The following is a 56,571-nucleotide window of genomic DNA, read 5'->3' as shown; positions in this document are numbered from 1 at the left end:
CCTTGCTGCGCCAGTTCACCGGCACGATGACTATGCCGGCGAACTGACAGGCCCAATGGAGCGTCGCCATCTCCCAGCGATTCTGCAGCACGACGACGAGTCGGTCGCCGCGCTCGAGCCCCAATCGCCGCAGGCCCGCCACCGCCTTGCCGATCTCGCGATACCACCGCTGATAGGTCATTTCGACGGCACCGTCCACGATCGCCAATGCGTTCGGGCTGCGTTCCACCGCCTGCAAAAAAGTGCGGCCCAGATCAAGCATGCGTCACCTCCATTCCTTCGCCAGCCTCGCGTTGCCGGCGCCGCGCGGCGGCGACGTCGAGCACCGCTGCCACGATCGGCGTATAGCCCGTGCAACGGCACAGGTGCCCCGACAACATTTCCCTCACCTGCGACTCCGTCGGGTCGGGAACGCGCTCGAGATAATCGGCGCACGACATCAGAATGCCGGCCGTGCAAAACCCGCACTGCAATGCGTGATGTCGACGGAAGGCCTCTTGAAGATCGCCGAGCATCTCGTTGGCGGCCAATCCTTCGACCGTGTCGATTCGACGCCCGTCGGCCTGGACCGCGAGCATCAGGCACGAGCGCGACGCCACGCCGTCGATCCGAACCGTGCAGGCGCCGCAGACGCCGTGCTCGCAGCCGACGTGCGTTCCTGTTGCGCCGAGCGCGTGACGAATGAAATCGGACAGCAGTTCGCGCGGCTCGCATTCGCCTTGCCGCGTGCGGCCGTTCAGCTCCACGGTGACGGCACGCTTCTCTCCTTGCGGATGCGCGCCGCGCAGCGGAGCGCCGCCCGGCGGGTCGCCGCTCTCATGTCCATTAGGACTCCTCACTTTGCCTCCTCGATGGCTTTCCAGGCGAGCTGCCTGACGAGATGTCGCCGGTACGATGCACTCACGTGCGCATCGTCTCGGGCACCGAGCTTCCAGGCGAGATCGTTCAACGCGCCGCGCAAGTCGTCGCCGTCAAGCTTCGGCAGCGATTCGACGATAGGCCGGTCCGCCACGCCGCCTACGCCGAGGCGGATCGCGTCGTCGGTCACCATGGCCGCGCAGGCCACGAGCGCGAAATCGCCGTGCCTCGCCGAAAACTCGGTGAACCCGAATCGTTGGCCGGATCTTTTCAACGGAAACCGAACCGCTTCGACGAGCTCGTCGGGCTCGCGCGCCGTCATCAACATGCCTTGAAGAAAGTCGGCGGCCGGCACGACGCGCGTTCTCTTCGCCGATCGCAGCACGACGTCGCCGCCGAGCGTGACGAGCGCGAGCGGCAGCTCGGCGCTCGGATCCGCATGGGCGACGGATCCGCAGACCGTGCCGCGATTCCTGATCTGGAAGTGCGAGATGTACGGAAATACCGCCTTGAGCAGCGGCACCTCGTCCGCAAGCGTTGGGCGCCACTCGACGCTTGCCTGCGTCACCGCGGATTTGACGATGAGATGCCCGCCCTTCGTATCGACTTCGACGACGTCGAGCTCCGCGGTGCGCGAGATATCGATGAGCCAGCGAGGCTCCGCGAGCCTCATGTTGAGGATCGCCATGAGCGACTGCCCGCCTGCGAGCACCCGCGCGTCGGCTCCGGTCCGCGCGAGCGCCTCGAGCGCATGCCGAGTATCGACGGCACGAATGTAGCTGAACTGCGCCGGCTTCACGATCGCCTCCTGAACATCGCAAGAAACCTCTCGAGCCATGAGCCGCCGCGTCGTGCCCGATCGTCATCGACAGGTGGCCCCTCGGCTTGCCGTCCCAACGACTCGAACAGTTGCCGCAGCACGACGCCGGCGGCACCCTCGAGCATCCGGCTGCCCACGGCCGCCACCTTTCCAGATACTTGCGCCTCGTAGTCGTAAAAGAGCGACGTGCCGAGCTCGGTCGGCGTCAGCTCGACGAGCCCTTCTCCGCGCGCCGTGCCGAGCGGCGAGATGCCTTCTCCCGTGAGACGCAACCTGCGCGGGGCCTCGATATCGGAGAGGCCGATCCGCGCCTCGAAGCGAGCCTTGATCATTCCGACGCCCACCGTCACGTCGGCCCGATAGCGATTGGGTGCGGTCGCGTCCAGTGCATGGCAGCCGGGAATCACCTTGGCGAGCGCCGACGGGTCCATCAATACGGCAAAGACAGCCTCGGGACTCGCGCGCAGCTCGACGGTGCCCTGCGCCGTCAAAGCTTTGCCCGCGCCCACCGGCTTCTTCGGCCTGGATGCCTCGCGATATTCGGGCCGCGAAGGCTCGGGATCGTCGATGCCGATCAACGCCATCACCTTGGCGGGCGTGAGCGGCAAGCGGATGTCCTTCACCCCCAGCGCGTCGGCAACGGCATTAGCGATGCACGGCGGCGTGCTCATGTTGTTGCCCTCGCCGAGCCCTTTCGCGCCGAGCGGCGTAAACGGCGAAGGCGTCTCGAGGTGGACGATGATCGGGTCAGGCACCTCGCACGTCGTCGGCATCAAGTAGTCGGCCAGCGTCCCCGATTGAAAGCTGCCGTCGGCGCCATAGCGAAACTCCTCCATCAGCGATGCGCCGAGCCCTTGCGCGAACGCGCCGCGAATCTGGCCGTCGGCAAGCGCGGGATTGAGCAGTTTTCCCGCGTCGTGCGTCGTCACATAGCGATCGATCGTCACGCGGCCCGTTGCCCGATCGACTTCGACGCCGCACATATCGAACGCGAAGCCGTAACAGGCCGACGTGTTGATTCGATCGTCCTCGTCGGGTGCCTCGAGGTGGGGAGGCGTCCAGAACACCGTCTCCCGCAGGCCCGGCTCCTCGCCTTCGGGCAAGAGCGCGGGCGCCCAATGCGGCGCATTGCTTGCGATGCGCGCGAAAGGCAGTGCGTGGGCCGGATTCGCCGAGGAGAAAACGCGTCCGTTCTCGAAGCGAATCTCGCCCTCGGCACAGCCGAACTGCGCCGCGACGATCCTCGCCAGCTTTTCCTTCACGCGCACCGCCGCGAGATGCACGGTGCCCGCAACCGCGCCCGCGAAGCGGCTCGAGTAGTTTCCGGAGGCGACCGACCAGGCGTCCTTGACCGTATCGAATTCGACGTTGACGACGATCGCGGAAGGATCGAGCCCCAGCACGTCGGCGACGACCTGTGCGCAAACGGTCATATGGCCTTGCCCCGCGGGCGTCGAGGCGATCGTCACCGTCACGCCGCCGAGCAGATCGACGTTCACCGTCGCGCTCGCGATCGCCCCGCTCTTGGGGCCCGCTTTGCGACGTGCCTCCGCGGGCAATACGGTCGAGATGTAACCCATGTTCGAGACCGACGGCTCGACGATCGCCGAAAACCCGATGCCGTATAACCGTCCCTCGCTGCGTGCGGCATCGCGGCAGCGGACGAGCTCGTCGTATCCGCCATCGGCGAGCGCGCGCTCGAGGGCCTGCTGATAGTTTCCCGAATCGATCAGCGCGCCCGCGACGGCACGATAGGGAAACGCGTCGGCCGCGATGAAATTGCGGCGATAGACGTCGAGGACATCGAGACCGAGTTCGACCGCGATTCTCTGGATCAGCCTTTCGAGCGCGAAATAGACTTGCGGGCCGCCGAATCCGCGCACAAGTCCCGTCGGCGTCTTGTTCGTCAGCGCGACTCGATTGCGCACTGACAGATTCGGAATCGCATAAGCGCCGGTGAGGCACCCATGCATGCGATAGAACGTGGCCGGCTCCGGGGCGCGAACATAGGCGCCGCAATCCTCGACCTGATCGTAGTCGAGCGCGGTGATGCGCCCGTCGCTTTCGACGGCCGCCGTGAGCCTCGTCCAGCGCGCCGTCGCCGACGTCGCCGCGGTCAAATGCTCGAGACGGTCCTCGACCCATTTGACGGGCGCGCCGGCTTTCCGCGAGGCGAGACACATCAAAACGACATAGGGAAAGACCGCCTGCTTCACGCCGAAGCTGCCGCCCGAATCGCGCGGCGACTTGTGACGCAGCCGATTGGCGGGGACCTTGAGCGCCATCGACATCACCGCATGAAGCGAAAACGGCCCCATGAAATTCGACGTGACCTCGTACCCTTCGTCGCCGGGCAGGTGCTCGGCGATTACGACGGCACATTCGATCGGCGTGCACGTGTTGCGCGGATAATGGGCTTCGATGGAAACGCGATGCGCGGCTTGCGCGAAGGCGCGCTCAGGATCGCCGTAGTGAAAATGCCGATCGCTGACTACGTTCGAGCCGACCTTCGCGTGGAGCACGGGTGCATCGTCGGCAGTCGCCGCCTCGATCGAGGTAACGGGCGGCAACGGAGCGTATTCGATTTCGATGGCGTCGAGCCCGTCTTCGGCCAATGCGCGCGATTCAGCGATCACGACCGCGACCGGCTCGCCGCAGTAGCGCACGCGATCGATCGCGAGCGCCCATTGTTCCATCGGTGCTTTCACGCCGACGACGAAAGGCCGCGACCATGCTTGGACGTCGTCGCCCGTCAGCACCGCGCGCACGCCACGGCGTGCGAGTGCCGCACTCGCATCGAGACGCTTGATTTCGGCATGGGCGTGCGGCGATCGCAGCACGGCGGCGTATAGCGTGCCCGGCTTGACGCCGAGGTCGTCGCCATAGCGGCCCCGGCCGGTCAGGATGGCCGCGTCTTCCACTCGCTCCATCGGCCGGCCCACATGCGGACGCACCTCGGCGTTCGCACCCGATTCGTCAGCAGTCCGTATCGATTCGGCGCGACGCTCGGCCGTCAATCCGATATCGGTTTCGCTCACGCATGTCTCCTGTCTTTACCGTGTTCGTGTCTCGGGAACGGCTGCGATGCATTGCGGACCACGCATCGAGTCACCGAGGCCCTTCTTGATGGTGAAGATAGAGGCAGACAAGCCGAATCGCTTTACCCGGCCGTCGCGCGAATTACCCTAGAGTCTGATGCTTTGCGATGCGGCGCCGCATGAAGCGAGGCGCGACGCATGGGGTGAGGTGCAAGCCTCGTCCGACTAGACGCTGCGCGCCAACCTAGATTTGCACTTGGTCCCGTTGCGAATCGTAGAGCTCGACGACTCTGCGGTATTCGCTCGGCGTGATGCCGAGATGCTGTCGGAAGAATCGCGTGAAATGCGCTGGCGCGGAAAAGCCGATGTCATACGAAATGTCCGTCAGCGAGCTCGTGCCCTCGGACAAATCGCGAATGGCCGACTCCATGCGCAAGACGTTGAGGTAGACGTTCGGCGTCACGCCGGTGCAGCGATGAAATAGCGAGAAGAAATGAGCGCGCGACAACCCGCAGTGCTCGGCAAGCCGGTTCATGTCCGGCTCGGCGCCCGTGTTCTCGCGCAGCCAGGCGATCGCCTTGCGGATGCGCGGATCGCTGGGCCGGCGATTGGCGAGCTCCATTTGCCGCGACATGTCGCGCCAGTTCTTCGCCGGATCGATGACCGAGATCATCAGCTCGAACAGCAAGCCTTCCAGGCGCTCCGATGCGATGCTGTCGGACCACCACATTTCGAGCGAGAGCTCTTCGGCGAGCTTGCGCGCCTGCGCGGACATGTGCACGCATGGCTGCGGGAAGAATTGCGGATGGCCGCTGCCGCCCAGCGGGTGCCGGATCTCCGTCAGCCAGTCCGTCTCGATGTACATCGCGAGGATGACCGTATGCGGCTGCTCGGGGTTTTCATAGTGGCGATAGGCGTGCGGCTCCCAAGGGTTGACGAGCACCGCCGTATCGTCCGTCAACGGCTGAAGCGCATCGTGAACCGAGAAGAACGTGTCGGGGCCGGCGGCCTTGATCAGCAGGTGGCAATGATGGTGCGCATGCTGAACGAGCGGCGCGTCCATATCGAGCAACGCCACGCGTCCGAACCTGCCTTGATAGATTTTGATGGCACTCGACACTCGCTTGCCTCATCGCTGACCGGTGCCGCTATGCGCAAGCGGCCGCGGGTGCGCGCGATCGCATCGCTCGTCGTCGTCGAAAGCTGGCGTCGTACGCGCATCCGCTCATAGTTTACCGGGTCTCCTCCGGCATGGCGTCCCTCGACGCCGGTCACTCGCCCTTGAAGAGGGGCTTGCGCTTCTGATGGAATGCCTCGACGCCCTCGCGGAAGTCGTGTGAGCTGCGCAGACGGCTGTAGCAGTGTCCTTCCAGTTCGATCGCAATCGAGAGCGGCGCATCCTCTGTATCGTTCAGGAGCTTTTTCGCAGTGCGCTGCGCGAGGGGCGAGAAGGCGAGCAGCTCGCGCACCATGGCGTCAGTCGCGCTCCCGAGCTCCGCATCGGCGACGAATTCTGTCGCGATGCCCCAATCGTAAGCCTGCGCGCCGGGGATTCGGCGCGAGCGCATGACGATGTCCTTGGTGCGGCCGATGCCGACCATCTTCTGCAAGCGCGCCGAGCCGCCGGAGCCGGGGATTTGTCCGAGCTTTTGCTCCGGCAGTGCATAGAGGGTGGTATCGGTGGCGATGCGGAAGTCGCACGCGAGCGAGAGCTCGAAGCCGACGCCGAAGCAATAGCCGCGATTCGCCGCGATGACCGGCTTGCTGCAGCGCGCAGGCGCCGCGACGTTCCAGGCGAGCTTCGATACGCGCTCGGGCGACGCCTCGAGGAAGCCCTTGATGTCGCCGCCGCTCGAGAAATGCTCGCCGGCCCCGCGCAGGACGATCACACGAACGCGTGCATCGTCGTCGAGCGCTTCGAAGACGATACGCAGTTGATCGCGTTGCTTCATCGAGACCACGTTGAACGGCGGACGATCGAGGACGATATCGGCGCGCGAATCGGCTTCGTTGAACTCGACGTAAAAGCCGTCGAACTCCGATAGCAGCGATTGGGCGGGGTGGACGAGTTGGGTCATGGATCCTCCTGGACCGAATTACTGGGGTATTCCCGTATTCGGAGCTTGTGCAGCGCTCCGTGTCGGGGCCAGTATCGGCCAACAGGAAACCCGCCGCTTACCCGTTGTTCCGGACAGTTACCTTAGAGTCCGATTTTTGTCGGCGGATCGCTTTGTCAACGTTGAATGGCAGGCGCAAAAAAAGCCCGCGAGTCGCCTCAACGCGGGCGATTCGCGAGCTTGGGGATATTGGCGCCTGCGCTACGCCGCCTTGAGCGGATGCTCCTCCAGGTACGTACGAAGAGCGTTGTTCATTCGTGTCTGCCAACCTTCACCGGTTGCGCGGAACGCCGCGATGATGTCCGCATCGTATCTGACCGATACCTGCTCCTTCGGGCTCTCCTTCGGGGGCCGCCCCATGCGCTTTTGCTGCGCGACAAGTTCCGAGAAGGGGCGAGCTCGCGCCATCTCCTCCGCGGTCCATTCCGGGTTGTCCGGGTCCGCCGCAATGCCGCGATTGATCGCGGCTTCTTCTTCAGGCGTATTTCGCTTGAGCTTACGCTTGTTCATATTCATCCATCTCCCGGTTGTTGGCTTTTCGCAGGCTGATCACCCGTATGGACTCGTCTCGAAACGTGAACGCAATGGCGTAGAGTCGGTCCTCGATGAACGCGTATCCGCGACATCGAATCTCCCCATAGTCACGTCGCGCATCGACCTCGAATCTAAGCGTATCCCACTCGAACATCGCCGCATCCGCCAACGACATACCGTGCTTCGCTCTGTTCTTCCTATCCTTCTCTATATCGAACGTGACTTCCATTCACACTTATTGTAGATGCAGAAAGTTATCAAGGCAACGAGTTTTTGCAGATGCACAAACTCACCCAGCGGCGGTCCGCAGCGTGGCGAAATCGCCTACTGCGGAGCCGATGCGCGGCGATTGTGCTTCGACTCATGCCCTGATGATGGCTGCTTTGCGTTCGAATCTCGGACGACGATCCGTGACGGACTCACGGTTGAAGAAGACGGATCGGGAGAGGGAGAACATCAAAGCCGTTCCCAAAGAACGGACTGCTCGTATCGTGCGAACGATCGCACCCTCGCGCTACGCGAGTCTCACGCCACTCGCGTACCAAGGACATAAGTCGCACGCGGCACGGGCAAAGCACCGCTCAGACCCACGCGCACCATGTCGGCGCGCAACCCCTTTTCGATCGCGCCTCTGTCTTCGAGCCCGACCGCCTTCGCCGGCGCCGAAGAAACAGTCGCAATCGAGCGCGGCAACGACCAGCCCGCATCGCGCACGAGCTGGAATGCGGCCATCATCAGACTCGAGGGCACGTAATCGGAAGACAGGATATCGAGCAAGCCTTCTTTCGCCAGTTCGAGCGCCGACACGTTCCCCGAGTGCGACCCGCCTCGCACGACATTGGGCGCCCCCATCACCGAGGCGAGCCCGTGGTGGCGAGCGGCCTGCGCCGCGGCCATCGTCGTCGGAAACTCCGAAATCGCAATGCCGTCGCGCACCGCTTCTTCGACGTGCTCGACGAGCGTATCGTCATGGCTCGCCACCGATATTCCGAGCGACTTGCAGCGATCGACGATGCAGCGTCGATGCGCTTGCGCATAGCGCGCCTGAAGCTCGTTAAGCTCGATCAGCGCAGCCTCCATCTTCTCGTCGCTCCACTTGCCGTTGCGCTCCTGATACTGTCGCCACTTCGCGGCGTCTTGCCACTGACGCTGGCCGGGCGTGTGATCCATCACCGATGCGAACTGCAGCAGCCGATGATCGGCGAACTCGTCGAAGAGATCGACGACATCCTCGGTGCCCACTTCACAGCGCAGATGCAGATAGTGATCGGCCCGCAGCAGATGGCGATCGGCCAGGCCGTCCATGGCGGATACCGCGTTGCGATGAATCTCGCTGCCGCGCAAGCCCGCGTCGGCACGAGAGCCGATCGCGAGTGAGTCGAAGACTGTCGTGATCCCGGCCGCGGCCACCTGCGCATCGTGAATCACGAATGCCGCCTCGACGTTCCACATCACGCCGGGGCGCGGCGCCAAATGCTTCTCGAGATTGTCGGTATGCAGCTCGACGAAACCGGGCAGAAGATAGTCGCCATGCCAGTCCTCGGCCTCAGGCGCGCTCGTGGTGCCGGGCGCGACCTCGGCGATGAGCCCGTTTTCCACGCGCACGACACCGATGAATTCCTCGTTGCGCGTGACGATGCGCGCATTCTTGATCAACATCGCGTTGCTCCGTATCCGCTCTGACTCTGACTCTGACTTTGACAGGAATCCATCGTACTCGCGATCGAGCGACGAACGCTCATGCTCGACGCGCTGCTCACGCGGCGGAGGCCATCGCCACGGGCTCGAGCTCGAGCCGTCGTGTGGCCACGACTTCGCGCGTCGGCTCATCGTGAAAGATGCCGACGATCGCGGCGCCCCGCTCGCGCGCTTCGACGATGACGTCGGCGACGACGGCACGATTCGACGCGTCGAGCGACGCCGTCGGCTCGTCGAGCAACAACACCGGGTGCTCCGCGATGAGCCCGCGCGCGATGTTCACGCGCTGCTGCTCGCCGCCTGAAAACGTCGCCGGCGCCAACTGCCAGAGCCGCTCCGGTATGTTGAGACGGGCGAGCCAATCGCTCGCGCGGCGCCGCGCTTCGTCGACTTCGACCCCGCGCGCGACGAGCGGCTCCGCGACGAGATCGAGCGTCGTCACGCGTGGAATCACGCGCAGAAACTGGCTTACGTAGCCGATCACGTCGCGGCGCATGCGCATGACGTCGTGCGGGTCGGCCCCAGTCAGCGGGGTGTACCGGCGATCGCTCGCCTCGTCGCGCAGCTCGATCGATCCTGCGCTCGCCAGATAGTTCCCATAGAGACAGCGCAACAGCGTGCTCTTGCCCGCACCGGAGCGGCCAACGAGCGCCACGCATTCGCCGCGCGAGACGGCGAGATCGACACCATGCAGGGCGGGTATGACCTGCCCGCCCTGCGTGTGAAGCACGAACGTCTTCAACACGCCGCGTGCACGCAGCATCAATCGTTCATCGTCGATAAAACTCGTGTCGAACGGTTCGTCGTTCATTGAGGACTCCTTCGCTTTCAGTGCAGTGGGCGTCGCACTCAGACCGGCAACACGGACGACACGAGCAATTGCGTGTAGGGATGCTGCGGATCGTCGAGCACCTGATCGGTCAGACCCGCCTCGACGACGCGTCCGCCTTGCATCACCATCAGGCGGTGCGCGAGCAGCCGTGCGACGCCGATGTCATGCGTGACGATCACGCAGGCGAGATGCAGTTGTGCGGTAAGCGTGCGCAGCAAGTCGAGCAGGCGCGCCTGCACCGACACGTCGAGCCCCGCCGTCGGTTCGTCCATCAGCACGAGCCGCGGACCCGTGACGAGGTTGCGCGCGATCTGCAGCCGCTGCTGCATGCCTCCCGAGAACGATGCGGGCAGATCGTCGATGCGCCCGGCATCGAGCTCGACGCGTCGCATCCAGCTCGTCGACGTCTCGCGGATCGTGCCGAAATGGCGCGCGCCCACCGCCATCAGCGGCTCGCCGATATTCGCGCCGGCCGATACGGCCATCCGCAATCCGTCGCGCGGGTTCTGCTCGACAAAGCCCCATTCCGTGCGCATCAAGAGGCGCCGGCGCGGCTCCGACAACGTCAGCAGGTCGAGCGATTCGCCGTTCGATGTCGTGTATTGGAGGCTACCTGAAGCGGCGCACACACGCAGCGCGACAGTGTTGAGCAACGTCGACTTGCCCGAGCCCGATTCGCCGACGACGCAAAGCACCTCGCCCGGATACAGGTCGAAGCTTACGCCCTCGCAGCCGATCCGCTCGCCATAGCGCGTCGTCAAGCCGCTCGCTCTCAGCAACGGCGTCATGCTCGCCCCTCCTCGATCGCAGCGGCGAGCGTGGTTGCCGCGTCCGGTCCCGGTGCATGCTTCGCGCGCGCCGTGCCGGCCTCGCGCGCTTCGAGCCGCTGCCGGCAATAGTCGCTGTCCGAGCAGACGAACATCCGCTTGCCCTTGTCGTCGACGATCATCTCGTCGAGGAAACTTTCACGCGAGCCGCATATCGCACAAGCGTGCTCCCACCGCTGAACTTCGAACGGGTAGTCTTCGAAATCGAGACTGCGCACGCTCGTGTACGGGGGAATCGCGTAAATGCGCCGCTCGCGCCCGGCACCGAACAACTGCAGCGCCGGGTTCATATGCATCTTCGGGTTGTCGAACTTCGGAATCGGCGACGGCGCCGCCAAGTAGCGGCCGTTGACGATGACGGGATAGTCGTACGTCGTAGCGATGCTTCCGTGCCGGACGATGTCCTCGTATAACTTGACGTTCATGAGCCCATATTCCGACAACGCATGCAGCTTGCGACTTTCCGCGAGCCTCGGCTCGAGGCGATAGAGCGGCTCCGGCATCGGCACCTGATAGACAAGGATCTGCTTGTCCGTCAGCGGCGTTTCCGGAATCCTGTGGCGCGTCTGCACGATCGTCGCTTCGGCCGTGCGCGTCGTCGTCCGCACGCCCGCCGTGCGCGCGAAGAAGCGGCGGATGTTGACCGCGTTGGTCGTCTCGTCCGATCCCTGATCGATGACCTTCAGTGTATCGTCGCGGCCGATGATCGCCGCGGTCACCTGGATGCCGCCCGTGCCCCAGCCGTATGGCAGCGGCATCTCTCTCGAACCGAACGGGATTTGATGACCGGGTATCGCGACCGCCTTCAGCAACGCGCGGCGAATCATGCGCTTCGTCTGCTCGTCGAGATAGGCGAAGTTGTAGCCTTCCACGGTCGAAGCCGTGGCAGCCAACTCGTTCGATGCTTCCGATGCGGGCGATTCGTGCATCTGGCGCGCATTCATGCGGCATCCTCCTCTTGTTCGGCCGAGCACGCCGCCGGATGGTTGGCGCGCAGGCGTCGGATCAGCTCGAGCTCCGATTGAAAGTCCACGTAGTGCGGCAGCTTCAGATGTTGCACGAAGCCCGACGCCTCCACGTTGTCGCTGTGATAAAGCATGAACTCGGGATCTTGCGCCGGCGCCGTCACCGTTTCACCGAGTTCGTCGGCGCGCAGCGCGCGATCGATGAGGGACATGGCCATCGCCTTTCGCTCGGAATGGCCGAACGCCAAGCCGTAGCCCTGAGTAAAGCTCGGCGGCAGTTTCTTGCTGCCCGCGAACTGGTTGATCATCTGGCATTCGGTGACCTCGAGCTCGCCGAGTTCGACCGCGAAGCCGAGCTCGGGAATGTCCATTTCGACGGCCACCTTGCCGAATCGGATTTCACCCGCAAACGGGTGATTGCGCGCGTAGCCACGCTGTGTCGAATACGCCATCGAAAGCATGAAGCCCTCGTCCGCGCGCGCGAGATTCTGCAGCCGAACGGGGCGCTCAGCCGGCATCAAGAGCGGCTCGAGCGCCAGATCGACGGGCTCGGCGGCATGTTCCGAGGGACGCTCCTGCTCGATCAAGCCTTCCGCGTCGAGCAGTGTCACGACTCGCGGCATCGATGCAGGCGAGCCGGCCGGCTCGGGAGTGGATTGTGTGGATGCCGCATTCGCCGGTGGCGAAGGCACAGACAGGTGCTGGGCGCAAGCGCCGCCATGCTCGGGGCCCGACTCGCCCTCCGCGAGCAGCGAAAAATCGAGCAACCGCTGCGTGTAGTCGTACGTCGGCCCCAGCAGCTGTCCGCCGGGAACGTCCTTGAACGTGGCGGAAACGCGACGCTGCACTTCCATCCGCTCCGTATCGATCGGGCGCGTGTAGCCGAAACGCGGCAGCGTCGTACGGTAGGCGCGCAACAAGAAGATCGCTTCGACGAGATCGCCCGCCGCCTGCTTGATGGCCAATGCGGCAAGCTCTTCGTCATAGACCGAGCCTTCAGTCATCACTCGGGCGACGGCGAGCCGCATCTGCTGACGGATCTGCGCGATCGTCAGCGCGGCTTGCGCACGGTCGCCGCGCCTCGCTGCTTCGAGCAAGCGCCACGATGCCTCGATCGCGCGCTCGCCTCCTTTGACGGCGACGTACATTAGTTGAGCTCCACTCGAGTCGTCCGCGGGATGCCGACCACGGATCGCCCGCAGACGAGATAACAATCGAGGCCGCACGGCGCCTGCGCGGACAGGGCCGCGCGCGCATGCCAGAACATATCGGCGATGCCGACCGGCCCGACGCGCACGCTCGACCGTATGCCCGGGCCCGACAGTGTCAGCGGTCGCCCCCCTTCGAGCGCATCGACGCGAATCAGCAGCGTCGCGGAGCCTTGCGGCTCCTCAGGCGTGCCGAGCGAAAACGTGTCGGGGGCAGGCAAGCTCGCCGCATCGGCGATGTACGCGAAGGAGGCCGCTTCGGGCTCGTCGGTGAGCGGTGCGCCCGTATGAAAACGAATCGCCTGCGCGAGGGATTCATCGTGCTGCTGAAGCCAGACAGGCGTGGAGAAATCGACGAGCGTCAGCATGGCCGCGAAGGCCGCCGCGGGCCACCGGCGTTGTGCGTCGTCGTCGAGTTCGACGTCGATCGAGTACGCCGTACCGGGGCGCGCGAGGGCCTCGAGCAGCACGCGAAAACAGGCTTGTGCATCGTGCACGGGATCGGCAAAGCCGCTCACGAGCGAGTCGAGGGAAGAACGCGTGTCGTTGGCGGTCATCATTCGCCTCGCACCATCGTGTAGAAATCGACGCGCGTCGATGCGGTTTGCTCGGCGCGCTCGCGCCTCTCGTCATCGAGCGTTTGCGCGAGCGGCGCCAGCAACCGCTCGCGCACCGCATCGCGCCAACGCGGCGACTGCAGCATCGCATCGGCGAGCGCAGCAAGTTGCGCGCGCCGCTTGTCGCGCCCCAATTGATAGGCAACGCCGACGACGCCCGCGCTCTCGCTCGACTTCAGCCGGAGCACGGCGCGCGTCACCGTCGCTTCGCCGACGTTGAACGGGTCGCCCGTGCCGCCGATGCGTCCGCGCACCATCGCCAGCCCCGTCTGCGGCGCTCGCAGCCAATCGAAGGGCGGCAACAGTCCACCTTCGCAGACGGATTCGAGCGCCTGTTCGAGCGTGGCGCGCGGCGCCCGCGCGAGCTGCGCGAGCCAGCGCCGCCGTTCGGGGGCGATATCGGAAGACGGATCGTTCATGTGTTCGGCTCCTCGTTTCCTTCGTCTAGTCGTCTAGACGACTAGATCGGTAGCGCCATGCTAGCATATCGTCGTCGACTGCGTGCGCCGTCGTGTCTCAGCCATGATTCGCTTTCACGATTCACGACCCTTTCATCACCGGATCACGCGAGCGACCCTACAATGCTCGCTGAACGACAGATTTGAACCGACCGGAATGACATGATGATGAAACGCAGCAACAACGGCCGGGCCATGGACGTCGGCGCATCGCTCGTTCCCGCGAGCGTCGTCGAGCGCGGGGCGGGCGTGGCGGTATGGCGACAGATCGAGCAAGTGCTCGCCGCCGAGATCGCAGCGAGCGGATTCGGCGAAAACGGGCGCCTGCCGAGCGAAAGCGAATTGGCGAAGCGCTTCGGCGTGAACCGTCACACGGTGCGCCGTGCGATGCTCGGGCTCGCCGCGCAAGGCCTCGTGAGCGTCGAACAAGGCAGAGGCACGTTCGTTCAGCCGGGGGCGATCGACTATACGATCGGGCGCCGCACGCGGTTCACGGAAAACCTGCGCGAGCAGGGGCACTCGGCGCGCGGCATCGTATTGTCGGCGGCGTCGGTGAAGGCGGAGCCGAAGGTCGCGAAAGCGCTGGGCCTGCGCACCGGCACGCTCGTCTATCGCATCGAATCGCTTCACGCCGCGGACGGCGTTCCGCTCACCTACGCGCACGCCTGGTATCCCGCGGCGCGCTTCGCCGGTTTTCCGGAGGCGCTCGAACGGGCGGACGGCGGCTTCTCCATCGCGCTCGCCGAATATGGCGTCGCCGACTACTCGCGACGCTGGAGCCGCATCGGCAGTATGCTGCCCGATGCCGAAGTCGCACGCCGGCTCAATATCAATCGTCAGCAGCCCGTGCTCTGGGTGGAGAATGTCGACGTCGATGCGGACGGCGCCCCCATCAAATACGGCATCACGCATTTCGCCGCGGATCGGGTGCAGCTTTATGTGGAACAGGATGTCTGAGCCGGGACGACTCATGCAATGGGACGGTCAGTACAACGAACCGATCGAGTGGCTAGGAGAGAGCCGGTTCGCGATCTATTACGCGCCCGCGCGCGGATCGCTGTGGTGGAGCGCTGGGTGCCGCTGGCTCTCGCGCGATCCTGAATCGGCGGAGACGCTCGCGCCACCGTTGATCCCGGCACTCGCCGAGCGTGGATTGGACGTGCCGGGACTATCGCACTCGCCGCGGCGCTACGGATGGCACGGCACCTTGGTCGCGCCGGCGCGCGCCGCGGCCGGTGTGCGCTTCGATGACATTGTGGCGCGGGCGCTCGCATGGGCTCGGCGACAGCGCCGGTTCGAGCTCGCCGTCGAAGCGGCTGCCCTCGAACGGTTCGTTGCGATTCGGCCGGCAACGGCTGACGGTGCCGCGGCGATCGGCGCGCTCGCGGCCGATGCCGTTCGCGAGTTCGCCCCTTTGCGAGAGATGCCGAGCGAAGCGGAACGCCGACGCAGGCTCGATTCGAAGCTGACCGAGCGCCAGCGCGAGCTGCTCGATCGTTGGGGTTACCCGTACGTGTTGGACGAGTTTCGCTTTCACATGACGCTCAGCGATTCCATCGATTCGGAGCATCGCCAGATTCTGATCGACTGGTGGCGCGCGCGGTTGCCCGACCTCGGCCCACTGTCAGTCGACGGCGCGGCGCTCTTCGTCGAGCCCCGGCCCGGCGAACCGTTTACGCTCGCCGCCAGACTGCCGTTCGGAGACTCGCTATGAAACTACCGCCACAGGTGCCGATGAAAGGACGGCTCGTCTACGTCATGGGGCCGTCGGGCGCCGGTAAAGACACGCTGCTCAGCTACGCGCGCGATCGCCTGAGCGGCTCACGCGTCATGTTTGCGCACCGCTATATCACGCGCGAACCCGGTGCCGGCGGCGAAAATCATATCCACTTGAGTCATGAAGAATTCGGCATCCGCGCCGAGCTGGGGCTCTTCGTACTGCAATGGTCGAGCCACGGGTTGCGCTACGGAATCGGCATAGAAATCGAGGAATGGATGGACCGGGGCCTGACGGTCGTCGTCAATGGCTCGCGCGAATACCTGGAGCAGGCCATTGCGCGATACCCGGCGCTCACCGCGGTGCACATCGACGCGCGCCCCGAAGTCCTCGCTGCCCGCCTCGCCTCGCGCGGACGCGAGACCCTCGAGGAAGTGCGCGCGCGACTCGCCCGCCGCGTGCCGCTCGCCGTTCCTCCCCGGACCGCGCTCGCCACGATCGACAACTCCGGCGAGGTAGATGAAGCCGGTCGCGCGCTGCTGGAGGTGCTCGCCGCCGAATGAGGGCAGGCGAGCAGCGCTTCGTATTTTGCTACCTATATCCGGATATCGATACATCTAGACGTCCGGACATCTGTCAGTTCGGCGCGTGTCGCGCCTTCCGTGCGCGACGTTCATAAATTCATCATCTACGCGTCCCACAATGCCCTGAACGTGGCACGGCGCACTCGCGCACGGTCCGCGTCCCATCGTTGCGCAACCACTCGGGGAAGGGAACGTATGAAGGTATCCAAGATTTTCGTCGCCGCCGCGCTGGTCGCGGGTTTCGCCGCCGGTGCGGCCCACGCCGAAGGGACTTGCCCGAACAACGGCGTCGTGCGTTTCGGGGTCGAGCCGTATGAATCGTCGCAGCGATTGCTGCCGGTCTACAAGGATCTGGCTGAGATGATCGGCAAGAAGATCGGCTGCAAGGTCGAGTTGTATGTCGCCACGAACTACAACGCCGAAATCGAAGCAATGCGCAACGACAAGCTCGAGATCGGTGAATTCGGGCCGCTAGGCTATGTGCTCGCTCATCAAGTCGCTCATGCTGAAGCCGTCGCGACGTTCGCGGGCGAGGACGGCAAACCGGCTACCTATACCGCGTCCATCGTGACGTGGCCAGGATCGGGCGTAAAGGCGATCGCCGACGTCAAAGGCCAGTCGTTCGCCTACTCGGACCCGAGCTCCACGTCCGGTCACCTCTTTCCGGCTTACGGCCTCAGCAAGAACGGCATCGATCCGGACAAGGGCGTGAAGGCGATCTATGCGGGCAGCCACACCGCGTCGTTCGAAGCGCTGCGCAACCACAAGGTGCAAGCGGGTGAGCTGAACAGCGAAGAAATCGCGAGCGCGAAGCTCCATAACGAGTTCGATCCGAACGCCTATGTCACGCTCTGGCAATCGGAGCCGATTCCCCTCGACCCTCTGGCCGTGCGCGGAAACCTGCCGGCCGAGTTCAAAGCGCGTCTCGCGAACGTCCTGAGCTCGCTCGACCTGCATGAGCTGCCCGAGGCCGATCAGAAGTTCCTCGCAGCGAATGAAAACCCGGCGCTGAAGACGACGGCGCAAACGGATTCGGCCTACAACCAGATTCGCGATCTGGTGAAGACCTTGCACGTCGACCTGGCAAAACTGTGAACACGATCTTCGGAACATCGGGCGCCGCGGCGCTCGATTCGTCAGGTGCCCGGCAGGCTCACGCCGCGGCTCGCGAAGCGGCACGCGACGCCGCGCTCGCGTCCGGCGTGAAGCTTGCCGTGCGTAATCTGACGATGCGGTACGAGAACGGCCACACCGCCCTTCAGGACATGAACCTGTCCGTCGAGGCCGGGGAAATGGTCGTCGTGCTCGGCAGCAACGGCAGCGGCAAGTCGACCTTCATGAAATGCGTGGTCGGGTTGAATCGGCCGACCGCCGGCACTGTCGAGGTCGCAGGCCGTGACCTGGCGTCACTATCGGGCAAAGCGCTGCGCGAGGCACGGATGCCGCTCGCCCTGATTTCGCAGCACGCCAATCTGGTGCGCCGTCGCAGTGTGCTCGCCAATGTTTGCTGCGGGGCGCTCGGCCGCCATCGCACGCTCGCCACGGTGCTCGGGCGCGTGCCGCGCGACGAAGTCGAACCGGCGCTCGGCTACCTCGCCGAAGTCGGCTTGGCCGACCTGGCCGATCAGCGGGCGGGAACACTCTCTGGCGGACAAGCGCAGCGCGTGGCCGTGGCGCGCGCGCTCGCGCAAATTCCTCAGGTGCTGCTCGCCGACGAGCCCGTTGCCAGTCTCGACCCGGAGGCCGCCGACGAGGTGATGCGTCTATTGCGCCGGCTAGCGACCGAGGACGGCCTTGCCGTCGTCTGCGTGCTTCATCAGCCCGAGCTGGCGACGCGCTATGCGGATCGTCTTCTCGGCTTGCGCCGCGGGCGCACCGTATTCGATCGCCCCGCGTCGACCGTATCGGCTCGCGAGATCGCCGATCTGTACGTGGCGGATGCGTGACGATGAGCACTCCTTACAAAGGCCGGATAGTGGGCGGCCCGTCGATGGCCCGCAGCGTCGTCTCTTTCGTTGCGATGATCGTCGCCGTCGCGCTCTTTGTGCAGGCATGGATCGTCGTGCAGGCCCGCCCGCAGGATCTGGTTACCGGGGCGCGCGGGATGGCCGACATCATCTCCCGCTCCCTGCCGCCCGCGTTCGACCAGTTCGGACCGACGTTGGTGCCTGTCCTGGAAACCATCGATCTGGCGATTTTTGGAACCGTGATCGGCGTCTTGCTTGCCTTTCCGCTGTCGATCCTCGCCGCAAGAAACGTGACGCCTGGAAAACCGTTCTATTTCGGAGCACGCGCCGTGATCGGGATTACGCGGTCCGTTCCCGACCTCGTGTGGGCGCTGCTTTTCGTCACCGCGGTAGGACTCGGGCCGTTTCCTGGCGCGTTGGCGCTCGCGGTCCATTCGGTCGGTATGCTCGGCCGTCTTTTCGCGGAAGTGATCGAAGACATGGATATGGGCCCCGTCGAGGCGTTGACACTGACGGGCGCGGGCCGCCTGCAAGTGTTCACGCATGCGGTGGTGCCGGGGGTGCTGCCGTCGCTATTGGGCATCGCGCTGTACCGCTTCGACGAAAACCTGCGCTCGTCACTCGTGCTCGGCTTCGTCGGTGCCGGCGGAATCGGATTCCTGCTGCTAACGGCGATGAATCTCTTCCAATATCAGACGGTCGCGTTCCTGCTGATCGTCACGTTCGTGCTCGTCACCTGTGCCGAGCGAATCTCGGCCTATTTGCGCAGCCTCGTGGCGTAAGCAGCGGATTGCCTTGCGGCTTACGCATCGACGAAAAATCAACCCATGCACATCGATAAATTCGGCGGCGTCGATCCGTGGACGCTCGGCCGCGTGTTGTCGGAAACGCCCGACATCCATCCGACGGCCGTCGTGCGCAACAGCGATTTTGGCCGGTACACCTATTTCGGCCCCCGCAGCCAGATCGCGAACTCCGCGTTCGGCGATTACAGCTACGCGATGGGCGACAACCAGATTGCTCACGCGAGCATCGGCAAGTTCGTCAATATCGCCACTTGCGCGCGCATCAATCCGCCCAATCATCCGACCTGGCGCGCAACCCTTCACCATTTCACTTACCGTTCGCGCTCGTACGGGCTCTCGCTCGATGATGACGAAGACATCTTCGACTGGCGTGCGCAAGACCGCGTCGTGATCGGCCACGATGTCTGGCTCGGGCATGCCTCGATCGTCATGCCAGGCGTCACGATCGGCCACGGCGCGGCGGTCGGCTCGGGTGCCGTCGTGACGAAAGATGTTCCGCCCTTCGCGATCGTCGTCGGTGTGCCCGCGCGCGTGCTACGTCTGCGCGTCGACGCGCGGACGGCCGATCGCCTCGAGCGCATCGCCTGGTGGGATTGGCCGCGGGAGCGTATCGACGCCGCGTTGGACGATTTCCGCGCGCTCAGCGCTGAGGCGTTTGCCGAGAAATACGACGTTTGAGCGGCGTCCGACCTGTTCGGAGTTCGCTGCAGATTGCCGCCGCTCGTGATAGCTTTCCGTTTTTGCAACCGGTGAACGACCGTATGGAATATCGCAGACTCGGCGGTTCGGACGTGCGCGTGAGCGCGATCGGCCTCGGCACAATGACGTGGGGCGAGCAGAACAGCGAGAGCGAAGCGCACGCGCAGATCGACTATGCGCTCGATCATGGCGTGAATCTCATCGACGCCGCTGAAATGTACCCGGTCCCGCCGCGCCCCGAGACGCAAGGCTCAACCGAGCGCTGCATAGGATCGTGGCTCGCGCGCAATCAAGAGGCCCGCGGAAAGATCGTGCTCGCCACGAAGATCGCGGGGCCCGCGCGCCAGCCGCACAATCCCCGGCATATCCGCGGCGCCGCGAATCAGTTCGACCGCAAGAACCTCACGGAGGCGCTGCACGGCAGCCTCGAGCGCCTGCAGACCGACTACATCGACCTCTACCAATTGCATTGGCCGGACCGCAGCACGATGACGTTCGGGCGCCCCACCTATCCGTGGATCGACGACGCTTACACCGTGCCGATCGAGGAAACGCTTTCGGTGTTGGCCGAGTTCGTGAAGGCGGGCAAGGTTCGCCACATCGGCGTCTCCAACGAGACACCCTGGGGCGTGGCTCAATTCCTCCGGGCGGCCGAACGGCTCGGTCTGCCGCGCATCGTCAGCATCCAGAATCCTTACAGCCTCCTCAATCGCACGTTCGAGACCGGGCTGTCCGAATTCAGCCATCGCGAAAGAATCGGCCTGCTTGCATACTCGCCGCTGGCATTCGGCTGGCTGTCGGGGAAATATGAAGGCGGCGCGCGTCCGGCCGGTGCGCGGATCACCTTGTTCGAGCGTTTTCAGCGTTACAGCAAGCCGCAAGCGATCAAGGCGACGAGCGCTTACGTTGCATTGGCGAAACGATATGGCCTCTCGCCGGCGCAGTTCGCGCTCGCCTTCGTCAACACGCGGCCGTTCACGACGAGCACGCTGATCGGCGCGACGTCGCTCGACCAATTGCGCGAAAACATCGCAAGCATCGATGTCAAGCTGCCAGCCGAGGCGCTGGCCGATATCGATGCCCTATACGAAGCGCAGCCGAATCCCGCGCCGTAATCGGGCAACGCCGGGCGGCCTGACGCCGCTCGGTCCAGCGACCGGCCGATTGTGCGAGCGTCCGAGCAACAGTTCCGCTACAATCGCGGTTGGTTAGGTGCATATGCACAGGTATGATTCGCATCATGACAGGTCCGACTTCCTACGACGAATGCAACTTGCTCGCGATCAGGCGAGCCGCGCGCTACGTGACTCAACTGTACGAGCGTCATTTGAGCGAGGCGGGCGTGACGGCCGCGCAGTTCTCGATTCTGGCAAAGCTGGCGCGGCGTCCGCATCAAACGATGCTCGAGCTCGCGGAGGCAATGATGATGGAGCGAACGACGCTGCTGCGCGCACTGAAGCCGCTGCAGCGCGACGGGTTGATCCAGGCCGGGCCGTCCGAGCACGATGCGCGTGCGCATGTATTTGGTCTGACGAAGGCCGGGCAGCGCACGCTCGAACGCGCGAACCGCGGCTGGCATGCCGCCCAGGAAGAGCTCGAGACAAAGTTCGGCCGGGCGCGAGCAAAGGCGCTGCGCTGTGAACTATTCGCTCTGACCGGGACATGAATCACCCTGCGAGCGAAGGCTCCGCACGATTTTTTAACCTGTAAAGTGCATATTCACACATAAGCCCATGTCGTCGACATCTCCCTCCACTGCTCCCGCCGGCGGCACCGGCCTGGCGAGGCCTGGCACGCGCCCCATTCCATGGATGCGCATTGCCATCCTCGCGGTCCTGATCGCGCTGGCCGGCGCGGCCCTGCGCTGGTACTTCGTCGGCCGCCTGATCGAGTCGACGGACGATGCCTACGTTGGCGGCGATGTCACGGTGATGGCGCCGAGAGTCAGCGGATTTGTTGCCGAAGTGCTCGTTCAGGACAACCAATACGTGCGCCAGAACGAGGTGTTGATACGGCTCGATGCGCGCGATTACGAAGCACGTCTGGCGCAAGCCGATGCCGACGTCGATAGCGCACGAGCCGAGCTCGTGCAGTGGCAGGCGAAGAAATCGCTGCAAGTCGCGACGATCGATCAGCGCGCCGCCGACGTGCAGGCCGCGCAAGCCGAGCTCACGCGCAGCGTGCAGGATCGGATGCGCTACCGCGCACTCGTCAAGGACGAAGCCGTATCCGGCGAGGCGGCCGAGCGCGCCGATGCGGACGAGCGCAAAGCGCGCGCCGCCGTTGCGAGCGGCCAAGCGGCGCTCGTTGCAGCACAGCGCGAAATGCAAGTGCTCGACGCTCAGATCGCGGCGGCACGATCGCGCATCGAAACGTCGGAAGCGGCTCGTCGCGTCGCTGCGCTCAACGTCGAATATACGACGATCCGCTCGCCCGTCGACGGTTACATCGGCAACCGCACCGCGCGCGTCGGCATGCTGGCCGGCGCCGGCACGGCGCTCTTGACCGTCGTGCCGGCCAGCGGGCTCTGGGTCGATGCCAACTTCAAGGAGGATCAACTCAAGAAGATGCGGGCTGGCGATGCGGCCGACGTGACACTCGATGCGTCGAGCGGAACGCTGCACGGCGTCGTCGAAAGCCTCGCGCCGGCGACGGGCGCAACGTTCAGCGTGTTGCCGGCCGAGAACGCGACCGGCAATTTCACCAAGATCGTTCAGCGCGTGCCCGTCCGCATCCGCCTTACCGTACCCCCGCCGATGCAAGGGTCGTTGCGCCCGGGCCTCTCGGCGAACGTCGACGTTCATGTCGGCGCCTCGCACGCGAAGGCTGCTTCGTAGTCCTGATCGAGTCATCTTAGAGAAGAGCCTGCTCATGAGCACCGTCACGCTGGCGCCGGCCACCGCCGCCCCGCTGAACCCCGCCGAGTTGCCTACGCGCACGAAGGTCCTGGCATTCGCGCTGATGTGTGTCGGCTTTTTCATGGCGACCCTCGACATCCAGATCGTCGCCTCATCGCTGCGCGACATCGGCGGGGGATTGTCCGCGAGCCAGGACGAACTCTCGTGGGTGCAGACTTCCTACCTGATTGCCGAGATCATCGTCATTCCGATGACCGGATGGCTCACGCGCGTTTTCTCGACACGATGGGTCTTTACGTTTTCCTCGTTCGGCTTCACGGTGACGAGCATTCTCTGCGGACTCGCCTGGAACATCGAATCGATGATCGCATTCCGCGCGCTGCAAGGCGCGCTCGGCGCGGCGATGATTCCGACGGTGTTCACGACCGCGTTCGTGCTGTTTCCGCCACGCCAGCGACTGATCGCGTCGACGACGATCGGTGCGCTGGCCACGCTCGCGCCGACGATCGGTCCCGTGATCGGCGGCTGGATTACGTCGCAGTGGTCATGGCACTGGCTCTTCTACCTGAATCTCGCGCCGGGCATCGCGGTCACGCTCTTCGTTCCGCGCTTCGTCGACTTCGACCGCCCCGACCTTGCGCTCGCGAAACGAGGCGACTACTGGGGCATCGCCTTGATGTCGGGCTTTCTCGGTTGCCTCGAATATGTGCTCGAAGAGGGGCCACGAAAAAACTGGCTCGGCGACGACCTCATCGTGGCGTGCGTATGGATCGCCGTAATCTGCGGTTTCCTTTTCATCGTGCGTGCGCTGACGGCCAAGGAACCGATCGTCGATTTGCGCGCGCTTGCGTTACGCAATTTCGGCATCGGGAGTCTCCTCTCGTTCATCACGGGCACCGGCATCTTTTGCGCGGTCTTTCTGACGCCCGTCTTTCTCGGGCGCGTGCGCGGCTTCGATTCGCTGCAGATCGGATTGGCGCTGCTGTCGGTAGGCTGCTTCCAGGTACTCGGCCTCGTCGCCTATTCGCTGCTTGCGCGCCTCGTCGACATGCGCATGCTCCTCGCCTTCGGACTCGTCTGCTTCGGCGTGGGATGTTATCTCTACGTCCCGCTCACGAGCGACTGGGGCTGGCAGCAACTACTGCTGCCGCAAGCGTTGCGCGGGATCGGTCAGCAGTTTTGCATTCCGCCGATCGTGACGATGGCGCTCGGCTCACTGCCGCCTCCGCGGCTGCGTTCCGCAAGCGGACTCTTCAATCTGATGCGCAATCTCGGCGGCGCCATCGGCATCGCCATCGCGAACACGATGCTCAATGACCGGCTGAACCTGCACTATGAACGCCTTGCGGAGCATGCAAGCATAGGCAGGCCCGTCGTCGAAGGACTGATGCAACGCGCGACAGACGTGCTCGGCGCCACGGGGCAGACGATCGACGCATCGAAGGCCGGTCTTGCACTGCTGCACGAAACGCTGATGCGCCAGGCGCTGACGCTGACGTTTTCCGATACGTTTCTCGCGCTTGCCTTGTGCTTCATCGTCGCGCTCGTCGCGGCCGCTTTCTCGAAGCCGTTCGGCAATGCCGCGCCGCCTCCCGATGCGCACTGAGTTATCCCAATGTCAAGTCCGCAAACTATGAAGTCGATCCTCGCCGCCACGATTATCTGCCTCGCCGCGTTCGGCGTTGTGGGCTGCGCGGTGCCGCCCGCTCAGCATGCCGATCTCGCCGCGAAGGTCGGCAAAGTCGCACCCGACGCGTGGCGCGAGCCGGCGCCAACTGAAACCATTGATGCAGACGTCTGGTGGCAGCAGTTCGGCGATCCTGTCATGCACGACCTCGTAGCCTCGACACTGCATGGCAATCTCGATCTGCAGGCGGCCGGCGAGCGCGTCCGGCAGGCCGAGGCGCTCGAGCGGCAAGTCGATGCCGCGCGCAAGCCCGAGCTCGACGCCACTGCGCAAGCAGCCTACGTCAGGCAGAACACACCGCCGCCGCTCGGCTACGTCAAAGAAGCCGGCGCCGGTCTCGCGTTGACTTGGGAACCCGATGTCTTTGGCGGCCAGCGCCTCGCGGTGCTCGCTGCACAAGCTCGCGTGAGCGGCAGCCGGCAAGCGCTCGATGCACTGCGTCTCGCGCTCGCAGCCGATACGGCCGCTGCCTACATCGATCTGCGCTGGCAACAAAACGAGCTGCAAATCTTGTCCGATCAGGAGGGCAGCCGAGGCCGCGAGCTCGCGTTGACCGAGGAGCGCCTGCGTTATGGGCTCTCGACGCGGCTCGACGTCGAGCGTGCTCGCGGTCAACTCGAAGACATCCGGGCGCAGATTCCGCGCGCACAGGCACGCGTCGCGCAGCAACTGCATCTGATTGCGGTTCTGGCGGGACGTCCTCCCGAAAGCGTCGACGCGCTGCTCGACAGGCCGACGCCAATTCCCGTCCCCGCACAGCAACTGCCCGGGACGCTGCCCTCACAGGCGTTATTGCGCCGGCCCGATGTACTCGAGGCCTACGCGACGATCGAACAGCGCGCGGCTGAAGTCGGCGAGGCGCATGCCGCGCGTTATCCCCACTTCAACCTGAGGCTGACGGACGGGCTGCTGGCTTCGTCGTACCTGGGTCTCCCAACATTGACGGACAATCTTTTCAGCGCCGCGCTCAACGCGGCAAGCCCGATCTTCGACGCGGGCCGAATCCAGGCCGGTATCGACGCGAATGAAAGCCGCATGCGGGAATCCGAGCTGGCATTGCACCAGACGATGCTCGAAGCGTTGAGGCAAATCGAAGATGCACGCAACGATCTGGTCAGCGGCGATGCCGAGGCCGCCCGCCTGGCCGACGCCTTGCAAGCCTCCGATCACGCGCTGCAACTCTCGGATCGCCTCTACCGCGGCGGCGCGGCGAATTTCCTCGATGTGCTGACCGCCCAACAAGCCTATCTCGCCGACGCACAATCGCTGAACGCGGCGAAACGAGCCCATGCGCTCGCGGCCGTCACGCTTTACCGCGCGCTCGGCGGCGGATGGAGCACGCAAGCGCCTGAGGCCGACATCAGCCGCGCAGCACTTTTGACCAAGACGCCGCCCCTCGTCCGCTGACTATACTGAGTGCATCGAATCAACTGCGGAATCGCTTCGATGCCTCACTACCTTTGCCACGACGAGCCCGATCTGCTCGAGTTCGAGACGGCGATCGTCGACGCTCGCCCCGGCGCCGTCGTCCTGTCGATTTCGGCGCTGCACCCTGGCGGCGGGGGACAGGTTTGCGATACCGCCACGCTGACGCACACGCACGGCAAGGCACGTATCACGGACGTCTTGCACGAAGGCGGGCTCTATTGGCACGTGCTCGATCAACCGCTCGAGCTCTCGGGAAAGGTTCATGTCGCCATCGACGCCCAACGCCGCTCGACGCTGGCCCAGCTCCACACGGCCACGCATATTCTCAATGCGCTCGTCTATCAGCGTTTTGCAGGCGCCCTCGTCACCGGTGCACAAATCAACGCCGACGGCGGTGCGCGAATGGACTTCGATCTGCCCGATGCCGATAACGATCTCTTGCGTACCCTCGAAGCGCCGCTCAACGATGTGATCCATCAAGGTCTCGACGTCCGAGCGAACTATATCGACCTACGGGAAGCGAAAGCGACGCCGGGGCTCATTCGCAGCCTTTCGGTCGCGCCCACGCCGACGCCGGATGGCAAAATCCGTATCGTCGAGATCGGCAATCTCGACAGGCAGGCATGCGGCGGCACACATCTCGCCAATACGGCGCAATCGCGCCCGATTCGCATCACGAAGATAGAGAACAAGGGCCGCCGCAATCGGCGCGTGCGGATCGAGCTGGCCTGAGCGGTCCCATTCATAGCGTGCATCGAAGTCGAAACGGGTATGACACACGTTACTCAGGACTCCGAAGTGACTTATTGGCGAGACGCCGCGCTCGAAGGAGCGGCGCTCGCCACTGCGCGCTATGGCGCGCACGAGTTCGGCCGACACGTGCACGACGAGCTCGTGATCGTGATGACGGAGCGCGGTGCGGGCGAGTGCCGCACGCGCGCAGGCAGCGATGTTGCCGGCCCCGGCACCGTATGGGTGTTCGGCCCCGGCGAGTATCACTGCGGCGCGGTATGGGAAGACAAAGCCTGGCACTACCGTTCGATTTATCTCGACGAGCGCGGACTGGCGGCGCTCGGCACCGTATTCGGCCGCGATCCGGGCAATGAGCTGCCGCTCTTCGTGCCGCCGGGCCTTTACCACGACGTACAGCTGTGCGGCCTGCTGCTGAAGGCGCATGCGAGCCTGGACGAAAACGGCCCGACACCCCTGATGGAGCGGCAGGCGCACTGGTGGGCGGCAATGGGAATGCTGTTCGGCCGATATGGCCAACCGAAGCCTGCTGCGGCCGAACCAGGACGCGAGGCGCACAGGATGGCGCGCGTGCGCGATTACATCGACGCGCACTATGACCGCGACGTTCCGATCGACGAACTGGCCGCGCTCGTCGGCCTGAGCCGCTATCACCTGATGCGGGCCTTCTGCAAGGAATACGGCCTGCCGCCGCACGCTTACGCCAATCAGGTTCGCTTGATCGCCGCGAAGCGGCTGCTTGCAGCCGGGCGCACGGCTGCCGATGCCGCCGCGAGCGTCGGCTTTTACGACCAGAGCCATCTGAACCGCGTCTTCAAGCGCGCTTACGGCATCACGCCGGGCGCCTACGCCGCACTCAAACCCGCGAGATAGCGGAGTCGGCGACCTTGAACACGGCGACAGCCTCTCTCAAGCCTGCCGCCTGCTCCGAAAGCGACTGCGCCGCCGCGGCGGCCTGCTCGACCAACGCCGCGTTCTGTTGCGTGACTTCGTCCATCTGATTGACGGCACGATTCACTTGCTCGATGCCGCGGCTTTGTTCCTCGGAGGCCGCGGCGATCTCGCCGACGATATCCGCGACCTGCTGAATGGCTTGCTTCACTTGCCCGATCGCGTCCCCGACCTCGGTGGCTTGCTTCGCGCCCTCCTCGATCGTCGATACCGAGGAATTGATCAGCTCCTTGATCTCCTTGGCTGCCGCGGCCGAGCGCTGCGCGAGACTGCGGACCTCGCCCGCCACGACGGCGAAGCCCCGGCCCTGCTCGCCGGCTCGCGCGGCCTCGACGGCCGCATTCAGCGCAAGAATATTCGTCTGGAACGCTATGCCTTCGATGACGCCCGTAATATCGGAAATCTTGCTGGAGCTGCCGCTTATCCGCTCGATGGTTCCGAGCATTGCCTGCATCGACTCATTGCCGGCGCCGGCCATGTCGGTGGCGCGAACCGCGAGCCCGTTCGCCTGGCGCGCATTGTCGGCGTTCTGCCTCACCGTCTCCGTCAATTGCACCATGCTCGACGCTGTTTCTTCGAGCGAGGCCGCCTGCTCTTCCGTTCTCGCCGAAAGATCGGCGTTCCCGCTCGCGATCTGATTCGAAGCTGTCGCAATGCTGTCCGTGCCCAGACGGATCCGGCTCACGGCGGCCTGAAGCTTCTCGCGCATCAGCTGCATCGAGTGCAGCAGACTGCGTTCATCGCGTCCCTCAGAGGCGATAGACACCGACAAATCGCCCTGCGCGATTCGCGCTACGACGCCCGCCGCATAATCGGGCTCACCGCCGAGCTGTTTGCAAATGCTCCCGGCGATCGCGATTGACATGGCGATCGACAGCGCCACAGCAAGCGCCGACAGGCTTAGCACGATGTTTCGTCCGGCGCGATATGCGCGATGGGCCTCCACCGCACTGTCCGAAAGTGCTTTGACTTCATAGTCACGGAATTGCTTGAGCAAAGACGTCCAGCGGCGCATGGCAGGCGAGAGTTCGTTCGTCAGCGCCGCAACGGTTGCGGGGTCGTGCGCGAGGCCTAGTGTCGCAACCTTTTGCAGGAGAGGAAGTCCTGCCGTTTCCGCATCGGCAAGCTGCCGTATGAATCCGCGCTCATTCTCGTCGGTGGCGGGGTCCGCATTGAACTTTTCCGCAACCTTCTTTTCGGCCGCCTGATACTTGGCGAGGCTTTCGTCCAATCGTTGCTTCTCGGCGGCCGCACCCGCGGCGTCGCCCGCAAGCATCAAATCTTGCACTGCGCTCCTCGCCTCATCGAGGTATATCTGCGCATCGGCGATAAGATTCACTTCGGGTGCATTGAAATCCACTGCGTTCGTGATTTCGTCATCCATCGTGCCAAGCCTCATCAACCCGATGGCAGTAATGAAGAAAAGAGCGATCAATACGATGCCGAAGCCCAACCATAGGCGTGTGCGGACTTTGAGAGCGGAGATGCGCATGTTGGCAACGGAACCGAGTAGAGGGCTGGACACACGGCGTCCTGCTTTCGGCGAGGATAGGCACGCGGGACAAGAGGCACGGAACAGCGAACGAGGTGCACCCGCAATATCGGCATACGAGGCGCGTTTTTTGATAGTCGGCAGGGATCAGGATTTCCTGAATCCATTGTAAGCAAACCGCGCAAAAAGCAGTGCCGCCCGCTCGACGCATAGCCGGGCGCTTTTATCACCGTCTCTGCTAAGCGTTGCAGATTTGCTTCGTTGTTTGTGCCTGTCGGCCCGCCTATAGTCAACGGCTCTATCCCTCGAACGTCTGCAGCCATTCACCGGAAGGACCTGCCGTGACCACCGCCCATGCTGACGACGCGGCGCTGATGCACCGTATCGACATCCGTCCATTCAACGCGCCGCTCGGCGCCGAGGTCATCGGCCTCGACCTTAGCCGCGACCTCGATGCGGACGATTTCGCGCGCATACGCCGGGCATATCTCGAACATCACGTCCTCATCTTTCGCGATCAACGAATCACGCCGGAACAGCAAATCGGGTTCAGCCGTCGCTTCGGCCCGCTGCAAGTGCACGTGCTGCATCAGTTCCACCTCGAGGGGCATCCGGAGATCCTCGTCGTCTCGAACATCGTCGAAAACGGCAGGCCGATCGGTCTCGGCGATGCGGGCCACTATTGGCATTCGGATCTGTCGTACAAGGAGCGGCCGAGTCTCGGCTCAATGTTGCACGCCCAAGAGTTGCCCGCCGAAGGCGGCGACACGCTCTTCGCCAACATGCACCTCGCATGGGAAACGCTGCCCGAGGCGCTGCGCCAGGCGGTCGCAGGCCGCTTCGCCGAGCATACCTATCTCGCCAAATACGAGACGCTGCGCCACCTCAGCCCTTGGCGGCCCAAGCTATCGGAGGATCAATTGGCGCAGGTCAAGCCGGTCGTGCATCCGGTCGTCCGAACCCATCCCGAGACGGGACGTCGCGCGCTCTTCGTCAGCGAGCATTTCACGACTCGCATCGTCGGGCTGCCGCAAGACGAGAGCGACGCCCTCCTGCAAGAACTCTTCGCACACAGCACGCGAGCCGAGCACATTTATTGCCATCAGTGGCAGCCGCACGATCTCGTGTTCTGGGACAACCGCTCGCTGATGCATCTGGCGGCAGGCACGCCCGCTCATCTGCGGCGAAAACTCTATCGCACGACCATCGAAGGCGACGTGCCGTTCTGAGCGCGCATTGCCCGCCTTTTCGGGGAGCTTCTCTTCATGACGTTTTTCCGCGCCACGCGTGCCGCCCGCTTGCGACTCCGGCACCGCACCGCCCGCTTCACCACCTTCTTCGCGACCATCGCGTTCGGCCTTGCCACGTGCGGCGCTCCGCTCAGTGCTCACGCCGAAGGCACGCTGCGCATCGCCGACCAATATGGGGTGGTCTACCTGCTCCTCAACGTCGTGCGCGATCAGCAACTCATCGAAAAGGAAGGACGCAAAGAAGGGCTCGACATCAAAGTCGAATGGACTCAGCTCTCCGGTGGCGCAGCCATCAATGATGCGCTGCTATCAGGCGCGATTGACATCGCGGCAGCCGGCGTCGGGCCACTCCTCACGGTATGGGATCGCACGCACGGTAGACAGAACGTGAAAGGCGTCGCGTCGCTCGGCAATCTGCCCTACTACCTCGTGAGCAATCAGCCGCGCGTGCGCTCGATCGCCGACTTCACCGATAAGGACCGCATCGCGGTGCCCGCGGTGACGGTTTCCGTCCAGTCGCGAATTCTGCAGATGGCCGCGGCGAAGCGCTGGGGCGACGGCGCTTACGACCGGCTCGATAAGCTCACACAGGCGATTCCGCACCCCGACGCAACCGCCGCCATCGTCGCGGGCGGCACCGAGATCACGGGCCATTTCGGCAATCCGCCTTTTCAGGAGCAGGAGCTCGCAGGCAATCCGTCCGCGCACATCGTGCTGAGTTCCTATGACGTGCTCGGCGGCCCAAGCTCGGCCACGGTGCTTTACGCGACGGAAAAATTCCGCGAGTCGAACCCGAAGACGTATCGTGCATTCGTCGCGGCGCTCTCCGACGCGGCCAAGTTCGTCGCCGTTCATCCCGGCGACGCGGCGGACATCTATCTGCGCGTGACGCATTCGAAGACGGACCGTGCGTTGCTTCTCAATATCATCCGCGACCCTCGGGTGCAATTCACGATCGTGCCGCAGAACACGTTCGCGCTCGCACAGTTCATGCACCGCGTCGGCGCGATCCGCAACGAGCCCAAATCATGGAAGGACTACTTCTTCGACGATCCGGCCATCGTCAACGGGAGTTGAGGAGCATGGCCGCGAATCCCTCGACACTAACGGGGCGTCGCGCGTGGCACGACGGCGCGCGATCGCCACTCGAAAGCGCGCGCCTGCTGCGCGTCGCCGGCCTGACGCTCGAATATCGAGTCCGCGAGCGCGTCGTTCGCGCTACGCAGCAAGTCAGCTTCGACGTCTACGAGCGCGACCGCTTCGTGCTGCTCGGGCCGTCCGGGTGCGGTAAGTCGACACTGCTGAAGGCGATCGCGGGTTTCGTGACACCCGCGTCGGGCAGCATCGAGCTGGACGCGCAGCCCATTCACGGGCCGGGCCCCGATCGCGTCGTCGTATTCCAGGAGTTCGACCAGCTCCCACCTTGGAAGACGGTGCTCGAGAACGTCGCGTTTCCGCTGCGCGTTGCGAAAAAGCTGTCGCGCGCCGAAGCGAAAGAGCGCGCCGCGCACTTCCTCGAGAAAGTCGGCCTTGCCGACTTCGCCAAAGCGTACCCGCTCACGCTCTCGGGCGGTATGAAGCAGCGCGTCGCGATCGCACGCGCGCTGGCCATGCAGCCGCGCGTGCTGTTGATGGACGAGCCGTTCGCGGCGCTCGATGCGCTGACGCGGCGGCGGATGCAGGAAGAGCTGCTGCGGCTCTCGGACGAGGCGCCTTTCACCCTGCTCTTCGTGACGCATTCGATCGAGGAAGCGCTGATCGTCGGCAACCGCATTGCGCTGCTCTCCCCTCATCCGGGGCGCGTGCGCGCAGAGCTCAACAGCCATCAGTACGCGCAGCACAGTGTCGGCCGCCGGGATTTCCAGGAGGCAGTCGCACGCATTCATCGCCTCTTGTTCGAGGAGGAAGAACGCCGGTCATGAAACGAGGAGCCTCCTTGGATTCGACGAGTGCGCTCCGAGCGTCGGTGCACACGTTGCCTGTGCCGCCCGTGCGGGCCGAATACGAAATGGCGCTCGAGCCGGTTTCCCGTGAAGACTGTGGAACACCGCTGCCGTTGGCGGAACGCGTCTTCTCGCATACCTGGCTGCGAAAGAGCTTGATTGCATTGCTGCTCCTCGCCGCTTGGGAAATTGCGGCGCACGTGGTGGCGAACGATCTGCTGCTGCCGACGTGCAGCGCCACGCTGCTCGCATTCGTGCAAGGCATTGTCAGCGGCGAACTGCTCATGAGGACCGCTGCCTCGATGTCGGTGCTATTGCGCGGCTATTTGCTCGGCGTCGCCCTCGCCTTCGCGCTGACCTCGCTCGCGGCATCGACGCGCATTGGTCGCGACCTGTTGACGATGTTGACGGCGATGTTCAATCCGCTGCCGTCGATCGCGCTCTTGCCGCTCGCCCTGCTCTGGTTCGGGCTCGGTACCGGCAGCCTGCTGTTCGTGCTCGTGCATGCGGTGCTATGGCCCCTGGCGCTCAACACCTATGCCGGTTTCCAGTCGGTACCGGCAACGCTGCGAATGACCGGACGCAACTACGGACTCCGAGGCCTGCGTCAGGTTCTGCTGATCCTCGTGCCGGCGGCGTTGCCGGCCATCATCGCGGGGCTGCGCGTTGGCTGGGCGTTCGCATGGCGCACGCTGATCGCGGCCGAGCTCGTGTTCGGCACGAGTTCAGGCAGCGGCGGCCTTGGCTGGTACATCTTCCAGAATCGCAACGAACTCTATACCGATCGCGTCTTCGCCGGGCTTGCCGCCGTGATTCTGATTGGCCTCATCGTCGAGCATCTCGTCTTCGACGTACTCGAACACCTGACGGTGCGGCGCTGGGGTGTTCAGCACTAGCCATCGTCCCTCTGATACATCTACTAGCTCATCGATGAAAGACGATCCGTCGTTGTCCAAATCGATCGATTCGCAGTCCGAATCGATTCCCGCGTCGCCGCGCCGGCGGCGGATGATCCGCGAGCTGGCCGGTGGCGTTGCAAGCGGATTGGCCGCCACGTTGCTGCCTGCGCGTGGCGCCTGGGCTACCGGCGCATCGGAACCGATCGCGCCGCGCTCCCCCGACGCGCCGCTCGCTCCGGCTCCCTGGACGCTCGAGCCCGGTGCGCCGCTCTTGTCCCCGCCCTACGGCCTCCCGGGACCGTTCGAACAGGACGTGATTCGGCGCGCGGCGCGTCCCCCGGCGATGCCGGGTTCCGGCTCCTCGCAAACGCCGCTCGCCGATCTTCATGGCAGTATCACGCCGAACGGGCTCGTCTACGAACGCCATCATGCGGGCGTTCCGCGTATCGATCCCGACCAGCACCGGCTCATCGTCCACGGCCGCGTCCGCGAGCCGCGCATCTTCACGATCGACGATCTGCTTCGCTTTCCCTCGGAGTCGCATGTCTACTTCCTCGAATGCTCGGGAAACACGGCAAGCGAGTGGCAGGTGGCGAGCGGTCTTCCCGTGCAGTTCACGCACGGACTGCTTTCGTGCTGCGAATGGACCGGCGTGCGGCTTTCGACGCTGCTCGATGAGACGGGACTCGACGCCTCGGCGAAATGGGTGCTCGCCGAAGGCGCGGACGGCGCGGCGATGACGCGCAGCTTACCGCTCGATCGGATCGCCGAACGCGCGCTCGTCGTCTATGCGCAAAACGGCGAGCGACTCAGGCCGGAAAACGGCTATCCGTTGCGACTCATCGTGCCGGGATTCGAAGGCAACACGAACGTCAAATGGCTGCGTCGCCTCAAGCTGATCGACGCGCCCGAGATGACGCGAGAGGAAACCTCGAAATACACGAGTCTCTTGCCGAACGGCTGCGCTCGCCAGTTCGTGTTCGAAATGGACGCGAAATCGGTGATCACGCGACCGTCTGCCGGACATCGCCTGACCGCGCGCGGTTACTACGCCGTGAGCGGCCTTGCCTGGTCCGGGCGCGGGCGGATCCGTGCCGTCGAGGTGTCGGCCGACGGCGGCGCGACCTGGCTTGCGGCCAGGCTCGTCGGTCCCGTGCACGATCGCGCGCTGACGCGCTTCGAAGCGGACTGGCGCTGGGACGGTGGATCCGCGGCGCTGCAAAGTCGAGCCATCGACGAAACCGGCTACGTCCAGCCGACGCGAGAGGCACTCGTCGCCGCTCGCGGGCTCAACAGTTACTATCACTACAACGGCATCCAAACCTGGCGCATCGACGCAAACGGGGAGGTGCGGAATGCGTAAGGCGTTTGCATTGGTCATCGGCGCGCTCGCCTCTCAGGTGCCGATAGCTCGAGCGGAGTACGGGCTCGGCGCGCCCATCGCGGCATCGGCCCTGGCGCGGTGGGACATCGACATCGCCCCCGACGGTCACCGGTTACCCGCCGGATCGGGCACCGTCGCGGCGGGCAAGCAGATTTTCGCAGCGAAATGCGCGGCCTGTCACGGCCAAAGCGGGGAAGGAGGAATCGGCGATCCGCTCGCCGGCGGCGCCGGCTCGCTGACAAGCCTTAAGCCGCAGAAGACCATCGGCAGCTATTGGCCTTACGCGACGACGCTATTCGACTATATCCGTCGCGCGATGCCCTATAACGCGCCGCAATCGCTCACGACCGACGAAGTCTATGCGCTCAGCGCCTATCTGCTCCATCTGAATGGGATCGTCCCCGAGCAGGCCACGCTAGATGCAAAGTCGCTGCCCAAGGTTCGCATGCCGAACCGAGGCGGGTTCGTGCCTGATCCGCGGCCGGGCGCCATGTAACTCACTTTCCTATCGCGGCGCCATGCGCCCCGACAACCACTAGGCGTTCGCAAAGCAATGCCCTGCTACGCCTCGCCGATATCGAGAAAGGGAATTAGCACAGACGCTTTTCTTGGTTTGCCGAGAGCGACCATGCGGTTACATTTTTTCATTCAACAGAATGGAGCGGGCCGCATTTCCGTCATCGCCCGCACCGATCACGCATTTGCCACTTGTCTTAGCTGACACCTTCATGAAAATGAGAAAAACACTGACCGCCGCCTTCGCCGCCCTGTTGTTGACCCTCACCGGGACCGCGCACGCCGACCGCCTCGACGACATCCGCCACGCCGGCGTCCTGCGCGTGGCGACGTTCGACAGCAATCCGCCGTTCGGATTCGTCGACCCCGCAACGAACCAGATCGTCGGCCTCGACGTCGACTATGCGCGCGCCCTCGCCGACAAGCTCGGCGTGAAGCTCGAGATACAGCCGACGAACCCGGCCAACCGGATCGCCTTCCTGAAGTCGAGCAAGGTCGATCTCGTACTCGCAAACTTCACGATCACCGATGAGCGCAAAAAGGAAGTTGATTTCAGCACGCCCTATTTCGCTTCGGGTACACAGTTTCTCGCCAAGAAAGGCGTGCTCGCGTCACCTCAGCAGCTGAACTCGCTGCGCATCGGAGCCGACAAGGGGACGACGAACGAGCAGCAGGTGCGAACGAAATTCCCGGGCGCGACAATCGTCGCCTACGACGACACGCCGTTCGCCTTCGCCGCGCTGCGTGCCGGCAACGTCCAGGCGATCACGCAAGACGGGCCGAAGCTCGTTGCGTTGCTCGCCAACGTGCCCGACTCGGACCGTGGTCACTACGAGATCCCTTCATTCACGATCTCGAACGACTACGAAGGCGTCGGCGTGCCGAAAGGCGAGCCGCGACTGCTGTCCTTCGTCAACGACACGCTGGTCTCGCTGGAAGCGAACGGCACTGCGGCAAAAATCTACGACAAGTGGTTCGGGCCCAAGAGCAAGGCGCCGCTACCGCGCCTCTTCAAGATCGGCGATCCGCGGAAAAGCTGATGGCGCTGGCTAGCGAAAAGGCGTTCGCGCTACGGCACGCGGGCACAATCCGCGCGCTCCGATGAGCGGTTGGCTCGCGCCGACGTACGTCGGCTGGATTGCACATGGTTATGCAGTCACACTCGCGCTCGCCGCATCGGTCATCGTCGCGGCGACGTTCCTCGGGTTCGTGCTCGCACTCGTTCGCAGCACGGACTCGGCACTGGCGAGGCGAACCGCATCGACCTATGTCACGCTCGTGCGCAATTCGCCGCTCATCGTGCAACTGCTGTTCTGGTACTACGGCGCGGCAATGCTGTTGCCGAGCGGCCTGACGAGCTGGCTCAATGTCCCTCACCGCTTCGCTGTCGGACCGCTTTCCATCGCGTGGCCGTCGTTCGAGGTCGTGGCCGGCTTCATCGGGCTCACGCTTTATACGACGACGTTCGTCGGCGAAGAATTGCGCGCGGGACTCGCCGGTGTTCCGAAGGCGCAGCGCGAAGCCGCCGCAGCGCTGGGGCTCGCGCGCGTCGCAGCCTTTCGACATGTCGTACTGCCGCAAGCGATTCGCATCGCCGTGCCCGCGCTCGTCGGCCAATACATGAACGTGGTCAAGAATTCGTCTCTGACGATGGCGATCGGCGTGGCAGAGCTGTCATATGCCTCGCGGGAAGTCGATAGCGCCACCTTCAAGACGTTCCAAGCGTACGGCTCGGCCACCATTCTTTATATCGTGACCATCGCCGTGATCGAGGCCGTATTTATCGCCTATCGACGCGGCTCGCTCGTAGCGGACCGCAGAGGAATCGCTCGATGATCGATGCACTCTGGTCCAACTTGCCCTATCTGCTCTTCGGTGCGTTTCCGCACGGCCCTCTAGGGGGTGCGGCGCTGACGCTCTCGCTGGCCGTCTCGTCGGCATTGCTATCGGCGGCGATTGGCGTTGCCGCCGGCATTGGGCTTGCCATGACTCGTGGCGCCGCTCACATCGTGCTGCTCGCGATCGTCGGATTCTTCCGCGCGATTCCCGTGCTGATGCTGATCTTCTGGACCTTCTTTCTGCTGCCGATCGTGCTGCAGGTCGAGGTACCCGCGCTCGGCACGGTGCTCGTGTCGCTTGCGCTGATTGGAGGGGCTTATCTCGCGCATGCGGTCGAGGCCGGCATTGCAGCCGTGGGCAGCGGGCAATGGAACGCCGGTCTCGCGCTCGGCCTGGATCGATGGCAAACGCTGCGCGTCGTCGTCATGCCGCAGGCGGTCCGAATCATGATGCCTTCGTTCGTCAATCAGTGGGTGTCGCTCGTCAAGGACACGTCGCTCGCCTATATCGTCGGTGTGCCGGAACTGTCGTTCCTCGCCAATCAGGTAAATAGTCGGTTGATGGTCTACCCGGCTCACGTCTTTGCGTTCGTTGCTCTCATCTACATCGCGCTTTGCACGTTGCTCGACTGGATCGCGACGCGTCTGACGAGGGCCGTGCGCTCGCCCCAAAGGGGGCCTGTACTCGACAAAGAACTGGACAAGAGCGGCATGCCCAGTCTTAGATAGCCAAGGCCTCCTCCGTTTTGGCGTTTACGGGCCATTCGAGCGCGTCCAGAAAATGCCGCACGCCCGCGCTTTGCGCGCGTGCCCGCCACATCACGTGAACATCGACCGTCAGCGGCAGCCAGTCGAGCTTCTTGAAGACGACGCCGGGCGGATTCATTCGCTGCATGCTCGCTTGCATCGCCGCGAAGCCGAGCCCGGCGCTGACGAGACCGAGCGTATTGGCCACCTGCGCGACTTCGAACTGAATATCGGGCGCGAAACCCGCCCCCTTGCATGCCGCGAGAAACCGCTCGCGCGCGGCCGGATTGTTCTCTTTCGGCATCGCGATCCATGGCGCGCCATCGAGATCGCGCGCCGTCACGGCCTTTTTCCTCGCGAGCGGATGATCGTCCGCCATAGCAAGCACGAACGGCTCGCTCGTCAGCAGCCGGCTTGCGAGAAGTTCGCTTCGATGCGACGGGTTATAGACGAACGCCACGTCGATGACCGAGCGCTCGAGCGCTTCAGTCTGCTCGCCCGAACGCATCGCGGCAAGCTTCAATCGCGCGCGCGGATAGGCCGTCCGAAACCTTCGCAACGCGGCCGGCAAGCGCCCATTGTGAACGACACCTTCACAATAGCCGATCGATACCGAGCACATGTCCCCGCGCCCGACCTCGCGTGCGCGCTCTTCGACTCGGCTCGCCTGCGCCAGCAGGTCGCGCGCCTCGACGAGAAACTCACGACCCGCCGGAGTCAGACGCACGCGTTGTTTGACGCGCTCGAACAACTGCAGACCGAGTTGTGCTTCGAGCAGGCGAATCTGCCGGCTCAACGGAGACTGCGAGATATGCAGCCGCTCGGCGGCATGCCCGACGTGCTCCGTTTCAGCCACGGCAATGAAATAGCGAAGTTGCTGCAGCTCCATGTTCAGACCTGTTTTAGCAGATATACACCAAATTAAGTCTTGGACAGCATTATACCGAGCCACTAATCTCACGTCTTCCGGAGCACTCGTGTCGCGGCCCCAGTACCTGCTGCACCAGCGTGCCGCGCGATTGCAGTCAACTCATTCTCAGGTCGTCCGCGAGACGGACGAAACGAACATGCAAAGTGACCACGTCATCGACAGACCGCGATTTGCCATCCCGCACGGCATCTTGCTCACCACGCTCGTTCTGCTGAGCGCGAGCGGCTTATTCGCGTCCGACATCAACCTGCCCGGCATGGCGCTCGCCGCTCGCGCGTTCGATGCGCCGATGTCGGCGTTGCAGCATACGTTCAGCGTCTACGTGATCGGGCTCGCCATCGCGCAGGCCATTTATGGCCCACTCTCCGACGCGTACGGACGTCGCCGTCTCGTCATCGGCGGTATGGCGCTCTATACGGTGGCCTCGATTGCCTGCGCGCTCGCGCCGAACGTCACGGCGTTCGGACTCGCGCGTATCGTCCAGGCCCTGGGCGCCGGCGCGGGCATGGTGATCGGGCGCGCGATCATCAGCGACCTCTTCGATACGAAAACCGCGGCGCGCATCTTCACGACGATCATGCCGATCGTCGGCGCCTCTCCGGCGCTAGCGCCGCTCGTGGGCGGATATCTCACGACCTCCATCTCGTGGCGCGCTCCGTTTTACTTCACGGCGCTCATCGGTGTAGCGGCAGTGCTGCTCCTCGCTTTTTACATTCCCGAGACAGCGCCGGCAACGAAGCGGCGCGGCAGCGTGCTTGCGACATTCGCGACTTACCCGATGCTGCTCGAGCAACCGCGGTTTTGGGCGTACGCCGTGAACCTCTGTGTCGGCTACGCTGCGTATCTTGCGTATCTGGCGGCGTCGCCGGTGATCCTGGAAAGCATGGGTCTATCGACCAAGTCGATCAGCTATTGCTACATCAGCCTCTCGGTCACGTATATCGCGGGCAACCTCGTCTCCCGCCATTTCGCGCGGCATCATCCGCTGAACCGGCTGCTTGTCGTCGGCTTCGGTCTGCTCGCGCTCGGCGCCGCCTGCGTGGCAGGGCTCGCGATTCACGGCGTGGCCACGCCGCTGCCGATGATTCTCGCCATATCGGTCATTACGCTCGCCAACGGCTTTCTGATCCCGCTCTCGTTCGCGGGGGGCGTCACGAGCTTTCCGGCTAGCGCGGGCGCGGCATCGGGATTGATGGGAGCGATGCATCTGACAGCCGGGTCGCTCGCGATCTCGGCAATCGCGTCGCTTCCCGGCACCGTTGCGTCATTGAGCGCGTTCGAGGTTTCCGTTGCGGTGCTCGGGTGCGTGGCGTTCCCCGCGTTCCTCAGGCTCGCGAACAAGCCGCGAGTGCTAGAGCGGGTTGCCTGCCCGACGCAGTGATAGGAAGAAAGCGCCCCAAGGAAAGCGAACCGTAATCGCGCTTTGCTAGCATGCACGCTCTTCTGTACTTTTGAATTCCTGGAAGAGCGCCATGAAGCAAACCATCCTCGCAATCGCTGCACTGACCGTCGTTTTCGGCACCGTCTCACAGGCATTCGCCTACGACCATCATCATCGTGTTTGCCATCGGGAGCGCGTTCACCACCATTGGGTGAAGCGCTGCCGTTGAGCTCCGCGAACGGCTGAAGCGATGCAGCAGCCGCTCGACATTCGCCGGCGGCGGGCGATCTTCGTCGCGTTTCGCCCGCCATGAGGCATTCACGCCGCGGCCGATGAAAGGCGCAGAACCTCGTCGAGCCACGCTTCGTCGCAATTCGGTCCTTCGCCGCCGCGGTCGACGACGATGAAATCGCTGACCCGCTCGAGTGCAAGGAGCGGGTGATGCCAAACGCCTTTCGCGTAGTTGACACCCTGCCAACCGCGCGTGACGAAGGCGCGCAACTTGGCGGGATCGAGCGGCCCCGCCGGCGCAACGACGACGAGAAACGGCGTATCGGCGAGCGGGATGAAAGCTTGCGAGCCGAGCGGATGCCGCTCCATCATCCGGATCTCGACAGGCGATGTCCGCGGCTCGCCGCGAAGCAGGCTGACGAGCGGGCGCCCTCCCTCATCCCCGACATCGATGCGCGCAAGGTCGTGAAACCGCTCGGTCGTCCCAAGATTGATCGGGAAATGACGAGCCCCTTTCAGTTCGATCACGTCGCCGAACGGTTCGAATGCTTGCCGCGTGAGCGGCTCGACGGGCAGCGTTTTCATCGTTGAGGAGTCCCAAACAACCGCAGGCGCGAGACGCCACCGTCGGGAACGATGTTGAAGCGGACATGGGTGACGGCGCCAAGCGCCGCCAATTCGGCCACGAACGTGTGAACGTGATCCATCTGCAGCTTCTGCTCGGGCAGCAACACCGGCCAGAACATCGACTGCGTGATCAACGATTCGTCAGTACCGCCCGCCACATACGCCGCCTGCAGCGAGCAGCGGTCCGGATAGTTGCCCTTGAAGTGCGCCGTGTCCACCTCGATCCTGCCGATCTCGCCCGCGTGAGCGAGCGCGACGATGCACCAGTCGTTGCCCGGCTCGCGGCGGCGCCGCGTTTCCCAGCCGTCGCCCATATTGACGCCGCGCCCCGGCATCAGCAGATTCGATGCCAGCCCGAAATGCTGATTGTTTGCCGCGACCACGTAGGCGCCATGCTCCATCGCGGCAAGGTCCACGACCGTATCGCGCCCGGACTTGTTCCAGTCGACCTGCGGCGCGCCATACACGCGTAGCCGCGCGAGACCGCCGTCCGGATACAGATTCACGCGCACGTGCGTGAAGATCCGTGCATCGTCGATGGCGTGGTAATGGTGCGAATTGCCCTGCAAGGCGACCGAAGAAAGCACGTCGACCCACTGCGTTTCTGAGCTCGGCGTACCGCTTTCGACAAAGGCGGCCTCGACCGATGCAGCGGGTGGGAAGTTGCCGGTGAAATGACTCGTATCGAGATCGAAGCCCTTGATGACGCAGGGCCGTGCAAGCTCGACGATGCACCAGTCGAAGCCGCACGTGCGCTTACGGCGCGTCTCCCAACCGTCCATCCACTTGCCGTGATCGTCGTATTTGCCGGGAATGAAGACGGCCGGCTCCGGGTTCAGCATGCGCTCCTTGGGCGCGAAAAACTCGTCGCTGGCTTCGAGCGCTTTCGCACCGAAACGAGGGTCGGCCAGGTTGACATAGCGACGGGTGAAGTCGGGGGCCGTGGGGTCGAGGGTCGGAATTGCCATGATGTCGGGATAGTTCGGAGTACTGGATAACGGAACGAATGAACGAAGCGCTTGCCGCGGCCGCGATCAGCCTGCACGCGCCGCGGCGATCGGCGCTTCGGCGCCGAGCGGAGCCACGGTGTCGGGCACGAACTGAAGATCGGCGTCACCGTCGAGCACGCGCTTCGCACGGGCACGATCGATGTCGTTCTCCCAGGACGCGACGACGATCGTCGCGACGCAATTGCCGATCAGGTTCGTCAGTGCGCGAGCGATGCCGACGAACCAATCGGCGGGAAGAATCAACACGAGGCCCAGCACCGGAATTGCGGGAATCGTCGAGAGCGTGGCCGCGAGAATCACGATGGCCGATCCGGGAATGCCATGTGCCCCCTTCGACGTCACGAGCGAGACGAGCACGACAACGATGAGGTCGTGCATCGACAGCGGCGTATTCGTCGCCTGGGCGATGAAGATGACGGCAAGCGTCAGATAGATCGAGAAGCCGTCGAGGTTGAACGAGTAGCCCGTCGGAATCACGAGCCCGACCGTCGAATCCTTGACGCCGAGCCACTCGAGCTTGCGCATGACCTGCGGCAAGACGGCATCCGACGATGCGGTCCCCAGGACAATCGAGAGCTCGTCCTTAAAATAGCGGATCAGCTTGAAGATGTTGAAGCCCGCGATGCGCATGACGATCCCGAGCACGACGCAGACGAATACGACGCAGCTCGCGTAGAAGACGATGACGAGCATGCCGAGTTGCTTCAACGAAGTGACCCCGTACTTGCCGGTCGTGAACGCGATGGCACCGAGCACGCCGAGCGGAGCGAGCTTGATGACGAAGCCCATGATGCGAAAGAACGTCTGCGCGAGCTCATCGATGAAGCCGCTGACGCGGGCCGCCTTGTCGCCGAGCAGCGAAAGCGCCGCACCGAACAGGACGGAAAAGACGAGCACCTGCAGGATATCCCCGCGTGCGAACGCGTCGCCGACGGTATCGGGGATGATCTTCAGCAAGAAGCCGCCGACGTCCTTCAGACTCTTGACGTGCTCGGTATAGGTCGAGAGCGAAGCCGCGTCGAGGTTGCGCAAGTCGGCGTTCATGCCGGCGCCCGGCTGCACGAACCAGGCCAGCAGCGCGCCGATGACGAGCGCGATCGTCGTCATGGCCTCGAAGTAGGCAATCGCCTTGACGCCCACGCGGCCCACCTTCTTCAGATCGCCCGTGCTCGCCATACCGCTCACCACGACGCAAAAAACGATCGGTCCGACCACCATCTTGATCAGCTTCAGGAAGCCGTCGCCCAACGGACGCAGCGATTCGCCGAAATGCGGGAACAACGCGCCGAGCACGACACCGGCGACGAGGGCGACGATGACGCGCCCAAACAAGGAATTGAGAAATCTGAACACGGCAGGCCTCCTGGCGGCGACGAATTCACGAGGCTGGCCGGACTGGTCTAACTGGTCAGACCTCACTCGTTAAGGCGAATATTAGAAACCCAATATGGCAGCGTCAAGAAAAGCCGCGAGGGGGTTAACCCGCGCCTATCGGCGCTACGATTTCACCGGAAAAATCGATCGCGCGGCCGTGCCGATGGCGCTCTGGCACCCCATTTCGGCGAGACGGTACTAAACTACCGGTCTGACCGCAGAGGACCGCATGAGCAGCATCGCCCAAACCGTCACCGAAGCCGCCGCCGCCACGATTCAAGAGCGCATTCATCAGGGCGTCTATCCCGTCGGCAGTCTGTTGCCGGCGCAGCGGCAGCTTTCCGATGAACTCCAGATCAGCCGCGCGTCGTTGCGCGAGGCCCTGTCGACGCTCGAGGCGCTCGGGCTCGTGACGATTCGCGCCGGCAAAGGCGTCTATGTCGCTCGCGCTCGCCCGGCTCATCCGCAACGGTGGCGCTTCGCCGATCAGGTTTCGCTGCCCGATACCTACCAAATGCGTTATGCGCTGGAGGGATTCGTCGCGCGCCTCGCGGTGGTGGCGATCGGCGAAGACGATCTCGCGCCATTGGAGGAGAACCTCGACGCGCTGCGCGTCGCGCTCACGGACGGCGAATTCGAGGCCGCTGCGCGACTGGACTTCGACTTCCATATGCGGATCGTCGCACTCGCCGGGAACTCGGCGATCGAAACGATCCTGCGCAACAGCGCCGACATCATGCAGGAAAGCCAGCGCCTGCCGTTCTATCAACGCGAGCTCGTTCTATCGACTCATCGTGAGCATGCGGCGATCGTCGAGGCATTGCGAAGCCGCGATCCGGACCGCGCCGGGCGCGCAATCGAAACGCATATCGTCGCGGCGGCACAGCGCGCGGGCGTGTACTTCCCGGTGCCGGCCACCCCTCGGCCCTAAAGGCCCCAGAGGCCCCAGAGGCGCCCTCGAGCCCTCGAGCCCCCCGAGGCTCCATAGCCCATCCAGATAACGAACTTGTAATGTCGACGTAACGGCGGGGTCAGCGCCCCGCCGGCAAACTGCGGGTCAATCGCGCATCGCGGGCGGGCTTCGCCCCGATGCGCACTCCGGAATCCCTCGGAAAGGACCCCGCAATGTGGATCGTCAGACTCGCGCTGAAGCGGCCCTACACGTTCATCGTGCTGGCCCTGCTGCTGTTCATCCTCGGGCCGCTCGCGATCATGCGCACGCCCACCGACATTTTTCCGAACATCGACATCCCGGTGGTCAGCATCGTCTGGACCTACAACGGCTTCTCCGCGCAGGACATGGCGCAGAGAATCACGACGCCGTACGAGCGATCGCTCACGACCGACGTCGACGATATCGAGCACATCGAATCTCAATCGCTCGCCGGCGTCTCGGTGATCAAGGTCTTCTTCCACCCGGGCGCCGACATCAATCGTGCCGTCGCACAGGCCGCATCGAACTCGGCATCGATCTTGAAGAATCTGCCGCCGGGCACGCTGCCGCCCAACATCATCGTCTACAGCGCATCGACCGTACCCATCCTTCAGCTCGGCCTCTCGAGCAAGACGCTCTCGGAGCAGCAACTCTACGACCTCGGCAACAGCTTCATCCGTACGCAGCTCGCGACCGTGCAAGGCGCCGCCGTGCCGCTGCCTTACGGCGGCAAGGTGCGCCAGGTCATGGTCGAGCTCGATCCTCGCGCGCTGCAGGCGAAGGGCCTCGCTCCGATCGACGTCGTCAATGCCATCAACGCGCAGAACCTGACTCTGCCGAGCGGTACCGCGAAGATCGGCTCTCGCGAATACAACGTCGAAATGAACGGCAGCACGCAAACGATCGCCGCCCTCAACGATCTGCCGATCAAGGTCGTGAACGGCTCCGTCGTCTACGTGCGGGATGTGGCGCACGTCATCGACGGTTATGCGCCGCAGACGAACATCGTGCGCGCCGACGGCAAGCGCGGCGCGCTGCTCACCATCGAAAAGACGGGCAGCACCTCCACGCTCGCGATCATTCAACAGGTCGAGGCACTGCTGCCGAAAATCGCGGCGGGCCTGCCGTCGTCGTTGAAGATTGCGCCGCTCGCCGACCAGTCCGTCTTCGTCAAGTCCGCGATCATGGGCGTGGTACGCGAAGGCCTGATCGCGGCGTGCCTCACGGCCGCGATGATTTTGCTGTTCCTCGGCAGCTGGCGCGCCACGCTCATCATCGCCGTCTCAATTCCGCTCGCCGTCCTGACCTCGATCATTGCGCTCTCCGCGCTCGGGCAGACGATCAACATCATGACGCTCGGCGGCCTGGCACTCGCCGTCGGCGTCCTCGTCGACGATGCAACGGTCGCGATCGAGAACATCTCGCACCATCTCGAGAACGGCGAGCCGCTGGAGCAAGCCATCCTGGTCGGCGCCGGGGAGATCGCCACGCCGACGTTCGTCTCGACGATGTCCATCTGCATCGTCTTCGTCCCGATGTTTCTCCTTTCCGGCGTGGCGCGCTATCTGTTCGTGCCGCTCGCCGAAGCAGTCGTCTTCGCGCTTTGCGCCTCTTACTTCTTCTCACGCACGCTGATTCCGACGCTCGCCATGTACCTGCTGCGCGCGAAGACGGCTCGCAGCGGCACGCCGACCGGCCGCTTCGCCGCGATCGCCCGCTTTCAGGAACGGTTCGAGCATCGCTTTGCCGCGCTGCGCGAGCGGTATCACGATGCGCTCTCCCGCGCGATCGCGGCGCGGCGCACGTTCATCCCTGTCTTTCTGCTGATCTGCCTCGGGTCGCTTGCACTCGTGCCATTCCTCGGCCGCGACTTCTTCCCCTCAGTCGATAGCGGTGAAATACGGCTGCATCTGCGCGCACCGACCGGCACGCGCATCGAAGAGACGGCGCGCATCACGGGCGAGGTGGAGCAAAAGATCCGGGCCGTGATTCCGGCGGGCGAACTGGGCTCAATGCTCGACAACATGGGTCTGCCGGTCAGCGGGATCAATCTGACCTACGACTCGTCGCAGCCCATCGGCACCGAGGACGCCGACGTCCTCATCGCGCTGAAGCCCGGTCACGAGCCCACGGCACGATACGTCGCCCGACTGCGCAATGTGCTGAGCGCTTCGTTTCCAGGCGTGTCGTTTGCCTTCTTGCCGGCCGATATCGTCAGCCAGATCCTCAATTTCGGCCTGCCCGCTCCGATCGACGTACAAATCGTCGGCAACAAGCTCGCGCAGAACCGAGTCGTCGCCGATCGTCTGCTGACGCAGCTGCGCGGCGTACGAGGTCTCGTCGATGCGCGTATCCAGCAGCCCGGCGACGAGCCGACGATCCGCTTCGACATCGACCGGACGAAGGCGATTCTGGCCGGGCTTTCGCAGCATGACATCGCGCAGAACCTGTTGATTGCGCTGTCGGGCAGTTCACAGACTACGCCGAACTTCTGGCTCGATCCCGCAAATGGCGTGAGCTATCCGTTGACGGTCGAAGCGCCGCAGTACGACATTCACTCGCTGCAGACGCTCGCCAACATTCCGCTCACGACACCACCGCCTTCGGCAAGCCCGCAGAGCCAGATCGGCACACTCGGAACGATGTCCCGCTCGACGCAGCAGGCTGTCATCTCGCATTACAACGTGCAGCCCGTGATCGACATTTACGCTTCGGCGCAAAACCGCGATCTGGGCGCGGTCGCTTCAGACGTCCAGCACCTCGTCGATGCGGCGCGCGCGCAGCTCCCGCCCGGTTCGTCGATCGTACTGCGCGGCCAAGTGCAATCGATGAACCAATCGTTCGTCGGCCTCGGCACAGGCCTCGCCTTTGCCATCGTGCTCGTCTACCTGCTGATGGTCGTGAACTTCCAGTCATGGATCGACCCGTTCGTGATCGTCAGCGGCCTCCTGGGCTCGCTGGCCGGCATTGCCTGGATGCTGTTCGCCACGCATACGACGCTGTCCGTGCCCGCTCTCACCGGCACGATCCTCTGCATGGGCATCGCCACCGCGAACAGTATTCTCGTCGTCAACGCGGGGCGCGACCTGCTCGCAAGCGGTCGCGCGCCGCTCGCCGCCGCGCTCGAAGCCGGCTTTGTCCGCTTCAGGCCGGTGATGATGACCGCCCTCGCGATGCTGATCGGGATGTTGCCGATGGCGCTCGGCCTCGGCGATGGCGGCGAGCAAAACGCGCCGCTCGGTCGCGCCGTGATCGGCGGCCTCATGTTCGGCACCGTCTCCACGCTCACGTTCGTGCCAGTCTTATTTGGGACCGTGCATGCCTGGCTCGCGAATCGTAGAGCGCGCCGCACCACCGGCTTGCCGCAACCCGCCGCCGCCGATTGAACTTCGTCTGCAGGAGCCCATGTCATGAATACACCGAACGATTGCCAGACGGATCGCGACATCGTCTCGGCTCCGCCAACCGCACGCGCAGCCGACGCAACCCAATGCGATGACCTCGGACCCGCCCGCCCTGCCTCGGCCAGGGTCCGGCGCCACCCGATGCTGCCCATCGCGCTAGGCTGTCTGGCCGCAGCGTTGCTCACAGCCGGCGCCGTGCCGCGCTTGCGCGCAAGCACCGAATTAACGCGGCAAGTGCAGGCCCAGAGCGCGCTGACCGTCTCCCTCGTCGAACCGAAGCCCGCGCCCGCGTCGCAGGAGCTGCTGTTGCCCGGTGCGGTGACGCCCTATATCGACGCCTCCATCTACGCGCGCACGAGCGGCTATATCGCGCACTGGTATACGGACATCGGCACGAAGGTGAAAGCGGGCCAGACGCTCGCCGTCATCGAGACGCCCGAGCTCGACGCGCAGCTGAGTCAGGCGCGTGCCGACGAAGCGACGGCTCTTGCGAACTACAACTATGCGAAAAGCACGGCTGACCGATGGCAGCAGATGCTACAGACGCAATCGGTGTCGCAGCAGGACGCGGATACGAAGACAGCCGACATGCAGGCCAAAAAGGCGATGCTCGAGGCAGCGCGTGCGAACGTCGCGCGTCTTGCCGAGCTCGTCTCCTACGAGAGGGTGGGGGCGCCGTTCGACGGCACCATTACCGCCCGCAACATCGACATCGGCTCGCTCGTCACGGCCGGCGGCACGCCCGGCGTCAACGCGCCCGCGAACGGCACCGCACTCTTTCAGATGGCTCAGACCGCGACGCTGCGCGTATTCGTCGACGTTCCGCAAGACGATGCGGCGCGGGTCGATGCGCGCACGCCCGTCTATTTGACGTCGCCGCAATATCCAGGGAGACGTTTTCCGGCGACGGTTGCGCGCACAACGAACGCGATCGATCCATCGAGCCGGACGCTGCGCGTGGAAGTCGACGTCGACAACGCGGACGGCGCCCTCCTGCCGGGCGCCTACGCTCAAGCGCACCTCGGGCTCGTCGAGCCGCATCCGGCGCTGGAGCTGCCCGTCAGTGCATTGCTGTTCCGGCCGAAAGGCGTAACGGTTGCCGTCGTCGGCCGCGACGGCAAGGCTCATCTGAAGACGGTCACCATCGGCCGCGATTTCGGCACCTACGTCGAAGTCGCCACGGGCCTCGCGCCGACAGATCGCGTGATCGACAACCCAGGCGACGCCATTGGCGAAGGCGAAGCCGTTCGGGTCGCGGCTACACCCGCCGCTCACGCGTGAACGGCGACAGACGGAGACCGACCATGAGCCATGCCCACCTTCATCACTTCAGTCCACCGTCGCTGCGCCAGACGATCGCCGCCTGCGTTGCCTGCGCATGCACCGCATGCTCGACGCTGCCGCCCTATCGCCAGCCGGACGTCGAGATTCCGGCGCACTACGCCAATGCGGCGGCGCCGGCCGCCGGCTGGAGCGTGGCAACACCGGCTGACGCGCTCTCGCGCGGCCCTTGGTGGACGCGCTTCGGCGATTCGCGGCTCAACAGCCTCGAAGCGCGCATCGATATCTCCAACCAGACGGTCAAGAAGGCGGTCTCGCAGCTGGAGCAAGCGCGTGCGCTGCTCAAATACGAGCGTGCGGGCTTCTCCCCGATCGTCACGGCCGGCAGCGGCGTCGAGCGCGCACGCCTTTACTCGAAGAACGTGATCGGCCATTCGACGGCCGGCAAGACGTTGCCCGATTATGCGGCGGGCGCCACGGCAAGCTGGGAGCCCGACCTCTTTGGGCGCGTCAAGGACGCCGTCGTCGGCGCGCGCGATACCGCGCAGGCGAGCCAGGCGGACCTCGAGGCCGTCCGACTTTCGATGACGACCGATCTTGCAATCGACTATTTCGACCTGCGCGCGCTCGACATTCAGAAGACGCTGCTCGACGACACTGTCACGGCCTATACGGCCTCGCTCGACATCGTGCAGCAACAGTGGAAAGACGGCGCGGTCGATGCTTCGGCCGTCGCCGCGGCCAGGACGCAACTCGAAAGCACGCGCGCGCAGGATACCGACATCGATGTTCAGCGCTCGCGACTCGAGCATGCGATCGCCACGCTGATCGGCGTCCCGGCCTCGTCGTTTTCGCTGCCGCCGAGCGTCGCGCCGATCGAAGTGCCCGATATCCCGACGGGCGTGCCTTCGCAACTGCTCGAGCGACGGCCCGACATCGCGGCCGCCGAGCGGCGGGTGGCCGCGGCCAACGCGCAAATCGGCGAAGCACATGCCGCCTACTATCCGGACCTGCTTCTCTCGGCCGGTGCCGGACTCGAGAGCACCTATTACGCCCCCTGGCTCACTGCGGGAAGCCTTTTCTGGTCGTTGGGCGCGCAACTGGCCGGCACGATTTTCGATGGAGGCCGACGCGATGCCGCGCTCAAGACCGCCACCGCGCAATATGAAGGCACCGTCGCAGACTATCGGCAAACGGTTCTCGTCGCGTTCCAACAGGTCGAGGACAATTTGTCGGCACTGCGAACATTGGCAAGCGAAGCGCAGACACAGCGCATCGCCACGCAGTCGGCGCAACTGTCGCTGAAGCTGACCATGAATCGCTATCGGGCGGGGGCCGTGAGCTACCTCGACGTCGTCACGGCGCAGACCATCGCATTGACGAACGAGCGTACCGAAGACCAGATCCAGGCCCGCCGTGTCGACGCGGCGGCCCTGCTCGTGAAAGCGCTCGGCGGCGGGTGGGACAGCGCGGCCCTCGCCGGCGCCGATACGGGCGCCCATACCGGCGCCAGCGCGGACAAATCCGCCAAGCCGACACCCCTCCAAGGAAATGTTCCAGACGAAGCGGACACTGGAACAAGCAAGCCCGGGGCTTGAGGTCGGCCAAAATGCATGCGCTTGCGCTCTCTTCTATACTTGTGCGCAAGCGTTTCGCCGTGCCGTCCGAAGCCCTGACGTTCACTCAGACACAACAGGAAAAGGAGTCGTCATGAACACTCGCGCAACCTCAGCAAACGCGCAACATCCTTTCAGCAAGCAGGCAATCGATGAGATCTCGGAGCAGCTCAATCCGCTGCTGGCCGATGTCTTCGCGGTCTATCTGAAGACGAAGAACTTCCATTGGCATATGCGCGGCCCGCACTTCCGCGACTACCATCTGCTGCTCGACGAGCAAGGCGAACAGCTCTTCGCCATCACCGACGACATCGCCGAGCGCGTGCGCAAGATCGGCGGATCGACGCTGCGCTCGATCGGCGACATCGCGCGCAGGCAGCGCATCTCGGACAACGATGCCGACTCCGTCGCGCCACTCACGATGCTTGCCGAGCTGCGCGACGACAATCTTCGCCTTGCCGCATTCATGCTGGAAGCGCACGAGGTCTGCGACAAGCACGACGACGTCGCGACGGCGAGCCTGCTCGAAAACTGGATCGACGAAGCGCAGCGGCGCGCCTGGTTCCTCGCCGAAACGATCAGCGGGTAACCGTTCCCTCGGGAAAGGTCAGGATAAAGCGCGTGCCGGCTGCATCGCTCTCGGCGCGCGCAGTGCCGCCATGCAATTCCATGATGGTGCGCACGATCGCGAGGCCGAGGCCGGCCGAGCCGACCGAACCCGGATCGCTCTTGCGCGCCGGATCCGCTCGGTAGAACCGATCGAAGATGCGCTCGAGCAACGCGGGATCGATGGGGGCGCCTTCGTTGGCCACCACGATCCGCGTACCGTCCCCCGCTCGCGCGGCCTCGAGGGCGATTTCCTTTCCCGGCGGCGTATATCGGAGCGCATTGGCGAGCAGATTGTTGATGGCCCGCCTCATCAACTCGACGTCGGCTCGCAGCTTGACTGAAGGATCGCCCTTCACGCTCAGCCGAATGCCCCCATCGTCGGCCACGCCTTCGAAATACTGCGCAATACGCGTGAGCTCTTCCACCGCATCGAGCTCGCGCAATTGCGTGACGAATTGCGGGTGCTCGGCGCGCGCGAGAAACAGCACGCTTTCGATCATCCGCGATAGCCGTTCGCACTCCTCGAGATTCGAGGCGAGCACCGCCTGATATTCCTCGACCGAACGTTCGCGCGCGAGCGCCACCTCGGCCGATCCGCGCAGATTGCCGAGCGGTGTGCGCATATCGTGCGCGAGATCGGCCGTGTATTGCGAAAGGCGTTCGAAGCCGCGATGGAGGCGATCGAGCATTGCGTTGAGCGACTGCGTGAGCGCGCTCAGCTCGGTCGGCACGTTTTCGACGTCGATGCGCGTGTCGAGTTTCTCGACCGTGATCGTTGCCGCGCTCGCCGCGATGTCGCGCACGGGGCGCAACGCCTCGCGCGAGAGCATCCATCCGAGCCCGAGCGCAACCAGCATGCCGCCAAGGCCGAACGCATAGAGACGCTCGCGATAGTGATCGAGCAGTTGCCATCGATCGGTCATATCGCGCGAAACGATAGCCGTGACGGTACTGCCGTCGCGCAGCCGAAGTTGGGACGCGATACCGTGCATCGGCCTGCCGCCAGGCGTATGCCACTCGACGATCGATTGCTCGGTAATCCGCGCATCGTCCGGCACATCGGGCATCGACGCCGGCAGCGGCGACGCCGTGCCGAGCGTCTCGGCGTTATGCTCGACGAGCACTTCGCCGGCGGAATCGACGACATGCAGCGACAGCGCCCGATGGCCGAGCACCTGACTCGTGAGCCGCTCGGCATGCTCGCGCACCGACGCGGTCGAGTCGAGCTCGTCCGCGAGGCGCCGCACGTGGCGCGAGATCAGCACGATGTCGAGGTCGTCCTCTTTCTTGATCTGCCGATCGAGCGCGTAGTAAAGGATGCTGCCGACGGCCCCGAAGACGACGAGCGTGATGCCGCCGAAGGCCAATGCGAGCTTAGCGGCGAGCGACCGGCTCGCCATTCACTGCTCCTCTCTCGGTTCGATCACATACCCGACTCCGCGCACGGTCTGGATTAGCTTGATGGGGAAATCCTCGTCGATTTTCACGCGCAGCCGGCGAATCGCGACCTCGACGACATTCGTATCGCTGTCGAAGTTCATATCCCAGACGTACGAGGCGATCTGCGTGCGGCTCAGCACCTCACCCTGATGCTGGACGAGCAACTGAAGCAGCGCGAATTCGCGCGGCGTCAAATCGATGCGGGTCGTCCCCCGGCGCACACGCCGCCGGTTGACGTCGATCTCCAGGTCGGCCACCTTCAAGAGCTCGTTTTCGCGCGGCGGCCCGCGCCGCGCGAGTGTCCGTACGCGCGCGAGCAGTTCGACGAACGCGAACGGCTTGACGAGATAGTCGTCGGCACCGAGCTCGAGGCCGCGCACGCGGTCGTGAACGTCGTCTCTTGCCGTCAGAAACAGGACAGGCGTGGTCAGACGTTGCTCGCGCAGTGTTTTGAGCACGGACCACCCGTCCATCGTCGGCAGCATGACGTCGAGCACGATCACGTCGTAGCGCTCCTCCTGCGCGAGCAGGAGCCCCTCGGCACCGTCCGTCGCGACGTCGACGGAATAACCCGACTCCTGCAGCCCCTTTTTCAGGTAGGTCCCTGTCTTCGGCTCGTCTTCGATGACCAATATCCGCATATTCGTGCTCGCGACGCCGGCTACTCGTTCGTCCGCTGAGGACTCGTTCCGGGAGCCACGATTCTATGCTGAACGCGGCTTCGAGGTCGCCGCGGCGTACTCGTCAGCAGTCCGAAAGGATTCGCGGCCAACACTCGAAGCGAGCGCGGGCGCCGCACGACGCGGTCGGAAAAGCTAGAAACCGTTGACCGGAATCTTCAAATAGCGAATGCCGTTCGATTCCGGCGGCGGCATTTCGCCCGCGCGGATATTCACCTGCACCGACGGAAAAATCAGCGTTGGCATCGAGAGCGTCCGGTCTCGGCGCGTGCGCATTTCGACGAAGTCGCTCTCCGATACGCCCTCGCGCAAATGAATGTTCGCGCGCCGCTCGTCGGCGACCGTCGTCTGACAGCAGGCCTCGCGCGTAGGCGGTGGATAGTCGTGGCACATGAAAAGCCGCGTTTCGGCCGGCAGCGACAGCAGTCTCGTCACTGAACGATAGAGCGAATGGGCGTCGCCACCTGGGAAATCGCAGCGTGCCGAACCGACGTCGGGCATGAAAAGCGTATCGCCGACGAAGACGGCATCGCCGACCCGGTACGCCAGATCGGCCGGCGTGTGGCCGGGCACGTGCAGCGCTTGCGCCGTCAACGCGCCGATCGAGAACGTTTCGTCTGACGTGAACAGATGATCGAATTGCGTCCCGTCGGACGGCACATCGGCGCCGAGATTGAAGACATGCTTGAACGTATGCTGCACGGCGCGAATCTGCTCGCCGATCGCAATCTTTCCGCCAAGTTCGCGCTTCAGGTATTGGGCCGCCGATAGGTGATCGGCATGCGCATGCGTTTCGAGCAGCCATTGCACGCTGAGCGCGTGCTCGCGCACGAATGCCACGACGCGGTCGGCGGAAGCCGTCGATGTGCGCCCCGAGCACGGGCTGTAATCAAGCACGGAATCGATGATCGCGCAGGGCGACCCGTCTCCCGCATGCACGACGTACGTGAACGTCGACGTGACCGGATCGAAAAAAGATTCCACCAGCGGCTGCATGGCACGCTCCGTCGGGATCGAGAGACGGTGACAATATACCCCGACGCGTGAGGTGTTTGACCTGTCGCACTGGGGAGTTTCCCTCGGCCGGCGAGTGCCGCCGCCGCGGCCTCAACGCGGAGCTTTCCTCGCGAAAGCGGCTACGGCGAAGCCCGTGGCGATGGCGGCGTAGACGCAGGCCATCGAGCGTGGCGACAAGTGCGCCTCGAAGCCTGGCGTCAGCCGTTTCGGCACGACGTGATAATCGACGAGATAAGCGGTCGCGGCCGTCGCGGCGGCCGCGCCGGCCGTCCAGGCGGGACGCCTGCGCGGCATGCGCGGGACGAGCTTTTCGAAAAGCATGCTCCAGAACACCGCCGCGGCTTGATGAATGGCCAAGCCCGTCACGGTATGGCGCGCACTGAACGCCGTGGCACGCGGCGCGTCTTCGGGCCATAGACAATGCGTCACGGCATTGATCGGGGCACAAGCCGTCGCGCCATCCTTGCGTGCTCGCCAAGCCGCGACGGCGGCCGCAAGCGCACCTGCCGCCGAGCCCGAGGCCAGCGAGCGGCGCCAGAACCGTCCGCCGCGCGCGGCGTCGGACAAACCCGACGTCGCAATGAAGCCAAGACGAGTCTCGTTGCTTTGCTGCGGATCGGCCATCGCATCCTCCTTCACGCTCCCTGTCAGCAGCAGCACCGCACGTGCCTCATCGTTTCCTTCACCGCCGCGTGCTCGCCGCTTCGCGCCTTGCGCGCTAGCTGGTACGGCGCATGCTGACTGCTTCCCAGATACGCGATACGGCGAGTGAACGCTCCACCCCGCAATATGCGCGTGCCGCGACAGGAAAAGCCGTTAAGACGGCGTCACGAAACGCTCGGAGGAAAGACGATGGCCGAAGCAAACGAATGCACGCTGACGTTCGATGGCAAGACGCTGACCGGCAAGGCAGGCCAGCCGCTGGTGGATTTTCTCGCGGAACACGGAATCGCCCTGCCGCACGTCTGCTATCACCGTTCGCTCGGCGCCTTGCAGACCTGCGACGTCTGCTGGGTCGAGATGGACGGCCAACTCGAGCGCGGCTGCGCGGTGAAATCGGCTGACGGACTCGTTATCTCGAGCGCGAGCGAACCAGCCATGGCCGCCCAGCGCGAGGGCATGGACAGGCTGCTTGCCAAGCACGAACTCTATTGCACCGTCTGCGAAAACAACACGGGCGACTGCACGTTGCACAACACGATGGCGCAGATGAACATGCCGATCCAGCGCTATCCGTTCGAGCGCAAGCCCTACGAAAAGGACGAATCGAGCCAGTTCTATACCTACGACCCCGATCAATGCATTCTCTGCGGCCGATGCGTCGAAGCCTGTCAGAACGTCGAAGTCAACGAAACGCTCAGCATCGACTTCTCGTCGGAGCATCCGCGCGTGCTCTGGGACGGCGGCAAGCCCATCGACGAATCGAGCTGCGTGAGCTGCGGACATTGCGTAACCGTCTGCCCCTGCAACGCGCTGATGGAGAAGACGATGCAGCCGGACGCGGGCCCCTTCACATCGATGCCGCAGTCGCTGAAGCGGCCGCTGATCGAGGTCGTGAAGACGCTCGAAAACACCGTCGGCGCACCGCCCATCACCGCGCTCTCGAAGATGGACATGCACTGGCGGCAGCCCGAGATCAAGCGGACGAAAACCGTCTGCACCTACTGCGGCGTCGGTTGCTCGTTCGAGATGTGGACGCGCGACCGGCATCTGCTGAAGGTGCAGCCTGTCGTCGAAGCACCCGTCAACGGCATCTCGACCTGCATCAAAGGCAAGTTCGCCTGGGATTTCATCAATGACAAGGAGCGGCTCACGACGCCGCTCATCCGCGATCGCGAGCACAACCGCTTTCGCGAGGCAAGCTGGGACGAGGCGCTCAGCCTCGTCGCGCGCCGCCTGCTCGAGATTCGCGACGCGCACGGACCCGACAGCATCGGCTTCATCGGCTCGAGCAAGGCGAGCAACGAGGAGGCGTACCTCACGCAAAAAATCGCGCGGCTCATCATCGGCACGAACAGCGTCGACAACTCGTCGCGCTATTGCCAGAACCCGGCGACGATGGGACTCTTTCGCACGGTCGGCTACGGCGGCGACGCCGGCACGATCGCGGACATCGAATCAGCCGATCTCGTCGTCATCGTCGGCAGCAACACGGCCGAAAACCATCCCGTCATCGCCTCGAAGATCAAGGCCGCGCACAAGCTGCGCGGACAGAAACTCCTCGTCGTCGACCCGCGGCGCCACGAAATGGCCGAGCGCGCCGATATTTATCTGCGGCCGAAGGCAAGCACCGATCTGATCTGGGCGTCGGCGCTCTCGCGCTACATGTTCGAGCATGGCTATGCCGACCTCGACTTTCTCGCCAAGCGCGTCAATAAAGTCGAGGAATACCGGCGCTCGCTCGAGCCGTTCACGCTCGAGTTCGCGGAGCGCATGACGAACATCCCTCGCGACCAGCTCACGGCGGCCGGCGAAATGATCGGTCAGGCGAAGAGCGTCTGCCTTTTATGGGCGATGGGCATCACGCAACACAGCCATGGCGCGGACA

General features: G+C 64.2%; 55 protein-coding genes (2 of these 55 only partly in view). 31 read left to right on the top strand and 24 right to left on the bottom strand.

Going from position 1 to position 56,571, the window contains the following annotated elements; translation table 11 throughout:
• The 15 genes from C9I57_RS09750 to phnG form a co-directional block, all read right to left on the bottom strand.
• Window positions 1–262 carry the beginning of an AMP-binding protein gene (locus C9I57_RS09750; RefSeq protein ID WP_107150413.1) on the bottom strand. It extends 1,295 nt beyond the left edge of the window, so 262 of the gene's 1,557 nt are visible here — the first part of the coding sequence; it begins with the start codon at window positions 260–262; the stop codon falls past the left edge of the window.
• Complete coding sequence (locus C9I57_RS09745) at window positions 255–788, bottom strand: (2Fe-2S)-binding protein (RefSeq protein ID WP_107150617.1); 534 nt, start codon at window positions 786–788, stop codon at window positions 255–257. The genes C9I57_RS09750 and C9I57_RS09745 overlap by 8 nt, the downstream gene beginning before the upstream one ends.
• A gap of 47 nt (window positions 789–835) precedes the next feature.
• On the bottom strand, window positions 836–1,657 hold the full coding sequence (locus C9I57_RS09740) for an FAD binding domain-containing protein (RefSeq protein WP_107150412.1): 822 nt from the start codon (window positions 1,655–1,657) through the stop codon (window positions 836–838).
• Window positions 1,654–4,668, bottom strand: coding sequence for a xanthine dehydrogenase family protein molybdopterin-binding subunit (locus tag C9I57_RS09735; RefSeq protein ID WP_258187590.1), 3,015 nt, complete (start codon window positions 4,666–4,668; stop codon window positions 1,654–1,656). Before C9I57_RS09735 ends, C9I57_RS09740 begins: the two co-directional genes overlap by 4 nt.
• Window positions 4,669–4,960: 292 nt before the next feature.
• Window positions 4,961–5,836: a helix-turn-helix transcriptional regulator gene (locus tag C9I57_RS09730; RefSeq protein WP_107150410.1), complete on the bottom strand. Its 876-nt coding sequence runs from the start codon at window positions 5,834–5,836 to the stop codon at window positions 4,961–4,963.
• A gap of 151 nt (window positions 5,837–5,987) precedes the next feature.
• The gene (locus C9I57_RS09725; RefSeq protein ID WP_107150409.1) at window positions 5,988–6,794 is read right to left on the bottom strand and encodes an enoyl-CoA hydratase/isomerase family protein; all 807 of its coding nucleotides are present in this window, start codon (window positions 6,792–6,794) and stop codon (window positions 5,988–5,990) included.
• A 240-nt stretch (window positions 6,795–7,034) separates the two neighbouring features.
• The gene (locus C9I57_RS09720) at window positions 7,035–7,343 is read right to left on the bottom strand and encodes a BrnA antitoxin family protein (protein ID WP_107150408.1); all 309 of its coding nucleotides are present in this window, start codon (window positions 7,341–7,343) and stop codon (window positions 7,035–7,037) included.
• Window positions 7,330–7,596 (bottom strand): BrnT family toxin, encoded by a 267-nt coding sequence (locus tag C9I57_RS09715; protein ID WP_107150407.1) that lies wholly within the window; start codon window positions 7,594–7,596, stop codon window positions 7,330–7,332. Before C9I57_RS09715 ends, C9I57_RS09720 begins: the two co-directional genes overlap by 14 nt.
• A gap of 296 nt (window positions 7,597–7,892) precedes the next feature.
• A complete protein-coding gene (locus tag C9I57_RS09710) occupies window positions 7,893–9,026 on the bottom strand; it encodes an alpha-D-ribose 1-methylphosphonate 5-triphosphate diphosphatase (RefSeq protein ID WP_107150406.1) in 1,134 nt (377 codons plus the stop codon).
• A gap of 97 nt (window positions 9,027–9,123) precedes the next feature.
• Window positions 9,124–9,876 (bottom strand): phosphonate C-P lyase system protein PhnL, encoded by a 753-nt coding sequence (phnL, locus tag C9I57_RS09705; protein ID WP_107150405.1) that lies wholly within the window; start codon window positions 9,874–9,876, stop codon window positions 9,124–9,126.
• Between the two features lie 38 nt (window positions 9,877–9,914).
• Entirely contained in the window at window positions 9,915–10,685 is a 771-nt protein-coding gene (gene phnK, locus C9I57_RS09700) for a phosphonate C-P lyase system protein PhnK (protein ID WP_107150404.1), read from the bottom strand.
• Window positions 10,682–11,653, bottom strand: a complete 972-nt coding sequence (locus C9I57_RS09695; protein ID WP_258187589.1) for an alpha-D-ribose 1-methylphosphonate 5-phosphate C-P-lyase PhnJ — start codon at window positions 11,651–11,653, stop codon at window positions 10,682–10,684. The genes phnK and C9I57_RS09695 overlap by 4 nt, the downstream gene beginning before the upstream one ends.
• A gap of 11 nt (window positions 11,654–11,664) precedes the next feature.
• Entirely contained in the window at window positions 11,665–12,837 is a 1,173-nt protein-coding gene (locus tag C9I57_RS09690; RefSeq protein ID WP_107150402.1) for a carbon-phosphorus lyase complex subunit PhnI, read from the bottom strand.
• Window positions 12,837–13,457, bottom strand: a complete 621-nt coding sequence (gene phnH / locus C9I57_RS09685) for a phosphonate C-P lyase system protein PhnH (protein WP_107150401.1) — start codon at window positions 13,455–13,457, stop codon at window positions 12,837–12,839. Before phnH ends, C9I57_RS09690 begins: the two co-directional genes overlap by 1 nt.
• Entirely contained in the window at window positions 13,454–13,933 is a 480-nt protein-coding gene (gene phnG / locus C9I57_RS09680) for a phosphonate C-P lyase system protein PhnG (RefSeq protein WP_107150400.1), read from the bottom strand. Before phnG ends, phnH begins: the two co-directional genes overlap by 4 nt.
• 234 nt (window positions 13,934–14,167) lie before the next feature.
• Between phnG and phnF the strand changes: the two genes are divergently transcribed.
• The 14 genes from phnF (at window position 14,168) to C9I57_RS09610 (ending at window position 27,341) form a co-directional block, all read left to right on the top strand.
• Window positions 14,168–14,929: a phosphonate metabolism transcriptional regulator PhnF gene (phnF, locus tag C9I57_RS09675; RefSeq protein ID WP_107150616.1), complete on the top strand. Its 762-nt coding sequence runs from the start codon at window positions 14,168–14,170 to the stop codon at window positions 14,927–14,929.
• Window positions 14,922–15,686 carry a DUF1045 domain-containing protein gene (locus tag C9I57_RS09670; protein ID WP_107150399.1) on the top strand — a complete coding sequence of 255 codons (765 nt, stop codon included), beginning with the start codon at window positions 14,922–14,924 and terminating at the stop codon, window positions 15,684–15,686. Before phnF ends, C9I57_RS09670 begins: the two co-directional genes overlap by 8 nt.
• A 20-nt stretch (window positions 15,687–15,706) precedes the next feature.
• A complete protein-coding gene (gene phnN, locus C9I57_RS09665; RefSeq protein WP_107150398.1) occupies window positions 15,707–16,252 on the top strand; it encodes a phosphonate metabolism protein/1,5-bisphosphokinase (PRPP-forming) PhnN in 546 nt (181 codons plus the stop codon).
• A gap of 216 nt (window positions 16,253–16,468) precedes the next feature.
• On the top strand, window positions 16,469–17,368 hold the full coding sequence (locus C9I57_RS09660) for a phosphate/phosphite/phosphonate ABC transporter substrate-binding protein (protein ID WP_107150397.1): 900 nt from the start codon (window positions 16,469–16,471) through the stop codon (window positions 17,366–17,368).
• Window positions 17,365–18,219: a phosphonate ABC transporter ATP-binding protein gene (gene phnC / locus C9I57_RS09655; protein ID WP_107150396.1), complete on the top strand. Its 855-nt coding sequence runs from the start codon at window positions 17,365–17,367 to the stop codon at window positions 18,217–18,219. Before C9I57_RS09660 ends, phnC begins: the two co-directional genes overlap by 4 nt.
• A 2-nt stretch (window positions 18,220–18,221) precedes the next feature.
• Window positions 18,222–19,022, top strand: a complete 801-nt coding sequence (gene phnE, locus C9I57_RS09650; protein WP_258187568.1) for a phosphonate ABC transporter, permease protein PhnE — start codon at window positions 18,222–18,224, stop codon at window positions 19,020–19,022.
• Between the two features lie 45 nt (window positions 19,023–19,067).
• Window positions 19,068–19,724, top strand: a complete 657-nt coding sequence (locus tag C9I57_RS09645) for an acetyltransferase (protein ID WP_107150394.1) — start codon at window positions 19,068–19,070, stop codon at window positions 19,722–19,724.
• 83 nt (window positions 19,725–19,807) lie between these two features.
• Window positions 19,808–20,860 (top strand): NADP(H)-dependent aldo-keto reductase, encoded by a 1,053-nt coding sequence (locus tag C9I57_RS09640; RefSeq protein ID WP_107150393.1) that lies wholly within the window; start codon window positions 19,808–19,810, stop codon window positions 20,858–20,860.
• A 125-nt stretch (window positions 20,861–20,985) separates the two neighbouring features.
• On the top strand, window positions 20,986–21,411 hold the full coding sequence (locus tag C9I57_RS09635) for a MarR family winged helix-turn-helix transcriptional regulator (protein WP_107150615.1): 426 nt from the start codon (window positions 20,986–20,988) through the stop codon (window positions 21,409–21,411).
• A 67-nt stretch (window positions 21,412–21,478) separates the two neighbouring features.
• Window positions 21,479–22,582 carry an HlyD family secretion protein gene (locus C9I57_RS09630; protein WP_107150392.1) on the top strand — a complete coding sequence of 368 codons (1,104 nt, stop codon included), beginning with the start codon at window positions 21,479–21,481 and terminating at the stop codon, window positions 22,580–22,582.
• Window positions 22,583–22,616: 34 nt separating this feature from the next.
• Complete coding sequence (locus tag C9I57_RS09625) at window positions 22,617–24,209, top strand: DHA2 family efflux MFS transporter permease subunit (protein WP_107150391.1); 1,593 nt, start codon at window positions 22,617–22,619, stop codon at window positions 24,207–24,209.
• A 27-nt stretch (window positions 24,210–24,236) separates the two neighbouring features.
• Window positions 24,237–25,697 carry an efflux transporter outer membrane subunit gene (locus tag C9I57_RS09620; protein ID WP_107150390.1) on the top strand — a complete coding sequence of 487 codons (1,461 nt, stop codon included), beginning with the start codon at window positions 24,237–24,239 and terminating at the stop codon, window positions 25,695–25,697.
• 39 nt (window positions 25,698–25,736) lie between these two features.
• Window positions 25,737–26,450, top strand: a complete 714-nt coding sequence (locus C9I57_RS09615) for an alanyl-tRNA editing protein (protein ID WP_107150389.1) — start codon at window positions 25,737–25,739, stop codon at window positions 26,448–26,450.
• Between the two features lie 39 nt (window positions 26,451–26,489).
• On the top strand, window positions 26,490–27,341 hold the full coding sequence (locus C9I57_RS09610; RefSeq protein WP_107150388.1) for a helix-turn-helix transcriptional regulator: 852 nt from the start codon (window positions 26,490–26,492) through the stop codon (window positions 27,339–27,341).
• Here C9I57_RS09610 and C9I57_RS09605 read toward each other — a convergent pair.
• A complete protein-coding gene (locus C9I57_RS09605; RefSeq protein WP_107150387.1) occupies window positions 27,325–28,911 on the bottom strand; it encodes a methyl-accepting chemotaxis protein in 1,587 nt (528 codons plus the stop codon). The two genes, C9I57_RS09610 and C9I57_RS09605, sit on opposite strands and share 17 nt — an antisense overlap.
• A 374-nt stretch (window positions 28,912–29,285) precedes the next feature.
• Between C9I57_RS09605 and C9I57_RS09600 the strand changes: the two genes are divergently transcribed.
• The 9 genes from C9I57_RS09600 (at window position 29,286) to C9I57_RS09560 (ending at window position 37,470) form a co-directional block, all read left to right on the top strand.
• Window positions 29,286–30,140, top strand: coding sequence for a TauD/TfdA dioxygenase family protein (locus tag C9I57_RS09600; RefSeq protein ID WP_107150614.1), 855 nt, complete (start codon window positions 29,286–29,288; stop codon window positions 30,138–30,140).
• Between the two features lie 36 nt (window positions 30,141–30,176).
• Complete coding sequence (locus C9I57_RS09595) at window positions 30,177–31,238, top strand: ABC transporter substrate-binding protein (protein ID WP_107150386.1); 1,062 nt, start codon at window positions 30,177–30,179, stop codon at window positions 31,236–31,238.
• Between the two features lie 5 nt (window positions 31,239–31,243).
• Window positions 31,244–32,083, top strand: a complete 840-nt coding sequence (locus tag C9I57_RS09590) for an ABC transporter ATP-binding protein (protein ID WP_107150385.1) — start codon at window positions 31,244–31,246, stop codon at window positions 32,081–32,083.
• Between the two features lie 86 nt (window positions 32,084–32,169).
• Entirely contained in the window at window positions 32,170–33,000 is an 831-nt protein-coding gene (locus C9I57_RS09585; protein ID WP_107150613.1) for an ABC transporter permease, read from the top strand.
• 34 nt (window positions 33,001–33,034) lie between these two features.
• Window positions 33,035–34,366 carry a sulfite dehydrogenase gene (soxC, locus tag C9I57_RS09580; protein ID WP_107150384.1) on the top strand — a complete coding sequence of 444 codons (1,332 nt, stop codon included), beginning with the start codon at window positions 33,035–33,037 and terminating at the stop codon, window positions 34,364–34,366.
• A complete protein-coding gene (locus C9I57_RS09575; protein WP_107150383.1) occupies window positions 34,359–34,883 on the top strand; it encodes a c-type cytochrome in 525 nt (174 codons plus the stop codon). The genes soxC and C9I57_RS09575 overlap by 8 nt, the downstream gene beginning before the upstream one ends.
• 232 nt (window positions 34,884–35,115) lie before the next feature.
• Window positions 35,116–35,943 (top strand): ABC transporter substrate-binding protein, encoded by an 828-nt coding sequence (locus C9I57_RS09570; RefSeq protein WP_107150382.1) that lies wholly within the window; start codon window positions 35,116–35,118, stop codon window positions 35,941–35,943.
• A gap of 61 nt (window positions 35,944–36,004) precedes the next feature.
• Window positions 36,005–36,739 (top strand): amino acid ABC transporter permease, encoded by a 735-nt coding sequence (locus C9I57_RS09565; RefSeq protein WP_107150381.1) that lies wholly within the window; start codon window positions 36,005–36,007, stop codon window positions 36,737–36,739.
• The gene (locus tag C9I57_RS09560) at window positions 36,736–37,470 is read left to right on the top strand and encodes an amino acid ABC transporter permease (RefSeq protein ID WP_107150380.1); all 735 of its coding nucleotides are present in this window, start codon (window positions 36,736–36,738) and stop codon (window positions 37,468–37,470) included. Before C9I57_RS09565 ends, C9I57_RS09560 begins: the two co-directional genes overlap by 4 nt.
• Here C9I57_RS09560 and C9I57_RS09555 read toward each other — a convergent pair.
• Complete coding sequence (locus C9I57_RS09555; RefSeq protein WP_107150379.1) at window positions 37,463–38,377, bottom strand: LysR substrate-binding domain-containing protein; 915 nt, start codon at window positions 38,375–38,377, stop codon at window positions 37,463–37,465. The genes C9I57_RS09560 and C9I57_RS09555 overlap by 8 nt on opposite strands.
• 178 nt (window positions 38,378–38,555) lie before the next feature.
• On the opposite strand from C9I57_RS09555, the gene C9I57_RS09550 reads away from it, so the two are divergent.
• Together C9I57_RS09550 and C9I57_RS32705 are read left to right on the top strand one after the other, a co-directional pair.
• Complete coding sequence (locus C9I57_RS09550; protein WP_107150378.1) at window positions 38,556–39,800, top strand: multidrug effflux MFS transporter; 1,245 nt, start codon at window positions 38,556–38,558, stop codon at window positions 39,798–39,800.
• A 91-nt stretch (window positions 39,801–39,891) separates the two neighbouring features.
• Window positions 39,892–40,029: a hypothetical protein gene (locus C9I57_RS32705; protein ID WP_181321783.1), complete on the top strand. Its 138-nt coding sequence runs from the start codon at window positions 39,892–39,894 to the stop codon at window positions 40,027–40,029.
• An 89-nt stretch (window positions 40,030–40,118) separates the two neighbouring features.
• Here the strand turns inward: C9I57_RS32705 and C9I57_RS09545 are convergent, their stop codons facing one another.
• The 3 genes from C9I57_RS09545 to C9I57_RS09535 all read right to left on the bottom strand — a co-directional run bounded on the left by C9I57_RS09545 (window position 40,119) and on the right by C9I57_RS09535 (window position 43,021).
• A complete protein-coding gene (locus C9I57_RS09545; protein ID WP_107150377.1) occupies window positions 40,119–40,616 on the bottom strand; it encodes an ureidoglycolate lyase in 498 nt (165 codons plus the stop codon).
• Window positions 40,613–41,626, bottom strand: a complete 1,014-nt coding sequence (gene alc, locus C9I57_RS09540) for an allantoicase (RefSeq protein ID WP_107150376.1) — start codon at window positions 41,624–41,626, stop codon at window positions 40,613–40,615. The genes C9I57_RS09545 and alc overlap by 4 nt, the downstream gene beginning before the upstream one ends.
• 66 nt (window positions 41,627–41,692) lie before the next feature.
• Window positions 41,693–43,021 carry a C4-dicarboxylate transporter DctA gene (locus C9I57_RS09535; RefSeq protein ID WP_107150375.1) on the bottom strand — a complete coding sequence of 443 codons (1,329 nt, stop codon included), beginning with the start codon at window positions 43,019–43,021 and terminating at the stop codon, window positions 41,693–41,695.
• A gap of 250 nt (window positions 43,022–43,271) precedes the next feature.
• On the opposite strand from C9I57_RS09535, the gene C9I57_RS09530 reads away from it, so the two are divergent.
• From C9I57_RS09530 to C9I57_RS09510, 5 genes are all read left to right on the top strand, one after another.
• A complete protein-coding gene (locus C9I57_RS09530) occupies window positions 43,272–43,973 on the top strand; it encodes a FadR/GntR family transcriptional regulator (protein WP_107150374.1) in 702 nt (233 codons plus the stop codon).
• Window positions 43,974–44,167: 194 nt separating this feature from the next.
• On the top strand, window positions 44,168–47,362 hold the full coding sequence (locus C9I57_RS09525; RefSeq protein ID WP_107150373.1) for an efflux RND transporter permease subunit: 3,195 nt from the start codon (window positions 44,168–44,170) through the stop codon (window positions 47,360–47,362).
• A 24-nt stretch (window positions 47,363–47,386) separates the two neighbouring features.
• On the top strand, window positions 47,387–48,661 hold the full coding sequence (locus C9I57_RS09520) for an efflux RND transporter periplasmic adaptor subunit (RefSeq protein ID WP_107150372.1): 1,275 nt from the start codon (window positions 47,387–47,389) through the stop codon (window positions 48,659–48,661).
• A gap of 23 nt (window positions 48,662–48,684) precedes the next feature.
• Entirely contained in the window at window positions 48,685–50,259 is a 1,575-nt protein-coding gene (locus tag C9I57_RS09515) for an efflux transporter outer membrane subunit (protein ID WP_107150371.1), read from the top strand.
• A gap of 112 nt (window positions 50,260–50,371) precedes the next feature.
• Window positions 50,372–50,866 carry a Dps family protein gene (locus C9I57_RS09510; protein ID WP_107150370.1) on the top strand — a complete coding sequence of 165 codons (495 nt, stop codon included), beginning with the start codon at window positions 50,372–50,374 and terminating at the stop codon, window positions 50,864–50,866.
• Here the strand turns inward: C9I57_RS09510 and C9I57_RS09505 are convergent.
• The 4 genes from C9I57_RS09505 to C9I57_RS09490 form a co-directional block, all read right to left on the bottom strand.
• A complete protein-coding gene (locus tag C9I57_RS09505) occupies window positions 50,856–52,286 on the bottom strand; it encodes a heavy metal sensor histidine kinase (protein ID WP_107150369.1) in 1,431 nt (476 codons plus the stop codon). The two genes, C9I57_RS09510 and C9I57_RS09505, sit on opposite strands and share 11 nt — an antisense overlap.
• A complete protein-coding gene (locus tag C9I57_RS09500) occupies window positions 52,287–52,967 on the bottom strand; it encodes a heavy metal response regulator transcription factor (protein WP_107150368.1) in 681 nt (226 codons plus the stop codon). It abuts the gene before it with no gap.
• 174 nt (window positions 52,968–53,141) lie between these two features.
• Entirely contained in the window at window positions 53,142–54,002 is an 861-nt protein-coding gene (locus C9I57_RS09495) for an MBL fold metallo-hydrolase (protein ID WP_107150367.1), read from the bottom strand.
• 111 nt (window positions 54,003–54,113) lie between these two features.
• Complete coding sequence (locus C9I57_RS09490) at window positions 54,114–54,647, bottom strand: hypothetical protein (protein ID WP_258187567.1); 534 nt, start codon at window positions 54,645–54,647, stop codon at window positions 54,114–54,116.
• Window positions 54,648–54,875: 228 nt separating this feature from the next.
• On the opposite strand from C9I57_RS09490, the gene fdhF reads away from it, so the two are divergent.
• Window positions 54,876–56,571 carry the 5' portion of a formate dehydrogenase subunit alpha gene (gene fdhF, locus C9I57_RS09485; protein ID WP_107150611.1) on the top strand. 1,286 nt of this gene lie beyond the right edge of the window, so only the first 1,696 of its 2,982 coding nucleotides appear in the window; its start codon is at window positions 54,876–54,878; the stop codon falls past the right edge of the window.

The sequence above is a fragment of the Trinickia symbiotica genome (assembly GCF_003028655.1).
GTDB lineage: Bacteria > Pseudomonadota > Gammaproteobacteria > Burkholderiales > Burkholderiaceae > Trinickia > Trinickia symbiotica_A.
The sequence above is the reverse complement of the archived record's forward strand: the minus strand, read 5'-3'. Positions and strand labels throughout refer to the sequence as shown.

Excerpts from the sequence above, each read along its gene's own strand:
- C9I57_RS09595 (WP_107150386.1), top strand. The coding sequence starts at position 30,177 with ATGACGTTTTTCCGCGCCACGCGTGCCGCCCGCTTGCGACTCCGGCAC.
- C9I57_RS09660 (WP_107150397.1), top strand. The coding sequence starts at position 16,469 with ATGAAGGTATCCAAGATTTTCGTCGCCGCCGCGCTGGTCGCGGGTTTC.
- C9I57_RS09600 (WP_107150614.1), top strand. The coding sequence starts at position 29,286 with ATGCACCGTATCGACATCCGTCCATTCAACGCGCCGCTCGGCGCCGAG.
- C9I57_RS09515 (WP_107150371.1), top strand. The coding sequence starts at position 48,685 with ATGAGCCATGCCCACCTTCATCACTTCAGTCCACCGTCGCTGCGCCAG.
- C9I57_RS09500 (WP_107150368.1), bottom strand. The coding sequence starts at position 52,967 with ATGCGGATATTGGTCATCGAAGACGAGCCGAAGACAGGGACCTACCTG.
- phnN (WP_107150398.1), top strand. The coding sequence starts at position 15,707 with ATGAAAGGACGGCTCGTCTACGTCATGGGGCCGTCGGGCGCCGGTAAA.
- C9I57_RS09720 (WP_107150408.1), bottom strand. The coding sequence starts at position 7,343 with ATGAACAAGCGTAAGCTCAAGCGAAATACGCCTGAAGAAGAAGCCGCG.
- C9I57_RS32705 (WP_181321783.1), top strand. The coding sequence starts at position 39,892 with ATGAAGCAAACCATCCTCGCAATCGCTGCACTGACCGTCGTTTTCGGC.
- C9I57_RS09560 (WP_107150380.1), top strand. The coding sequence starts at position 36,736 with ATGATCGATGCACTCTGGTCCAACTTGCCCTATCTGCTCTTCGGTGCG.
- C9I57_RS09565 (WP_107150381.1), top strand. The coding sequence starts at position 36,005 with ATGAGCGGTTGGCTCGCGCCGACGTACGTCGGCTGGATTGCACATGGT.
- C9I57_RS09625 (WP_107150391.1), top strand. The coding sequence starts at position 22,617 with ATGAGCACCGTCACGCTGGCGCCGGCCACCGCCGCCCCGCTGAACCCC.
- phnH (WP_107150401.1), bottom strand. The coding sequence starts at position 13,457 with ATGATGACCGCCAACGACACGCGTTCTTCCCTCGACTCGCTCGTGAGC.
- C9I57_RS09610 (WP_107150388.1), top strand. The coding sequence starts at position 26,490 with ATGACACACGTTACTCAGGACTCCGAAGTGACTTATTGGCGAGACGCC.
- alc (WP_107150376.1), bottom strand. The coding sequence starts at position 41,626 with ATGGCAATTCCGACCCTCGACCCCACGGCCCCCGACTTCACCCGTCGC.
- C9I57_RS09520 (WP_107150372.1), top strand. The coding sequence starts at position 47,387 with ATGAATACACCGAACGATTGCCAGACGGATCGCGACATCGTCTCGGCT.
- C9I57_RS09635 (WP_107150615.1), top strand. The coding sequence starts at position 20,986 with ATGACAGGTCCGACTTCCTACGACGAATGCAACTTGCTCGCGATCAGG.
- C9I57_RS09690 (WP_107150402.1), bottom strand. The coding sequence starts at position 12,837 with ATGTACGTCGCCGTCAAAGGAGGCGAGCGCGCGATCGAGGCATCGTGG.
- C9I57_RS09725 (WP_107150409.1), bottom strand. The coding sequence starts at position 6,794 with ATGACCCAACTCGTCCACCCCGCCCAATCGCTGCTATCGGAGTTCGAC.
- C9I57_RS09715 (WP_107150407.1), bottom strand. The coding sequence starts at position 7,596 with ATGGAAGTCACGTTCGATATAGAGAAGGATAGGAAGAACAGAGCGAAG.
- phnF (WP_107150616.1), top strand. The coding sequence starts at position 14,168 with ATGGACGTCGGCGCATCGCTCGTTCCCGCGAGCGTCGTCGAGCGCGGG.
- C9I57_RS09525 (WP_107150373.1), top strand. The coding sequence starts at position 44,168 with ATGTGGATCGTCAGACTCGCGCTGAAGCGGCCCTACACGTTCATCGTG.
- C9I57_RS09615 (WP_107150389.1), top strand. The coding sequence starts at position 25,737 with ATGCCTCACTACCTTTGCCACGACGAGCCCGATCTGCTCGAGTTCGAG.
- C9I57_RS09490 (WP_258187567.1), bottom strand. The coding sequence starts at position 54,647 with ATGGCCGATCCGCAGCAAAGCAACGAGACTCGTCTTGGCTTCATTGCG.
- C9I57_RS09645 (WP_107150394.1), top strand. The coding sequence starts at position 19,068 with ATGCACATCGATAAATTCGGCGGCGTCGATCCGTGGACGCTCGGCCGC.
- C9I57_RS09630 (WP_107150392.1), top strand. The coding sequence starts at position 21,479 with ATGTCGTCGACATCTCCCTCCACTGCTCCCGCCGGCGGCACCGGCCTG.
- C9I57_RS09585 (WP_107150613.1), top strand. The coding sequence starts at position 32,170 with ATGGCGCTCGAGCCGGTTTCCCGTGAAGACTGTGGAACACCGCTGCCG.
- C9I57_RS09545 (WP_107150377.1), bottom strand. The coding sequence starts at position 40,616 with ATGAAAACGCTGCCCGTCGAGCCGCTCACGCGGCAAGCATTCGAACCG.
- C9I57_RS09590 (WP_107150385.1), top strand. The coding sequence starts at position 31,244 with ATGGCCGCGAATCCCTCGACACTAACGGGGCGTCGCGCGTGGCACGAC.
- C9I57_RS09505 (WP_107150369.1), bottom strand. The coding sequence starts at position 52,286 with ATGGCGAGCCGGTCGCTCGCCGCTAAGCTCGCATTGGCCTTCGGCGGC.
- C9I57_RS09620 (WP_107150390.1), top strand. The coding sequence starts at position 24,237 with ATGAAGTCGATCCTCGCCGCCACGATTATCTGCCTCGCCGCGTTCGGC.
- C9I57_RS09495 (WP_107150367.1), bottom strand. The coding sequence starts at position 54,002 with ATGCAGCCGCTGGTGGAATCTTTTTTCGATCCGGTCACGTCGACGTTC.
- C9I57_RS09575 (WP_107150383.1), top strand. The coding sequence starts at position 34,359 with ATGCGTAAGGCGTTTGCATTGGTCATCGGCGCGCTCGCCTCTCAGGTG.
- phnL (WP_107150405.1), bottom strand. The coding sequence starts at position 9,876 with ATGAACGACGAACCGTTCGACACGAGTTTTATCGACGATGAACGATTG.
- C9I57_RS09510 (WP_107150370.1), top strand. The coding sequence starts at position 50,372 with ATGAACACTCGCGCAACCTCAGCAAACGCGCAACATCCTTTCAGCAAG.
- C9I57_RS09605 (WP_107150387.1), bottom strand. The coding sequence starts at position 28,911 with ATGCGCATCTCCGCTCTCAAAGTCCGCACACGCCTATGGTTGGGCTTC.
- C9I57_RS09710 (WP_107150406.1), bottom strand. The coding sequence starts at position 9,026 with ATGTTGATCAAGAATGCGCGCATCGTCACGCGCAACGAGGAATTCATC.
- C9I57_RS09640 (WP_107150393.1), top strand. The coding sequence starts at position 19,808 with ATGGAATATCGCAGACTCGGCGGTTCGGACGTGCGCGTGAGCGCGATC.
- C9I57_RS09550 (WP_107150378.1), top strand. The coding sequence starts at position 38,556 with ATGCAAAGTGACCACGTCATCGACAGACCGCGATTTGCCATCCCGCAC.
- C9I57_RS09555 (WP_107150379.1), bottom strand. The coding sequence starts at position 38,377 with ATGGAGCTGCAGCAACTTCGCTATTTCATTGCCGTGGCTGAAACGGAG.
- soxC (WP_107150384.1), top strand. The coding sequence starts at position 33,035 with ATGAAAGACGATCCGTCGTTGTCCAAATCGATCGATTCGCAGTCCGAA.
- C9I57_RS09570 (WP_107150382.1), top strand. The coding sequence starts at position 35,116 with ATGAAAATGAGAAAAACACTGACCGCCGCCTTCGCCGCCCTGTTGTTG.
- phnK (WP_107150404.1), bottom strand. The coding sequence starts at position 10,685 with ATGACGCCGTTGCTGAGAGCGAGCGGCTTGACGACGCGCTATGGCGAG.
- phnG (WP_107150400.1), bottom strand. The coding sequence starts at position 13,933 with ATGAACGATCCGTCTTCCGATATCGCCCCCGAACGGCGGCGCTGGCTC.
- C9I57_RS09695 (WP_258187589.1), bottom strand. The coding sequence starts at position 11,653 with ATGCACGAATCGCCCGCATCGGAAGCATCGAACGAGTTGGCTGCCACG.
- C9I57_RS09670 (WP_107150399.1), top strand. The coding sequence starts at position 14,922 with ATGTCTGAGCCGGGACGACTCATGCAATGGGACGGTCAGTACAACGAA.
- C9I57_RS09530 (WP_107150374.1), top strand. The coding sequence starts at position 43,272 with ATGAGCAGCATCGCCCAAACCGTCACCGAAGCCGCCGCCGCCACGATT.
- phnE (WP_258187568.1), top strand. The coding sequence starts at position 18,222 with ATGAGCACTCCTTACAAAGGCCGGATAGTGGGCGGCCCGTCGATGGCC.